The sequence below is a fragment of the Bacillus sp. FSL K6-2944 genome (genome assembly GCF_038005385.1).
Classification (GTDB): Bacteria; Bacillota; Bacilli; order Bacillales; family Bacillaceae_G; genus Bacillus_A; species Bacillus_A cereus.
Map to the genome: position 1 here is coordinate 2823268 of NZ_JBBOTE010000001.1, position 57671 is coordinate 2880938.

Consider the following 57671-nt stretch of genomic DNA (forward strand, 5'->3'; position numbering starts at 1 on the left):
TTTGAAATTCTTCGATATGTAAAGTATTATATTTTTTCGCTGCAAGCGCCAAGCCAAATGCAGCTACAATTCCAATTGCAGGCGCTCCGCGTACTTCTAACATTATGATACTTTTCCAAACCTCTTCAATAGTCGTTAATGTTTTGTATTCTGTGCTATGTGGCAATTTCGTTTGATTTAATACCGCAATTGCATCCCCTTTCCAACTTACAGATCTCGGAACAGTAACGATTGTACTCATGCTTTTACACCCCTTGAAACTGTCTGTTGAAATAATGTTCGAAACAGTTGAATATCAGCACTTTTAGATTCATATTTTATTAGTTCTTTTCCTAAGGATAGCGCTTGTTTCTTAGCTTGAATTCTTGTTTCTTTATTTTCTATTTCATCTAAATCTGCTACATGAGCTAAACCAATTGTTCTACGAATTAGTTCACATCCGGCAAATCCAACAGCATCAGTAAAGATATTTTGCAAAATAATTGGTAACCATTGTTTTTCTTTCGTATATGCTTCTACACCTTCTCCAATCCATAACTTTGTAAAAGTCTCTACAAAATAACTCCACGTCTTTTCTATATGGAAAAATAGTACACTTCTCTTTTCTTCTTCTCTAGATAACGCATTTAATAATAGATTTGCAATAAATTGACCTATGTCAAACCCAAATGGGCCATATGTCGCAAATTCTGGATCAATCACTTTCGTTTCAGAAGGTGACGAAAAAATACTACCAGTATGTAAATCACCATGAATAAGAGTTTCTTTTCTTGTTAAGAACTTATATTTATATTGTGCTACTTTTAGTTTTAAAGTTTTATCACTCCAAAGTTCATCAACCACGAGCTGTAAATCTGGCTCATAATCATTTGTATCATAATGCCCAAACGGATCTGTAAACACTAAATCCTCTGTAATTTTACATAGGTCCGGATTTACAAAGGTACCTTCTAGTATCCTCTTCTCTTCTGACTGTAAACCAAAATCTGAAGTGTAAAATAAAACATGTGCTAGAAAACGACCAATATGCTGGGATAAAAGCGGATATTCTTCTCCGTCTATTAATCCTTTTCTTGTAATTGTTAGTCTTGATAAGTCTTCTATTACCGTTATCGCTAACTCTTCGTCATGACTGTACACTACTGGAACATAATCCGGTACATACTGCGCAAAAATTTGTAATGCCTTGCTTTCAATCGTTGCTCTTTTTATAGACAATGGCCAGCTTTCACCAACTACTTTCGCATAAGGCAGTGCTTGTTTTATTATAATGGATTTCTCTCCATCATCTAATTTGAACACATAATTTAAGTTTCCATCTCCAATTTCATGACAAATGACATTTGCCTTCTCTTCAAAATAGCCATGATCTTTCGCATATTGTACAGTTGTTATTTCTGTTAATGAATAATATCCCATCTTCTTCTCCCCCTTTTTAAATTCAGAGGTTTTTCTAACATAGAAAAACCTCTTTCCACTAAGAAAGAGGTTTGAAGTTTATCTTCTCCCCTCTTATCTGCCAGAAAGTTTTACTTTCTGCTGGAATTAGCACCGTGCCTTTTGGCGTAATAAACGCCCCATTTCACAATGGTATTACGGTCGGTTGCTGGGCTTCATCGGGCCAAATCCCTCCACCTGCTCTTGATAAGAGTTGTATAATTTTTTGAATTTTTAACTTTATGTTGAAGACTATACCAAGAATAAAAATCACTTGTCAACATTTTATTTGTATAATTCTGGACGGCGATCCGCAAAAACTGGAATTCCTTTACGTACTTCTTTAATTTTCTCGAATTCAAGCTCTCCAAATAAAATTGATTCCTCTTCATTCGCCTCTACTACAACTTATTGTGATAGGTAAGGATTTGATGTTATCTCCACCTTTTCCCCCACATCACACCGTACGTGATGGTTTCCCATCATACGGCGTTCCATCGTTTCCAACTGACACTATAAGTTGTTTTATATTGCAATCGGTTCATTTTCAGACTTAGTACGAAGTTCATTTAATTTGCTTAGTGATTTCTCATTAAGATTAAGCGAGCGAAGTATGCCTTTGATTTTCTCTATGTCGGTCATGTGAATCAACCTATGGACGAATGAGTCGACAATGACTAAATTGCTGTAAGCATCAGTCCCTCCTTTGTTAAGAGGAACTATATGATGACAATGTACTCTGTCGATTCCAATGATATTCCCAATCACATAACATTTTCCATATTGAGCGACATATTTAGATATCCTATTGTCGTTATATTCGATGCTCCTATTTTTAGAAAAGGTAGCCATAACTTGTTTAAGAACGTCCCGAGGTATGGCTTTGAGATTTTCATGGATTTTATTTCTTCCCTCAACTGTGTAATTACAAATGTTCTGAGAAAAATTCCATGGGTTTTTATGATGCATACCAGTAATAGGTAGTAGCGGTGTGTTACAAACCGAATATATTTTGGTATTAGGCAGAATGCCTTTGGCTCGCTTCTGAAACTTCTTAGGAGTTTCACTGAAACAAATTTTCTTACTGTTTTCCCTAAGCCTGTTTTTAATGGATTTGAGAAGAGTGTAGCTAACCTCTGTCAAATCAATATAGATTTTAGTCGCATATTTGTAATAATTCTGTATTCCAATAAGGGTAGTGTTATATCTTATAACTGCTTCAGCCGTTGGATTTTCCTGTATCCCTTTAATCTTGTCTTTTAGAATTTGTTTAGTCTTTTGTATAGCTTTGTCTGTCATACTCGTTTTAGCTACATATCCATGTCTGGATTTTCCTTGTTGAACTAATTTGACCTTAAATCCTAAGAAGATAGATGAATTCTTTTTGAGATTTACAACTTTAGATTTGTCTTTATTGATATCTAGTCCAAGTCGCTTCTTCAGAAAATCCACGGTAGCATAGTAAAATTTCTTGGCATCTGTATATGTTTTACACATTATTTTGAAATCATCTGCGTAACGAACGATATGTCCACCTTTAAGATTTCGATTCTTACGTGCCCATACAAGCCAACCAGGTGACAGTTTTGCATGTTTAGGTGTGAAATTCTCCCATTGATTGCAAACCCACCAGTCAAGTTCATTAAGTACTATGTTAGAGAGTAAGGGCGAGATAATCCCACCTTGCGGTGTGCCCTTAGTAGGAACTCCTTCTCCATGAATTTCAGATTTGAGAATTTTAGAAATTACACTCAGAAGTGATTTATCTCTAACTCCCAATGTCCACATCTGTTTTAAAAGTTTACCGTGATTGACATTGTCAAAGAATCCTTTGATATCAATATCCACACAGTAATGGTTGCGATACATATTCATAAGGCTAACCATACGACTTAAAGCATGATGTGTGCTTCTATTTGGTCTGAAACCATAGCTATGGTTATAGAACTTCGCTTCACATATGGGTTCAAGAACTTGTAATATGGATTGTTGGACTAACCTATCCCAGATAGTTGGAATCCCTAAGGGACGCGTTTTATCACTTCCCTCTTTGGGAATATATACCCTTCTGACTGCATCTGGTTTATATCGCTTCAATCTACATCTGATTTCTTTAATAATCTGTAAATCATTAAAATGCCAGATGTCTCTAATAGTTAACCCATCGACACCAGCAGTTTTACTACCTTTATTGGTTTTAATGTTTCTGTATGCTAGTCTAATATTTTCTTCTGAACCAATAATGTCCATTAACTTATAGAAATTGTTACCATTGAGACTGCTTGAATATAATTCGTCATACTTAGATTGCATGTCATAATACTCGTTATGTCTCAGCTTCGGTTTCTTCAACATGGGCTGTAGCCTCCTTTTCAAGAGGGAACTACATCTCTTAGTCTTACCCGAATCCATGTTCACCGTTAAGTAACTGTTCAGTCTTCAATCGACTAGTGGCTATCCCTCCACGTTCATTAGACGTTTCACTGGTACTGCGCCACCACTTTCACTACCATAAATCTAGGTTATATATCGAACTAATATCATTCTTATTTTCCCTAGAAACGCTTCACTGGAAGCAAGCCCTCTGCGTTGGTAGCTTACCACGTTCCATCACTCTTATCTGTACATATACACTTTTAGGTTTCTCCTATAAGCCTGTTATCTTGATATTGCCTGTAACAATATATGGACGTTCATAAAGGAGACTTTTACTAATCCACAATAACGACACTAATTGTGCCAGCATACCTTTCGATATGCTTCCGTTATAGACCCGTACCATCGGAGATTCGTCTGCACATTCAAAGTTCGAATTGCATTATTGTGCATTCTAACCATAAGTGTTTTGTAGACTCCCGGCCTATAGGCTACACCATCCACCTCTGGACAGCTTTCGTATCTGTTTGATTTACGGTAGCTCTCAGCCGACTTCTTCGAGCTTCACACAATAAAATTCTTGCTAACTTTATTGCATGTCGAAGGTTTAGAGGAAGCTCTTCAAGGCGTTACCCTATCATTTAACTTCTCAGAATGACAGTTCACTGTTGAACTGTTTGTTCGACAGTGCCTAAGCTTTTCACTTAGGAACGTGTCGCACCACCCCAAGGATCCACAATTAAAGAATGACCTGCAAACACATTATTCGGATCCTTCCCTGCTCTATTACACGCAACAACATAACACTGATTTTCAACTGCTCTTGCTTGCAATAGCAAACGCCAATGTGCTAAACGAACTAATGGCCATTCAGCTACAACAAATAATACTTTTGCCCCTTTAGCAGTATGAACACGCATCCACTCTGGAAAACGAATATCATAACAAATTGTTCCAGCGCATTCAACATCATCTAGCTTAAATTCGCCCGTACCATTACCAGCTATTAAATATTTATGTTCATCCATAAGCTGAAATAAATGTACTTTACTATATTCGTTGACTAACTGTCCTTCATTATTTACAACATACATCGTATTTGTAACGCCTTGCTCTGTTTGCTTTGCTATGGACCCACCAACAATATGTACATCATATCGCTTCGCCCATTCTATTAACTTTTCTTTCGTTTCCACTCCATCCCTATCTGCAATTTCAGAAAGTCTCGTTAAATCATATCCTGTTGTCCATAGTTCTGGTAAGACGATAACATCTGGCCTTTCCTTCATAGCTTCACTTATTTTATTTTTAGCATTCTCAATATTTTTTTCTACATCTCCAAAAACAATATCCATTTGAATACATGCGACTTTCATTTTTTCAGCCCCATTCTTATTTTTCTCTTTACAAAATACTGGAAAGATTATATCATTTGTCACTAGAATTGTAACAACTTTCAAAAGAGGTGGAAAGTATGAAATTATTTCAACCTTCTGAGATAGTAACATCATTCAACACAATTTTTCGCTTCACTTGTTGCAAAAGTTAACAAAGTCGTTGCAGCTGGTCACGATGTTATTAATCTAGGTCAAGGTAATCCAGATCAACCAACACCGCAGCATATCGTAAAAGCTTTACAAGATGCTGCCGAAAAGACCATTCATCATAAATATCCGCCATTTCGCGGACATGAAAGCTTAAAGGAAGCCGTGGCTACATTCTATAAACGTGAATATGGCGTCGAATTAAACCCAAAAACTGAAGTTGCTATTTTGTTTGGTGGGAAGGCTGGACTAGTAGAATTACCGATTTGTTTTACAAATCCTGGTGATACGATTCTCGTTCCGGATCCAGGTTATCCAGATTATTTATCCGGGGTTGCTTTAGCAAAAGCACACTTTGAAAGAATGCCACTTATTGCAGAAAATAACTTTTTACCAGATTATACGAACATTGATGACTCTATTGCAGAGCGTGCAAAATTAATGTTTTTAAACTATCCAAATAATCCTACCGGTGCTACTGCATCAAAAGATTTTTTTGATGAAACCATTCACTTTGCTAATAAACATAATATATTAGTTGTTCACGATTTTGCTTATGGCGCTATCGGATTTGATGGTCAAAAACCTGTTAGTTTCTTGCAAGCAGATGGTGCGAAAGATATAGGAATTGAAATTTACACATTATCAAAAACTTTCAATATGGCTGGCTGGCGCATCGCTTTTGCTGTAGGGAATGAAAGTGTGATTGAAACAATTAACCTATTACAAGATCATATGTATGTTAGTATATTCGGTGCAGTTCAAGATGCTGCTCGAGAAGCGCTATTAAGTTCACAGTCTTGTGTAATAGACCTTGTAAATAGTTACGAATCTCGAAGAAACGCTCTTATTTCAGCCTGTCACTCAATTGGTTGGAATGTAGACATTCCAACAGGATCATTCTTTGCATGGCTTCCCGTTCCAAAAGGATATACCTCTGAGCAATTTTCTAATATTTTACTAGAAAAAGCACATGTCGCAGTTGCTCCTGGTGTTGGATTTGGTGAGCATGGCGAAGGGTATGTCCGTGTTGGTCTCTTACATACAGAAGATAGATTACGAGAAGCCATTAATCGAATTGATAAATTAAATTTTTTCAAAAAGTAATTGACAACACGAAAAATATCTGACAAAATTCAGTTATCTTAAAAATTTAAACATTTCTAAATACTTCTTATCAAGAGCAGGTGGAGGGACGAGCCCGACGAAACCCGGCAACCGATCTACAATTGTAGACACGGTGCTAATTCTCGCAGCATTATGCTGACAGATAAGGAGCTGGTTGTAAAAAAACCTCTCCTTAGCTGAGAGGTTTTTTTATTTAACTAGGAGGTTATAACAATGAGCGGAATAATAGCGACGTATTTGATCCATGACGGTTCACATAACTTAGAAAAAAAAGCTGAGCAAATTGCACTTGGTTTAACAATTGGCTCTTGGACTCATTTGCCACACTTATTACAAGAACAATTAAAACAGCATAAAGGCAATGTCATTCATGTTGAGGAATTAGCTGAACATGAACATACCAATTCGTATTTACGTAAAAAAGTAAAACGCGGAATTATTAAAATCGAATATCCGTTATTAAACTTCAGTCCAGATTTACCAGCAATTTTAACGACTACATTTGGAAAGCTATCCCTTGATGGCGAAGTAAAATTAATTGACTTAACTTTTTCAGACGAGTTAAAAAAACATTTTCCTGGTCCAAAATTCGGGATAGATGGTATTCGAAACCTTTTACAAGTGCATGATCGTCCCCTTTTAATGAGTATTTTTAAAGGAATGATTGGACGAAATATTGGGTATTTAAAAACGCAATTACGCGATCAAGCAATTGGTGGTGTAGATATAGTAAAAGATGATGAAATATTATTTGAAAATGCATTAACACCACTTACGAAACGCATTGTATCTGGAAAAGAAGTTTTACAATCCGTATATGAAACATACGGACATAAAACGTTATATGCCGTAAATTTAACAGGACGAACTTTTGATTTAAAAGAAAATGCTAAACGTGCAGTGCAAGCTGGAGCTGATATTCTATTATTTAACGTATTTGCTTACGGACTAGATGTACTACAATCACTTGCAGAAGATGATGAAATCCCAGTTCCTATTATGGCACATCCTGCTGTAAGTGGTGCTTATTCAGCATCCAAGTTATATGGAGTTTCATCTCCATTATTACTTGGAAAGCTACTACGTTATGCTGGGGCTGACTTTTCATTATTCCCATCTCCATACGGAAGTGTTGCGCTAGAAAAAGAGGAGGCTCTTGCTATCTCAAAATATTTAACTGAAGACGATGCATCTTTCAAGAAGAGCTTTTCTGTTCCGTCTGCTGGTATTCATCCTGGTTTCGTTCCCTTTATTGTACGAGATTTCGGTAAAGATGTTGTTATTAATGCTGGCGGCGGGATACACGGACATCCAAATGGAGCGCAAGGCGGCGGTAAAGCTTTCCGTACTGCAATTGATGCTACTTTGCAAAATAAACCACTCCATGAAGTAGACGACATAAATTTGCATAGTGCACTACAAATATGGGGAAATCCCTCTTATGAGGTGAAATTATGAGTATTCAAGTATTTTGTGATTTCGATGGCACGATTACAAATAATGATAACATTATGTCCATTATGGAAAAATTCGCACCACCAGAAGCCGAAGAAGTAAAGAATAAAATTTTATCACAAGAACTATCCATTCAAGAAGGTGTTTCTCAATTATTTCAATTAATACCTACTAATCTGCACGATGATATTATTCAATTTTTAATAGAAACTGCTGAAATCCGTAGTGGTTTTCATGAGTTTATACAATTCGTAAAGGAAAATAACATTTCTTTTTACGTGATATCAGGTGGAATGGATTTCTTCGTCTATCCACTCTTACAAGGAATCATTCCAAAAGAGCAAATTTATTGTAATGAAACAGACTTTTCAGCAGAGTTTATTACAGTTAAATGGCCTCATTCTTGTGATGATCATTGTCAAAATCATTGCGGATTATGTAAATCATCATTAATCCGTAAATTAAGTGATACAGATGACTTTCATATTGTAATTGGAGATTCTATTACTGATTTACAAGCCGCGAAACAAGCTGATAAAGTATTCGCTCGCGATTTTCTTATTACAAAGTGTGAAGAAAATCATATTGCTTATACACCGTTTGAAACATTTCAAGATGTGCAAGCTGAATTAAAACTTTTGTTGGAGGTGAAGGCATGAAACAACTTTTTCGTCAATGGTATGACTTAAGCGAGATAAAAAAAGAGTTAACAACACGAAATTGGTTCCCAGCAACAAGTGGTAATATTTCTATAAAGGTTAGTCATGAACCACTTACTTTTCTTATTACGGCAAGCGGTAAAGATAAAACAAAAACCACTCCAGATGATTTTCTATTAGTAGATCATGTAGGAGTTCCCGTTTTAGAGACTGAATTACGCCCTTCAGCAGAAACAATATTGCATACACACATTTATAACAATACGAATGCCGGTTGCGTACTTCATGTTCATACAACCGATAATAATGTCATCACAAATTTATATAGTGATGCAGTCACCCTTCAAAATCAAGAAATTATTAAAGCTCTCGATATTTGGGAAGAAGGTGCAACCATTCACATTCCTATTATCGAAAACCATGCCCATATCCCAACACTTGGAGAAAACTTCCGAAAGCATATACAAGGAGATTCGGGTGCAGTATTAATCCGTAACCACGGTATTACCGTATGGGGCCGAGATAGCTTTGATGCAAAGAAGAGATTAGAAGCTTATGAGTTTTTATTCCAATTTCATATAAAACTATTATCAATTCAAGGAGGCGTTTCTAATGGCGCAAATTCGTATTCATGAAGTAAATACTCGTATTGAAAATGAAGTGGAAGTATCTAAATTTCTACAAGAGGAAGGCGTTTTATATGAGAAATGGAATATTTCTAAACTTCCTACTCATTTAAATGAAAATTATTCGTTAACAGATGAAAACAAAGCTGAAATATTAGCTATTTTTTCAAAAGAAATCGCTGATGTTTCAGCACGTCGAGGTTATAAAGCACATGATGTAATCTCACTTTCAAGTAGCACACCTAACCTTGACGAATTATTAATTAATTTCCAAAAGGAACACCATCATACAGATGACGAAGTTCGCTTTATCGTCAGTGGTCACGGCATTTTCGCTATTGAAGGTAAAGATGGGAAATTCTTTGATGTTGAACTTGAGCCAGGCGATTTAATATCTGTTCCTGAAAATGCAAGACATTATTTTACCTTGCAAGATGATCGCCAAGTTGTAGCTATTCGTATTTTTGTGACAACTGAAGGCTGGGTTCCAATCTATTAAGGTAGTTAGTTGAATAAAAGGACTTGGACCCCCTTTTCCAAACTTTTATTCACTCTACATATATACATCCTCCTATGGAACAGACTTATTTCATTTTGAAATAAGTCTGATTTTTTATTTACTTGAAAGTACCATTTCATCACAAATTTACACCTTAATTTTTCAAGTGCATTTTTCGAACATTTTTTGAACATTTATTGAATTTTTTCTGAAAATTCTGTTTTATATGTGATATACTACAATTAACTTAGAAGGAAAATAATATCGCAAACAGAGGGGGATAATCATGAGCTTACTTATCGCACTTATACTTGGAGTTACATGTGGAGCATTTCCTGTTATTTTAGGAGCTATTATGGAAGAGTTAGAAATTGGTGTTTTAGGATTTGTCGCATCTTGTGTAAGCGCTTTATTATTTGGTTTATTCGGCGCTATTCCTGTTTCAATTCTGTGTGCTTTTTATATAATACGCCATGCTCGTACAAAACAATTTGGTCCTAATCACATCGCACAAATTATCCCGTTCCCGGTTGAACGATGCCGACGCGCTTCTAACTTATAATTATAAAAATTAAAGATGACTAAATAAATAAAAGTCCTCAAATGAGGACTTTTATTTATTTTCTTCTAGAAATTGAAACAATTCTTGTAGATGTAGGGCATCTTCACCATAGCTAACAGATACATGAAATATACCATCAATCTCAGCTTGCATATAAAGATCCACTCCATCACGATCATATTTCAATGCCAAATAAAACTCCATTTCTTCTAACATCTTTTTTGAGGTTCGAATTACATAATGTCCCTTCTCATCTCTTCCATATTCAAATTCTGGTTCAAAATCATATTTTTGTTTAAAAGCTTCTTTTTGTCTTTCATTAATTTGCATACAAGTAGCTCGCTGTACAGTATCAATCATCTCATCAAACTTTTGAAGGTCCACCTCGTTTACCCCCTTATATATTTTTTATATAGTACTTGTGTTCCACTATTTTCTTCGCCATCCTTAATTAACTCTTCATACAATTCTTTCGCCAAACTTAAGCCTGGGACTGGTAATTGTAATTTTTCTGCTTCCTCTAAAGCAATTTTCATATCTTTCATAAAATGCTTTACATAAAATCCTGGCTCAAAGTCTCCTTTTAACATTCGAGGAGCTAAATTACTTAATGACCAGCTACCTGCTGCCCCTGTTGAAATACTCTCTAACACTTTATCTGGATTCAGTCCAGCCTTCTTCGCGTAAGCAACAGCCTCACATACTCCAATCATATTGGAAGCAATCGCAATTTGATTGCACATTTTTGTATGTTGTCCACTCCCAGCTGGTCCTTGTAATTGAATGTTTGTTCCTAACTTTTCAAGTAAAGGTAAGCATCTATCATATATTTCTTTCTCCCCACCTACCATAATTGCGAGTTTTGCTTCTTTTGCGCCAACATCTCCTCCTGAGACAGGTGCATCTAACGTATATATATTTTTTCTTTTTGCAACTTCATTAATCCGTTTTGCTAAAGTAGGTGTAGATGTCGTAAAGTCAATTGCTATCGTACCTTCTTTTGCATGTTCTATAATTCCTTCTATACCAAAATACACTTCTTCTACATCATGTGGATATCCAACCATTGTCATTACAATATCAACTTGCTTCACTAACTCTTTTGGCGTATTACACCAATTTGCACCATCTTGCACTAAAGAATCTGTTTTTGCTTTCGTTCTATTATATACATATACTTTATGACCATCTTGCATTAAGTGATAAACCATACTTTTTCCCATTACGCCAATACCAATGAAACCTATTGATAAAGTTTTATGTTCCATTTTCTCATCCCCTTTGTTCTAATAAATCATTTACCATCTTTCGGAACTCTTTATTAAAGTCATCATCCATACTATTTTTCACATTTGAAAATAAAATAACAAAAGTTCCTTTTTCTTTATTAAAATTATTGAAAGTGTTCCAACCAGATAATACACCATGATTATGAAAATAATCTGGATATATATAAAAACTAAATGCATATTTCCGTTCTGCTGAAGGTGAAAACATTGCTTGTATACTTTGTTCAGAAAGAAGTTTTCCATTTATAATTGCTTCGTCTAATTTCTTCATATCTCCAACTGTCGTATACATCTCACCACAACCATATAGCCAATCCATGCCTAACTTCTGCGCTGGTACAAGCTCTTGATCTTTTTTCACATAACCCTTTGTAAAATTTTTATCTCCAGGTACCATATTTCCCATACCGGATTCATGCATATCTGCTTTTACAAATATGTTTTCTTTTATGTAATCTCCTAAAGGTTTTTTCGATATACGTTCTATTATATAAGCAAGCACCATATAATTATAATCTGTATATCTCCAACCTGTTCCTGCAGGAAATTCTAAATTTTGACGTCCAATCCAATTAATTAATTGTAAGCGGGAAGCCGCATTAATATTGCCTTTTGCGTGTTCAGGTAAACCAGAGGTATGCGTTAATAAATGATATAGCGTAATATTTTTATTCTCCGGAAATGAAGGAATATATTTATTTACATTATCTTGAATATTCAATTTCCCTTGTTCTTGCAGCTGTAAAATAGATGTGGCAACGACTGTTTTCGTAATAGAACCGATACGATATTTTGTTTGAGGCGTATTTTCTATTTTATTTTGAACATCAGCATACCCATATCCTTTATTCAATATAACATGCTCTTTATCTGTTACCAAAACTGTTCCATTGAATTGCTTTCCGACTAAATATTGATCTAATTTTTGAGATATGCTAGCATAATCAATTTGTTGCTCTTCTTTTTCTTCTATATTCCCTTGTACTTCCGATTCAATAGTAGGATTCACTTTAGTTGTTAATACAGTGTTTTCCTTTATATTGGGGCTAACAAGAAAATAGTATACTCCGCCGCCAACTATAGCAGACAGTGAAGCCACCACCATTACTTTTTTTATCATATTGATCCTCCATAATTCCTTCGCTAAAAATTGTCCCCCTATTCTATTATCAAACAATAAAAAAAAATCGCAACAATTTGTTGCGAAAAATCACATTTTTTCTTTTCTATACACACATACTTGATTCTTTCCATTTTTTTTCGCTTCATATAATGCAATATCCGCTCGTTGCATTAATTCTTCTCTTGTAGTTCCTTGTTCATATAACGCAACTCCAAAGCTAGCTGTTAACTTCGAAATTCCAGTGAATTGCTTTGTTTCAATGAAGAATCGTAATGATTCCGCAACTTGAAATGCTTCCTTTTCTACTGTATTTGTCACTAATATAATGAATTCTTCCCCTCCCCATCTTGCAAATACATGTTGCTGCTCCACTTTAGATTTCATAAGCTCTGCAAGTTGTATTAATGCCAAATCGCCAAAATCATGACCATATGTGTCATTAACTGTTTTAAAATTATCTATATCAAATAAAATAATTGCTATTTTCTCATCATTACGTATTACCTTTTCCCATTCTACCTCTAGTATTTGTTGAAACTTTAAACGATTATAAATCTCTGTCAATGAATCTATCATAGCAAGTCTTTCTTGTTCTTGATAGATTTCATCTAATTCTGTAATTTCCGTGCACTTTACAATAAATCTTGATAAATCTTCTGGCAATGGTGTCGCACGTAATAGAAAAGTAGATACTGCCCCTTCATAATTTGACATCTTAATTCTTCTACCGCTTGATAAAGTATCGTCTAGCCATGTTATATCATGCGTCGTCGAGTAGTATCCATTTTCTCTAATAAAATGTTCAGCAAATACTAAATGTTGCTCGCGATAGGCAAACAAATTTTCATATCCGAAAAACGTTAAAAAATTTGTATTACAATCAACAATTTCATCATCTTCTACTATAAATAATAAATCATTTTGAAAATCAAACATCGTTTGAAGCAGTTCCTGTTGTAAACTAACTTGCCTTACTAAAGAAAGTTGATACAAACTCTTATTCACTTCTTCTAACACTGCTTGCGGAGTTACAGGGGCCATTACAATATTACGTATTCCTAATGCAAGTACATCTGTAAATTCCTTTGTTATTTGTTGATCCCAAATGACAATGAATGTACTTTGCGAGGTATACATATTCTTTATATATTTTATTTGAGAATAATCTGTTACATACATAATTATAATGTGCGGTTTCGTTCTTTGAAATAATAGTTCGCCCTCTTCAAAACTATTTGCTATAAACATACATTTTGGATGGATATTTTCTATCGTTTGTTGATGTTTACATCCATTTTCTATATAAAGGACATTTAACTGCAGATCTTGTAACACATTTTGGAAAACCGTATTCTCTAATAAAAAATGTAGTATGTTCATCACTAGTCTTCACTCACTTCATATATCTTGTTCTACTGAATTCCTCACAAACATTTCTAAAAGACTGTTCTCCAATAAACTTTAATTTGTGAGAAATACATATTAACAAGCTAATTGAGAATGTTATCTTCCCTTTTCACTCTATAAATTCCTTTTTTAGTGTATGATTATAGGAATTATATCGTTTGTATGAATGCCCTAGCTTATTTCTTAAAACTTGACAATTAAAATAAAGATATTATATTCTTAAATTCGACAACTTACAAAATGTAAGTAATATACATTGCGTTTTCCCGATAATTTTATATACAATTTGGAGGATATATTATGACAAACGACAACTTTTTTAACGTTCTATATGAACGCACATCTACACGTGCATTCAACCCAAATAAAGAAATCTCATCTACAGAATTACATGAGATTTTAAAAGCAGCAGCACAAGCACCTTCCGCTTGGAACTTACAACACTGGAAATTCCTTGTTTTTCAAGGTAAAGATGTACAAAAACGATTACACCCAATAGCTTATAACCAACAACAAATTCTTGATGCTTCTGCAGTAGTCGCTATTTTAGGTGATTTAGAAGCTTATAAAAATGTTGAGCCAGTATATGGTCCAATTGTAGAACAAGGATTTATGAAAGAAGAAGCAAAAGAACGCTTAGCTAAAAATATTGAATCTGCATATGCTCGTGAACAATTCCCAAGAGATGCTGCCTTTTCAAATGCATCTTTAGCAGCAATGCAACTTATGCTTGCAGCTAAAGCAACTGGTTGGGATACTTGTGCTATTGGTGGCTTCAATCCACAAGCACTGACAGACGAATTTAACGTTTCATCTCGTTACGTTCCTATTATGCTTATTACAATTGGTGAATCAACTTTAAAAGGCCACCCTGCACCTCGCATGAGCGTAGAGCAAGTAAGCGAGTGGGCAAAATAATAAAAAAACGAAGGCAACTACATTGCCTTCGTTTTTTTATTCCCTGTCATAATTTTGTAATATTACTACAAATCATTCGACATTTATACTTATGGAAAAGTATATTCTATTCCCTTCTCATAAATAAACGTGACGTTTCGTGTCGAATTTTGTTAAGGCGTTGAAATATACCCGTGTATTTTTGTTACAATTGTGATACAATGATAACAAATAGATAACAAGAGAGGGATTTTCATTGAGTTCATACGGAAGCTTTATCGCACTTTTATGTTACATAGTAACTGTACTGCTTCTATATTTTATTGGCGATGCCGCAAACATCTCCATTTTACAATTTCCAAAAGAAGAAGCATTCCAATTAGAATCAGAAAAACATACTGCACGATCCATTGTACCACTACTCCTAGCTCTTCCTGTATATATCATCGTTTTATATAAAAGTAAAAAAGTGTAAAGGCTACCCATTTCATTTATTTCGGTGGTTTTTACATTTTTTTGTTATATTCCACCTATTTTAAACATCATTCCATACTAAACACCCAGCTAGTCATTTAAAATGAGAAAATCCCCTAGAAAAAATTCCACTCTCTGTCCAGTCACTAACTACCGAACTTACATAGATTATAAGTGTGAAGGGGGTGATGAGGATTATGTTTGGATCATTTGGATGCTGTGATAACTTTAGAGAATGTCATCATCATGAAAGAGAGCGCGACCATCGCGAGAAAGAGAGAGAGAGAGAGGTTAGACCACAACAACCAGCTGTATGTAACGTACTTGCTAGCATTTCAGTTGGAACAGAACTTTCTCTTTTAAGCATTAGAGGTAATGGTACTTTCAACAATGTAATTTTTGAAGGTTTCGCTAACGGTGTTGCTCTTTTCTCTGCTTTAGCTCGTAATGACAAAGACAACAAAGATAACAATAAAGACGATAAGAACAATCAAAATCGAAATACTTTTACTGGTATTTTACGTGTATGCCCAACTGATATCGTTGCAATCGCTATCTAATTCTGTCTCTTATCCTCGATAGTAAGCAAATAAGATTTACTTTTCTCATAGAAAAAACCTGAGACCGATTTCAAATCGACTCAGGTTTTTTTATTAATTATATGCTTTTAACTAGTTCAACAACTTCTTCAGCAGTTGACATCATTAATGCTTTTTCTGCTAATGTTTCCATTTCTGCTTTTGACAACTTGCTTAGCTGTGTTCTTGCAGGAAGAATAGATGTTGCACTCATACTGAACTCATCTAAACCTAATCCTAATAATAATGGGATAGCAAGTGAATCGCCCGCCATCTCACCACACATACCAGCCCATTTGCCTTCTTTATGAGCAGCATCGATAACCATTTTTACAAGACGTAAAATAGATGGGTTATATGGTTGGTATAAGTATGATACTTGTTCGTTCATACGGTCTGCAGCCATTGTGTATTGGATTAAATCATTTGTTCCGATAGAGAAGAAGTCAACTTCTTTCGCGAATTGATCTGCTAATACTGCTGAAGCTGGGATTTCAACCATCATACCAACTTCAATAGAATCAGAAACAGTTGTACCCGCTTCTACAAGTTTCGCTTTCTCTTCTAATAAAATCGCTTTCGCTTGACGGAACTCATCAAGAGTTGCAATCATTGGGAACATAATTTTTAAGTTACCGTATACGCTAGCACGAAGTAATGCACGAAGTTGTGTACGGAACACATCTTGCTCATCAAGACATAAGCGAATTGCACGGTATCCTAAGAATGGGTTCATTTCTTTTGGTAAATGTAAGTATGGAAGCTCTTTATCTCCACCGATGTCAAGTGTACGAACAACGACTGGTTGACCTTCTTTTACACCTTCAAGAACTGCTTTATACGCTTCGAACTGCTCTTCTTCTGTTGGAAGATTGTCACGGCCCATGTATAAGAATTCTGTACGGTATAAGCCAACGCCTTCTCCGCCATTATCGATAATACCTTGTACATCATTTGGTGTTCCGATATTTGCAACAAGCTCAACGTGATGTCCGTCACTTGTTACAGTAGCTTGGTCTTTTAATTTAGCCCATTCAGCTTTTTGCTCTTCAAATTTCGCTTTCTTTTCTTCAAACGAACGAAGAGTTTCTTCTGATGGGTTTACAATTACTTCTCCATCTAAACCGTCAATGATAACGATATCGCCATTTTGGATTTTCTCCATAACAACTTTTGTACCAACAACAGCTGGAATTTCCATAGAACGAGCCATAATTGCTGAGTGAGATGTACGTCCACCGATATCAGTAGTGAAACCTTTTGCATACTTACGGTTTAACTGAGCTGTATCAGATGGTGTTAAATCTTCAGCAATGATGATTACCTCTTCAGAAATTGTACCAGGATTTGAGAAGTTAATTCCTAGTAAATGTGCAAGAACGCGTTTTGTTACGTCACGAATGTCCGCAGCACGTTCTTTCATATATTCGTTATCCATGTTTTCAAACATAGAAATAAACATTGATGCAACTTCATCCATTGCAAATTCAGCATTTACTTTTTCGCTATTTACTTTATCTTTTACTGGGTTTACTAGTTCTGGATCATTTAACACTAATAAATGTGCTTCAAAGATTGCAGCTTTGTCAGCACCTAGCTCAGCAAATGCGTGGTCCTTAATAGCTTCTAATTCAGTTTTTGCTTTCTCAAGCGCAGCGTCTAAGCGTGCAATTTCTGCAGCTTCGTTTGTAATTGATTTCTTTTCGATGTTAAATTCAGGATTTTCAAGTCTGAAAGCCTTTGCAATAGCAATCCCACTTGATGCAGCGATCCCTTGAATGTTAAGAGTCATTATTCTCCTAATCCTTCGTTTTTCATAGTTTCTTCGATAGCTGCTAGTGCTTGAGCTGCATCATCACCATTTGCAGTGATTTTAATTTCTGCGTTTTGTTGAATGCCTAAAGACATAACGCCCATGATTGATTTTAAGTTAACGTTCTTTCCGTTATACTCTAAGTTAATATCAGAACCGAATTTGCTTGCAGTGTTTACAAGTAGAGTTGCTGGACGAGCATGAATTCCTGAGTCGCTAGTTACTTTAAAGATTTTTTCCATGATAATTTATCTCCTTTAAATTACAGTATTTTTTAGTTGTATAGACGTGAGTACTACATCATCTATTGTATATAATAGGCGATGTTCGGTCAACCACATCGCCTATTATAATTATAAACATTTTGCGTCAAATTCCTACTGAATGTCAATAATAGCGGTTTCGCCCTTCTTAACATTTCCATCTTTTTTCAATTCGACTTGTTGCCCTTGTTGTAAGTTTGTAAAGACAATTGGTGTAATGATAGATGGTGCATTTTCTTTTACAAATGCAAGATCTACTTTTAATAATGGTTGGCCTTGTTTCACCTTGTCGCCTTGTGCTACAAGCGCTTCAAAACCTTCACCATTTAATTTTACAGTATCAATACCGAAGTGAATTAAAATTTCTTTTCCGCCTTCAGATTGAATACCAATCGCATGTTTTGTAGGGAATACATTGACAATCTCACCGTTCACTGGAGAAACTACTGTTCCTTCAGTTGGCTCAATTGCAAATCCGTCTCCCATCATTTTTCCTGAGAATACTTGGTCAGGTACTTCTGTAATTGGTAAGATTTTTCCTTCGATTGGTGATACAATTGTTTCATTTTCATCAACTTTTTGAGGAGTTTCTTCCACTTTTACAGGTTCTTCTTTTTCAACATGAGGTGTACGACCTGACATAATATCATGAATTTGTGATTTTAATGTGTCAGATTTCGGTCCGAAAATAGCTTGAATGTTATTTCCAACTTCAAGTACACCAGCTGCTCCAAGTTCTTTTAAGCGGTCTTTGTTTACATTCTTTTGTTCGTTAACTTGAACACGTAAACGAGTAATACAAGCATCTAAAGAAGCAATGTTTTCTTTACCACCAAGTGCTACTAATACTTCACGAGGGAGTTCGCCTGCTTCTGCTTTTCCTGCGCCCTCATTTGCATTTGCCACTTCACGACCAGGTGTTTTTAGATTCCATTTACGAATTGCAAAGCGGAATCCGAAGTAGTAAATAACTGCTAGTACAAGACCAACAATAATTACCCACCACCATGCTGTACGGCCTGGTAGTACACCGAATAATAGGAAGTCAATTAAACCACCAGAGAATGTCATACCAATTTTAACACCTAAAATTTGCATTGTCATAAATGATAGACCAGCAAATACAGCGTGAATTCCGAATAATACTGGTGCTACGAATAAGAATGAAAATTCAAGTGGCTCTGTAATACCTGTTAAGAAAGATGTTAATGCTGCAGAACCTAAAATACCTGCTGCTAATTTTTTATTTTCTGGACGTGCTTCATGGTACATTGCTAAAGCTGCTGCTGGAAGACCGAACATCATGAACGGATACTTACCAGTTGTAAATGTACCTGCTGTTAATTCTACACCGTCTTTTAACTGTGCCATAAAGATTTTTTGGTCACCACGGATTAATTCGCCAGCTGCATTTGTATACTGACCGAATTCGAACCAGAACGGTGAATAGAAAATGTGATGTAATCCAAATGGAATTAATGAACGTTCAATTAAACCGAATATAAATGCTGCAATTGTTCTATTTGCATCAATCATTTGATGTGAGAACGTGTTTAAGCCACCTTGAATGTATGGCCAAACGAAGCACATGATAATACCTACTATTAAAGAGAATGTTGCAGTTGCAATCGGTACGAAACGCTTACCTGCAAAGAAACCTAAGTATGATGGTAATTCAATATTGAAGTATTTATTATAGCAATATGCCGCTACTATACCGACGATAATACCACCAAATACCCCTGTTTGTAGCGTTGGAATACCTAATACGTTTGCATACGCTGGATCTGCAAATCCAATTTTTACTGGGTCTGCTCCAGAACTTGTTACTTTCACTAGCTTATCTACTTCTAAGAACACACTCATCGTTTTGTTCATAATTAAGTAGCCGACGAATGCTGCTAAACCAGCTACTCCGTCTCCACCAGCTAAACCAATTGCTACCCCAACTGCGAATAATAATGCAAGGTTAGCGAAAATAATATCACCAGATTGTTCCATAATTTTTGCAACCATTACGAACCAATCTGCTTTTAAAGCAGGAATAACATTTGTTAACTGTGGATTTTGAAATGCATTACCAAATCCAAGTAAAATACCTGCCGCCGGTAAAATCGCTACTGGAAGCATTAACGCTTTTCCGACTTTTTGAAGAACACCAAAGATCTTCTTAAACATGGAAACCCTTCCTCTCTTATCTATATTGATACCTTCCGACAAACGCCAAAAAGACATGAGGAAAAAAAGATAGAACGATAGCTATACAAAGGGTAGTATATCCCTTTCTCTAGCTTACATTCCTTACTTTTCTCCACTCATGCCTGATCGAATCAGTAACACGTGTCAAAAATAGGTTTACGTATAAGTTCACTATAATTAAGGCAAACGTTTTCGTTACTCACCTTAATGTGTTTGTCGAAATTTGTATAACTTTGCAATAGTTATTATACATAACTATTGTAAGCGATTCAATCATTTTTTTTAACGTTTTCATTTTAGACAAAAATATATGGCTTTTTACACATGCTCTGCCTTTACTAAGCGTTGCAAGTGCATCGTTAAATAAATACTTTCAGCTTCATATACAGGTAGTTGCAACTCTTTTTGCATGACCTTAACTAGCTTCCAAGCCAAGTTATAGCAAGCTGGATACTCCGCCTTTAATAAATCAGCAAAACTTTGCGATTCCTCTACTTTTTCTCCTTTTTTCACCCTCTCAATAGCATATTGAAGATGACGAATAAGACGTAAATAATGAATGCTCTCTTGATCTAATGTAATTTGTAAGTTTGTCTCAATTAAAGATACAAGTTGTGCAATGAGACGGGAGTTTTGATTAACTGAAGATAAATCAGAATTTGTAAGCGAACTGTAAATGTGAAGTGCAATAAAACCAATTTCTCCTTCTGGCAATGTAATTTGCAAACGAGAATTTAAAAGTTCTACAACACCTTCCGCAATTTCATATTCCTTTGGATAGAGCATTTTTGTTTCAACTAAAAAAGGGTTATCAATTGTAAGTCCTTGTTTTAACCTTTTAATCGCAAATGAAATATGATCTGTTAACGCAATATGAATATGTTCATTTAGTGGCGATTTCGCTTTCCCTTGAATGTACAGCATAATATCGTTCATCAATTCAATTAATTTTTCACTAATATGCGGCACTAATAATTTGTATTGTTCACGATCCCGTTCATTTTTTAAGACAAACATCTTTTCGATTTGTTCTTGCTCCAATACATCTTTCGCTTTTTTCCCAAATCCAATTCCTTTACCAATCACTACTACTTCCTCGTGTTCCGGATGGCTAGCAATGATGACATTATTATTTAAAACTTTTTTAATTTCTAGATAATTACTCATATAACACCACCCTCGTACTTAAATAGCCTACTTTTATGTTACAGAATATTCTTCTTTGTCGTCAATGTAAAACATCTGCCATTTAATAAAAATTCATTTTTTAGACATGTTTATATATGATGCGTATAATGTAAGAGCAACTGTACATAGAAAGGAGATAACAGCATGATTAAAATGTTTGTAAGTGATATCGATGGTACAATGATGCAACACGGAGGTCTTATTGACGAACAAGATGTTGCGGCACTGCGCAGCCTTGCCGAGCAAAATGTTATTCTTTGCTTCGCTTCCGGAAGACTTGATAATGAAATTGCAGACTTAATGAAAGCTGTAAATACAAATTTTCATCGCATTAGTGTAAATGGTGTTTTTGTATATACACATGAAAATAAACAACTATTATCTGCAACTTTTGATTCCAGCATACTTCCCGATTTGTTAGCTATGACGAATGAAGATCCTTATTTCCGTTATGTAAGTGATGAGCATAATTATTACATTGAAGAGAAAACACCTTTCATTCAAGAACTTGAACAACAAGTAACTATGACTTCTGTTGAAGAACCAAACTTACTACAGAAGATTGATGATACAATTTTCCCAAATAAAATTTCTGTCGGTGGAACAAAGGAGAGCTTACAACTCCTTCAGAAAAAAATTGATGAAAAATTCCACGGGAAAGTTAGTACTTTCATCTCAGCAGAACAATGTTTAGATGTAATGCCACCGAATGTTAGTAAAGGCTCTGCCATTTCTGTTTTATTAAATGAGTTTCAAATAAAACCTGAGGAAATTGCTTGTATAGGGGATTCTTATAATGACATTCCTATGTTTTCTTTAACTCCTCACAGTTTTGCTATGTCGCAAGCAGATGATGCAGTAAAAAAACACGCTCACTATGTAGTAAATCACGTCAAAGATGCTGTTAACCACGTAATTGCTCATAATAAAAATACGACTCATTCCTTATAAGGATGAGTCGTATTTTTATTTCTTTACATGTTAATCATTTTCAATTCCACTGTACTTCACAAACTGAAATATACTATTTGTTACGTGCGATATTCGTAATAAATTTATAACGATCTCCACGATAAATACATTTCACGTACTCTAGCGGTATCTCACCTTCTGAATATGACCATTGACGCATTACAAGTACAGGCGCCTTTTTAGGAATATGCAGATGTTCAGCTTCATTTTCCGTCGCAACGGAAGCTTCAATTGACTGAGTAGCGCTAACAAGTTTAAAGCCCAGTTTTTTCTCTAAATGTTCATATAAAGATTGTTGCAATATCTCTTCGTTAATATCTTTTACAAGAGCTGGCGACAAATATGTCGTCTCAAAAGCAATCGGTTCATCATCAGCTAAGCGAATACGCCTCACTTCATAAACCGATTCCCCCTCCTGTATTCTCAACCGGTCTGCTATTTTAGCAGTAGCTGGAACTAGGCGGAAACTAAGTAATTGACTACTTGGGTTCATCCCACGAGAAATCATGTCTTCTGTGAATCCCGTCATTCCTTGCAATTTTTGTTCCACTTTCGGAAGTTGGACAAATGTTCCAATTCCACGCTTCCGATATAAATAGCCTTGTTCCACTAAATTATTAATCGCCTGTCTGATTGTCATTCGACTCACTTCGAACTTATCACAAAGTTCATTCTCAGATGGGATTTTATCTCCCGGCTTCCATTCGCCGTCCTCAATTAGCTGTTTCACCCACTCTTGAATCTGATAATAGATCGGAAATGGTGAATACTTGTCGATGTTCATCAGCAATCGCCTCACTGCATAAAGATAGAGCTTCTTGATCAGCGATTACGGTTACATTCGGATGACGTTGTAAAACTGTAGCCGGACACTCTTCACTATATTCACCTTGCAATAATTCTTTAACAGCTTCTGCCTTTTTAGAACCCATAGCAACAAGTAGAACTTGTTTCGCTTTCATAATGCTTCCAATTCCCATTGTAATCGCATGAGTTGGCACATCTTCTTCTTTTTCGAAGAATCGAAGGTTTGCTTGGCGTGTAGATTCTGTTAATTCAACAATGTTTGTTGGAGAATTAAACGGTGTTCCTGGCTCATTAAATCCGATGTGACCGTTTTCACCGATTCCAAGAATCTGTAGGTCAACTGGGTTAGCAGCTAGAATGCTCTCGTAACGTTTGCACTCTTCCTCTAAATCACTTGCCATCCCGTTTGGTACATAAGTTTGTTTAAATGGAAGATGATCAAACAACTGTTCTTGCATGAAATAGTGATAGCTGTTTTTATCTTCATGTGGTAAATTTACGTACTCATCTAAGTTTACAGTGGTTACACGGCTTGTATCAAGTTTATTTTTTCGCATTTCTGCATAAATACCTAATGGAGAGCTTCCTGTAGCCATTCCTAATGTTGGATTTTCTTTTGTTTTTACAACTTCTTCAATTAATTTATAACCTGCTTCTGCTAATTCTTCTGGAGTTTTTACAACAAGAATATTCATTTAATTACTTCCCTTCCTTCATATGAATTCCTAAACGAACCGTATCATATACATGTAAATCTTCATTCATCACAACAAAGTCTGCATCTTTTCCTACCGCTAATGCACCTTTATTATTTAATCCAAACTCTTCTGCTTGGTTAACTGATGTCATAAGTACTGCATCTTCGATTGAACAACCTGTAAATTCAATTACATTTCGGAAAGCTTGATCCATTTTTAGAATACTACCAGCTAACGTTCCATCTTCTAATCGAGCACTACCATCTTTTACATGTACTGGCTGTCCGCCAAGCTCATATAATCCATCTTCAAGACCTTTTGCACGCATTGCGTCAGTAATAACACTTACTTTTTTCGGTCCTTTTAACTTATATGCTAATTTCACCATATCAGGGTGAATATGAATACCATCTGTAATTACTTCAACCATTACATCTGGATTTAATAACACATGACCCACAACTCCTGGTTCACGGTGATGTAATCCACGCATTTGATTGTATAAATGTGTCGCATGTGTAATCTTTCTATTTTTTAGTTGCGCATCAATTGCATCTGTATGCCCCATTGTGCCAACTACACCAGTTTCAGCAAGATATTGTTCAAACTCTAATGCTCCCTCTTCTTCTGGTGCATATGTTACTAATTTAATTAAGTTCCCACTTGCTTCTTGCCATTGTTTAAATTGCTCAATATTTGCAGGAACGATATGTTCAAGTGGCTGTGCACCTGCACGTTTCTTTGAAACATAAGGTCCTTCTAAATGAATATATTCGAAATGCGCTCCTTTTTCTTTTGCTTCTTTCGCAGCAGTTAACGCTGCTTCAATTGCCTCTGGAGCTTGTGTCATTGTTGTTGGGAAGTAAGTTGTAACCCCTTCTTTTAACATTTCTTTACCTAGAGTTACTAACCCATCGCTATTTGCATCCATCGCATCAATATCGTATCCACCATGAATATGAACATCGATCATACCTGGAATTATAATCTTCCCTGTAGCATCAAAAACAGTTTCATTTTCTTGTGGTACATATTGAGCCATCAAACCAATTTCTTTAATGGTTTCTGCGTAACGAATAAATCCGTTTTCCACTATTTCTTGACCTGTGTAAATTTTGGCATTGATGACAATTTGCGTTTTCATTTTCATCGATCCTTTCCCATGAATTACCTACTTGTTATTATTACCTTATTCGCCTAGTTCCATCTTAATATACGCACGAGTAGTTGTCTATACATTCTAATGAAATTTCCTTTTTATTCAACAGAAAAGGAAATTTCTTACGTCTCTTATAATTATAATATATATTATTCATTTTTCCAAAAAGGGACAGTATCGCCCCCTAATATAGAAATCACTTCAACAATGGCATTAATCCGCTAGATTCTAACATAATATGTTCACCATCTGTTTCCATTTCTACTGTACGTTTATTCGTTCTATATACCATTATACCGTGCCTTTTTAAGCGTTTCACTACACTTTGGTGAGGATGTCCATACGGATTATTACTCCCGTACGATAGAATAGCAAACTGCGGTTCCACTTTTTTTATAAACGTTTCACTTGTTGAAGTATATGAGCCATGATGCCCCACTTTTAACACATCTGCATGGACATCAAATTGTTTTAATATTTCATGTTCTGTCCGTACATCCGCGTCACCCATTAATAAAAAATCCGCTTTTCCATATCGCACCTTTAAAACAATTGAGGATTCATTATTTTCATCTTTTGATTTCCCGTTGTTTAATACTTGTATAGAAACATGTGGATCCAGCGGTATATATTGTCCTTCCTTTACTGAAACGAAAGGTATCCCTCTTTTTTTTATATTATTCCGATACGTATGATAAGTAAGAGAACTATATGTTTTTCCGCTATCTAATATAAGCGATACCGGCATTTGCTCTACAATTGGAATTAACCCCCCTATATGATCCATATCGGGATGCGTACTGACAATTACATCTAAATGATTAATCCCTTTCTCAATTAATTTCTGAATAATAACCTCTCCTGCTTCATAAGGTCCTCCATCAATTAACATTGTTTGTCCATTTGGCATTATAATAAGTGTTGCGTCACCTTGCCCCACTTTTAAAAAGCTCACTTTCATTTTACTAAGATGTTGCCGATGCATATGTAAAGGAGACGTAGTATGAATGGACATCATATACCTTTTAGCTGATGCGCTATTTAAAGAAAAACATAATAAAACAGAAACTAATAATAAAATAATCCGCATACCTCTCATAACTCGTCTCCTTTTTTCATTTAGTATGGCACTGTAAATAATTGATATACAAAAAAAGCTTAGCAAAATGCTAAGCTTTTATTTCGATATCTCTTGTAAGGAACCGAAGAATAAATCTGCTTCATTCATTTGTTCATTCTCTTCAGAAAGCGGTGGTAAATCATCTAATGTTTTCAATCCAAATGTGTCTAAAAATTCTTTTGTTGTTCCGTATAAAATAGGACGCCCTGGTCCTTCTGCTCTTCCCATTTCTTTTATAAGTAAATGTGAAACCAACGTTTGTAACGCCTTATCAGTTTTAACTCCTCTAATCTCTTCCATTTCAGTCCTTGTGATTGGTTGGCGATATGCAACAATCGCTAACGTTTCGAGGGCAGCTTGTGAGAGTGAAGCAGCTGTTGGTGTATCTATTAATTTTTGATAATATGAAGCATGTTCTTTCTTTGTAGCAAAACGATATACTTTTGCATACTGTACAATTTGTAAACCACGGTTTGCACCTTCACATTCTTGTTGCATTTCTTCTAAAATATTAATTGCTTCATTCATTTCAATTTCAAGAACTTTCGCTATTTGTTCTGGATAAATCCCTTCATCACCAGAAACAAATAAAAGGCCTTCAATAATTGACTTTTGTTCTTTCCTATCCATTTCACGAGCTCCTTCCTTCTATTTTCTCATAAAAATACACATCAAAAAACCGAATCACAATTAATGCGTTCGGTTCAATATTTTTTCTCTTGTTCCAAACGATACATTAAAACATAGCATGAGATAAAATGTTGCTATCCCATTTTCACATACTTGCTCTATGCAGATTTATTAGAGCTTGATACGAAAATTTCATCAAAATTATGTTCTTGCTCAATTATGATTTGTTGGTTTTTCATAAGTTCCAGAACTGCTAAAAATGTTACAACCATTATTTCACGTTCATCATCAACAAACAAATCATAAAAACTTTGGCGACCACCCTTTATTTTTAACTGTTTTAAAATATCAGTCATTCGCTGTTCAATTGGTATTTCTTGACGAGTAATACGTGTTGTTACAGGTTTTTTTGCCTTTTTACGGCGCATTAATTTTTGAAATGCTGCTAGCATATCATATAACGTAACATCAAGAGGTAAGCTTGTCTCCTCTTCTTGTTGCAACGATGTAAAGTCAATTGGTGGACGTGTATATAGCTGTGCTCTTTCTTGTTCTCTTTCTTTTAACTCAGTAGCAACTTGCTTATATTTCTTATATTCAATTAACCTCTCCATCAATTCTTGACGAGGATCATCTATAAAATCATCACCGTTATCAAGTACATCTTCTTCATGTTTCGGCAACAACATCTTACTTTTAATTTGTAATAACGTTGCAGCCATTACTAAATACTCACTTGCAACATCTAATTGAAGTTCTTTCATCGTATGCACATAAGATAAATATTGCTCTGTAATATCTGCTACAGGAATATTATATATATCAATTTCATAACGATGTATTAAATGTAACAATAGATCTAACGGCCCTTCAAAAGCCTCTACTTTAAAATTATATTGCACAAAGCATCCCACCACATTTTTTCTATAACAACATAAGTATAGAGCATACTCATGTTCTATCCAACCTTTTTAAGAAATTTAATTAAAAATAGACCGATGCCTATGTCATCATGCCCACCACTTCATATGATAACAGTGTAGTAAGAACAATGTAGGAGGTCAAAAAACTATGGGTCACGTTGATTGTGGTTTTAGCGGTGGGTTCGCATTACTTGTTGTACTGTTTATTTTACTAATTATTGTAGGAGCAGCTTGCTTCTGCTAATATGAACAATAACGGCTAGGAGGAAACCTCCTAGCCGTTATTGTTCATATTTCTATGATACACTTATATGTATAACCGTTAGATAGGAGCGAGAAAACATGTATCCTACCGAATACATACAATTTTTAATTCATTTCCATGGAGATTATGACTATTTTGAATGCCACGAAATACTAGAAGAGTATTGGAAGACAAAACCAAGAGGTAATCGTGATCATTACTTAGTTGGTCTCATTCAAATTGCAGTTTCTTTATACCACCAAAGACGTGCTAATTGGAATGGTTCTACAAAAATGATGAAAAGCGCAATTACAATTTTAGAAAAAAGCGGTGTGCCTTTACAACGTTTAGGAATTAATCAAGTACAACTTCTTTCCTTGCTCAATGAAAGATTGCAATCTATCCATAAAAAAGAACGTTTTGTACCTTTATTTTTACCCTTATCAGATTCATCGTTAGAGAAGCAGTGCATAGAGTTATGTCAAAAACAAAACCTCTCTTGGAAAGACTTGAATGCTATCCCAGGTGAATATATTATAAACAAGCACACTTTGCGTGATCGCACAGAGGTCATTACTGAACGAAACGAACAATTACAAAAAAGAAAGCAGAGATAATAAACTACTTATCTCTGCTTTCACGAATGTATATTTTGTTCTAGCCCTTTACATTTTTCGCAAAAACTTGCTGTTTGCTCATTTCCGCAAATTGTAAACTCAAGAAATTTACTCTTTAACTCTTGAACCATCTTCGTCCCAATCCCCACATGACGGTGAGACGGGTTCACACTCAAATGCTGAATTTCTAATACTTGATTCTCTTTTTTTACAATCCCCATTATTCCAACAAAATCTTCATTTTCTTTCCACAAATACAATTGCCAATCATCTTTTGCTTCATATTCTTTCATTGTCAATTGTAATGTTTTCACATCTTTTTCAGTTGGCATAAACGAAAGAAGCCCCATTGCAATTTTTTCATAACTTTTTTTAAAACGAATTAACATAACCCTTATCCCTTCTTACAAAAGTTACAAACTAGTAATCCCCTCAATCACTCTTTTCATATCACATTCATTTTACAATATTTTCAACAGAGTGAGAAGAGTCTAAAACAACTTGATAATCATACAAAGCGAAAAGAAGAAAGTCAAATCTATGTTTCAGCACTATTCCTTTAATAAATAGAGTTAAAAAAAGAAAATTTTATATGGAATGGAAAGAAACATATCATTCAACAGCACTTCATTTATAGTTACTCTAAAGCAGCACAATTCTAGCAAAATTAATATAACAAAAAATATTTATTGAAACATATAATGTAATGTATTCTATGTAATTGGTTAAAGGTTTGTTCTCACAAACAATATATTTTAGCAACAATACTACTTGTATGATGAGCTGTAGAAGTAGTACTCAATCTCATTAAAAATAAAAAAGAGAGCAAAAGCTCTCTTTTTCCTTACCTTATTCTTCCCAAACTTTAACTTCTTTCATTACATCGCCTTGACGCATTTTTAATACTGTTTCAATACCGCTTGTTGCTTTACCGAATACAGTATGAACACCATCTAAATGCGGCTGTGGCTCATGAACGATAAAGAATTGGCTACCGCCTGTGTTACGGCCAGCGTGAGCCATAGAAAGTGATCCTACAAGGTGTCTATGAGGGTTTCCATCAGTTTCACATGGAATAGAGTAACCTGGGCCACCTGCACCTGTACCTGTTGGGTCTCCACCTTGGCTTACGAAGCCAGGAATAACACGGTGGAATGTAACACCGTCATAAAATCCTTGCTCTGCTAATTTTTTAAAGTTTTCTACTGTTTTCGGTGCTTCTTCTGGGAAAAATTCCAAGTCGATTTTTTCACCGTTTTCCATTAATATGTATCCTAAAGTTTTCATACGTATATGTCTCCTTTCAACTATCTCAGCACTATATTACCACATTCATGACTAGAAACAAAAAGAATCCGACAATCTAGATACTTCTTTTTTGAAATGTGGAAAAAGCTAGGTGACAAATAAGAAATATATACTATAATAACTTTGTTGCCCGAAAATTTTAGAAAGAGAAAGGGAGCGATTTTTCGTGAAAACGAAATTACTAGCTCTGCTATTAGCTGTAACGGTATTTATGATGCCAACAGCTTCGTTTGCAGACATCATCGAGGGAGAATCAATTGTTACATTAGGAGAGAACTTATCTGAACAACAAAAACAAGATCTGTTAAAAGAAATGAAAGCACCGAAAGATGCTACAATTATTACTGTATCTAATGCGGAAGAACATAAATTTCTAGAAGGCATTGTTCCAAAAGCACAAATTGGTACGAGAGCAATTTCTTCTTCTATGATTACATACACAAAACCAGGATCTGGTCTTATTGTACGATCAAAGAACATTAACTGGGTAACAGATGCAATGTACACTAACGCTTTGATTACAGCAGGTGTAAAAGATGCAGAAATTCAAATTACTGCACCTTTTAAAGTTTCAGGAACTGCAGCTTTAACTGGATTAATGAAAGCATACGAAACTGCGTCCAATAAACAAATTCCTGAAGAAGTTAAAAAAGTAGCGAATGAAGAAATGGTACAAACAGCCCAGCTTGGTGATAAAATTGGTGAAGAAAAAGCAGTTCAACTTGTTGCAAAAATTAAAGAAGAAATTGCAAAAGAACAGCCAAAAACAACAGAAGATTTACGTTCATTAATTAAAAAAATTGCTGATCAACTCGGCATTACATTGACAGATGAACAGTTAGATAACTTAGTATCGTTATTTGATAAAATGAAAAATCTTAATATCGATTGGAATCAAGTTGGTAGTCAATTAAACAAAGCAAAAGAACACGTTTCTGCCTTCTTAGGTTCTGAAGAAGGACAAAGTTTTCTAGATAAAGTGAAAGATTTCTTCTCAAGTATCATTGATTTTGTTAAATCTTTATTCAAGTAAAAAAGAAGCCCGCCAGTGACGGGCTTCTTTTTTATACAAGTAATGGTAATTTCATAACAGCCTCTTCAACCGAACGCACTATATGATTTGCTTTCTCCTTTACATATGGATGGGCATGATGAAGAGTAAATGAATGCGGGGTTACTTCAAACATAGAAATATCATTGAAAGAATCTCCAATACAAGCAACTTCATTTGCTTCAATTTGCAAATGGTCCATTAGTCGCTTTAGAGCACTCCCCTTACTCACGCCTCTTGGCATAATATCAACATAGCGTTTACCTGATATAAAAACTTCCGCTTCGCCTTGAAACGTATCTCGTAGCTCTTGATCTAACGTCACAATTTTCTCTTCTTCTCCAAAAACAAACAATTTTGCAGGGTGTACAGTCTTACCAAACTCTTCTTCTAACGCTTCAATTTCAGCGATATGCACGCCCATATACGCTTCAAAATTATGGTGATGTTCATTCTTCCTTTTTGTATATCGCTGCTCATTTGCACAAACAATATCCGCTAGTCCTTTTTTATGTATATATCGATATATTTCCTGGGCAACCACATTTTCAAAACTCGATTCATGAAATAAATTTCCATCCGGAAGCAACATTGTCGCTCCATTTAAGCCAGTTGTATAATATGGGAATGAAAACCTTTTTACAACTTCATCAATTCTGTGTGTAAAGCGGCCAGAGGCAAAACAAATATTTGTCCCTTTCTCAGCTAACCAACACAGCGCACGTTCATCTTCTTTTTGCATATGATTCACATCGTAAACGAGCGTGTCATCTAAATCACTTACAAATAATTTAATCATGTCCTCTTCCCCTTCCATACACAATATCTACTCTAAGTGTACACAAAAAATGTTTGATTTTTGTTAAAAAATAATAAATTTTTGCTAAAAAAAATAAACGGGTGTATAATCCCGTTTATTTTTGTCTTTTTACATTTTGAGGTCTTACAATACTTGGTCGTACTTTTAAACTAGACATCGTTGGACGGAGTAAAATTTTTGTTAATGCGCCCCAATCAAATGGTAAAAACGGCCATAAATAAGGTGTTTGTAAACTTTTTATAGACGTTAAAAATAAAATTAATATCGTCATACCAATTACAAATCCCATCTCATGGAAGAGACCTGTTAAAATAATAACAAACAATTTCCCAACCTTATTCCCTAATCCTAATTCATAACTCGGTGTTGCATATGCACCAATCATCGAAACTGCTACATACAAAATTACTTCTGGCACAAACAAACCTACATCAATTGCAATTTGACCAATTAATATAGCTGAAATCAACCCTGCTGCAGACGATAACGGCGTTGGAGTATGAATGGCTGCCATCCTTAAAAACTCAAGTCCGACCTCTGCCATTAACACCTGTAATAAAATTGGTAAATGCGTCATCTTAGTCGGTCCAATAAAAGCAAGATTTGCTGGCAAAAGAGTTGGATCAAATACAAACACTAACCAAAATGGTAATAAAAATAACGAGAATATAACACCTAAAAAGCGCACCCAGCGTAAAAATGTACCGACAGCTGGATTTTGTCTAAACTCTTCCGCGTGCTGTAAATGATGAAAATATGTTGTCGGTGTAATCATAGCACTTGGCGATGTGTCAACAAGTACTAACACATGTCCTTCTAGTAGATGATTTGCTGCTACATCTGGCCTTTCTGTATATCGAATAAGTGGAAATGGGTTATAGCTTTGCTTTACAACAAATTCTTCTACTGTTTTATCCGCCATCGTAATTCCATCTACATCGATGTTATTTAATTCTTGTTTTATAATCTTTACTAAATCTGGATTTGCAACATCTTGAACGTATGTAATGCAAATATCCGTTTGTGATCTATCTCCTACTCGAACCATTTCATTTCGAAGACGTGGATCTCGAATTCTTCTACGGATTAATGCTGTATTTACAACGATATTTTCAACAAATCCATCCCTTGCACCGCGTACTACCTTTTCAGTATCTGGTTCTGTCGGCGTTCGCCCTGGATAACTACGAACATCGATTGCAAACGCTTCCGTTTCACCTTCCACAAATATCACGATGAGTCCTGATAATACTTGGAGCATTACCTCATCCATCGTTTTCACTTTACTTACTTGTTGATGGATTAAGCGATTCTCTAAAAGCTTCACTGTATCTTCTTCTACATCCCTTATCTCATTTGTATCCACCGCTTCTTCTAAAATAGGGATAATATAATTTGTATCACAAAGTCCGTTTACAAATAACACACCAATTTCTTTATTCAAAATTTGAAATTTACGAATGCCAACATCGTATGTAACGCCTAGCCCAACTGTCTGCTTTAAATAATTTTCATTGTCACTTATGAAAGTTGATATAGGGATATCCACTTTTTTAGGCTTCGTCATAAAAACCACTCCTTTCCAAAATTAATTGAATTGCTTTCTTCGTAATAGGTGATCCCCTCTCCCATTCATCATTTCCACACATCTTACCAATGTCACCGACTCCAACGATGACAGGAACATTCAAGTCATCTAAACAATAAATTGTATCTCCGCTAATTCTGCCAATTTCGCCATCTGGAAGTCCAAATTTATCAACACCGTATTCGGTTAAATTCCCATTCCGATCTACACTTACATCTACACGTGCCCATTCCCAATGATGCGTATTAGACGCTACCGCTAAAATACCGAGCACATCAATTTGTTTATGGGTAGCCACATATTTTAAAGCCTTTTCACCAGATCCTTCTCCAATAAATCCACTGTCATCAAACATGACAAATACAGGGTCATATGGCGTTTGCATAATAAGCTCAACAACTTTTTTCCCTGTCAATTTGGTTGGATTACTTTGTGATGCTGAAATACACCTTCCCCCAAATTCCTTCGTTAAAAGCTCAATTGTCCGCTTTGCATATTCATCTCCATCTGTGACCAAAACAACCCTTCGTCTCATTTGATTTATCCTTTCGGTTTACATATAAGTGCTATAAAAAACGAAAACAATATCGCTGCGGAAATGCCCGCAGACGTTAAACTAAACATGCCAATACCAATTCCTAAATATCCATGTTTTTCTGCTGCATGCATTGCTCCGTGCAATAGTGAATGTCCAAAACTTGTAATAGGGACTGTTGCTCCAGCACCTGCAAACTTTATTAGTTTATCGTACAATCCAAATCCATCTAAAATTGCTCCGATGACTACAAAAGTTGCCATTAAATGAGCTGGTGTTAACTTTACGAAATCTAACAATAGTTGCCCAATTAAACAAATAACTCCACCTACAAGAAATGCATATATAAAATCCACAATTCACTCTCCTTTAACTCTCTCAAATACGACACCATGTGCAATTGTTGGAATCGTTTCCTTCTGTTGCATCATCATCGGGCTTAATAATGCACCAGTCGCAACGACAAAAATTCGTTGTAAATTCCCTTTTTGCATCTCGTGTAATAAATGACCATATGTGACAACTGCTGAACAAGCGCAACCACTACCACCTGCAAACACTTCTTCTTGACTTGATTCATAAATCATCAATCCACAATCATTGTATATATGCCCAAGATCATAACCTTCCTCAAGTAAAAGTTGTTTCGCAATCGGCGTCCCAACAGCTGATAAATCACCCGTAACAATCAAATCATAATCATCGGCACTTCTTCTTAAATCTTCAAAATGTTGTTGAATTGTATGAGCTGCTGCTGGAGCCATCGCTGCCCCCATATCCAAAGGATTTGTAATTCCTAAATCTTGCACTTTTCCAATTGTAGCCGACGTAATTTTAATTGTACTTTTTTCATTGCTAATTAATATAGATCCTGCACCAGTCACAGTTGAATTTGCTGTCCCTGGCTTTTGTCCACCGTACTCTGTTGGATAGCGAAATTGTCTTTCAGCCGTTGCATTATGACTACTTACTGTAGCTAAGACACGATTTGCAAATCCACCGTCTATAAAAGCTGAGCCAACTGCTAAAGTCTCCATAGACGTCGCACAAGCGCTAAACATTCCTAAAAAAGGAATGCCCCACTTACGCGCAACATAATTTGCTGTCACTGTTTGATTTAATAAATCTCCCGCTAAAAAGAAATCAATTTGCGATGTTTTTATATTCCCTTTTTGCACTGCTTGTTGAATTGAGTCTGACATTAATCTTCGTTCGGCAAGCTCCCAATTTTCTTCTCCACAATGCAAGTCACCATATGAAATATCAAATTTTTTCCCAAGAGGGCCCTCAGCTTCTTTCGGACCGACAGCAGTACCCGTTGCATTCACATATATATCATTTTGAAATACCCACGTTTGTTTTCCGGTCAACCTCATACTAGCCCTCCTTTAAGACATAAAAATTTTAAAGGTATACCTTATTAACCCAATGATATATGCACCAACAACCCCAAATACAATCACACTTCCTGCCAGTTTAAACATATTTGTAGCAATCCCTAGAACAACCCCTTCGCTCTTATGTTCTAAGGCAGCGCTCGCCATAGAATTTGCAAATCCTGTTACCGGTACCGCTGATCCTGCTCCAGCAAATTGACCGATTTTATCATATACACCACACCCTGTTAAAATCGCGGATAATAAAACAAGGGTTGCAACAGTTGGGTTTCCTGCCTCTTGTTCACTGAAGTGAAAATAATGTATATAAAATTTCATCAATACTTCTCCAACTGTGCAAATGAGTCCACCTACAAGAAATGCTTTGAGACAATTTAGTAAATAGTTTGGCTTTGGATGATACTCCTTCACTTTATTTATGTAATCATCCTTCAATTTCTGACTTGTCATTTATATACTGCCTCCTACTTTACGAAATAAATCCAGTGAAACAACGATCCTATTACTTTTCCAAGTACAAGAGCAACGAGTAAAACAATAATCTTCCCCTCTACCCCTACTCGTTTCGCTAAAATAGGCAGAACATTTAACACCTCTGTTAATGCCGCAGCAAGCATTCCGATGAATGTGCCACAAAATATCCCTAATATAACGAGCCAATACTGCGACGTTTGAAATGTAATGTTTTTCAAACTGCACCAAGCCCCTGTTAAAGTACCTGCAATGACTGCCCACTCAAAATATTGAATATGCTTTCCACTTCTCGTTAATTGGGCTAAACGGGGGATTATACCAAGTACAGCTAAAAATGCGACATATCCGCTACCTACCGCAATCCCTCCAGCTAAACCAATTAAAATAACAAATCCAGACTCAATCATCGGCAAGTTGTTTCATATTATCCTTGTTTTCATTAACGATTACATACTGATCAAGTGACTGTTGGTATTGAAACATCTCAACTTCTAACGGACTCGGCTCTTCATTAATTCGCTTTTGAAATACATGATTAAAAAATAAAACCATCCCTAAGCCAAGACCTAAAGAATAAGGGATTTGAAATAAAAGTGGTTGCGCATTAAATTCTCCAGTAATCATGTAATATAACCGTTGATGTACTTGTTGCATACTTACATCTTCATGGAAATAAATGATCGCAAGGGCCGCTCCAATGAACAGTAACAGCCATACAAGCCCGAAAAAAATTGGGTGTGTCTTCTTTTTTTCGTATATAATTTCAACAAGAGTTTGTCCAGAACCGAGTAAATTAATTTGTACATGAGATGCTTTCTGTTGAATAATCTCAATTACTTTCATAACATCAATTACAACATGCGTCTTATCATGCGCTGTTATTTTGTAAACTATCTCATTTTGTAACAACTCAACTACGGAAGAATCTCCGGCAAGTTGAGCAACATCGCCCAGCTTTACTTCATAAGTAGGAGAAACTTTTAAACGATTGCGCATTTTAATATAAATCGTTTGTTCCAACTTTCATTCACCCCTTCACTCTTCCTCGTAGTTGTAGTATGGTTATTGAATTTTTTTCTAATACAATTTTTTCATAAAAAAACATCTGCACCATTTCGGTACAGATGTTTTTTACTTATGCCTTTTTCTTAAATAAGTTTACAATACTTAATGCAAGCCCTCCCCAAATGACTACTATTCCAATAACCATCATCATAATCGCTGATCCACTCATTATGAAACACCTCGATCTTTCCATTCTTTTTCAAGCTTGGCAGAATCCGAATGAATTTGTGCATCCCATTTTTTCAGGCCAATGATTATTGCAACTATGAGGAATGCTGCTGCTATCGACCAACCATACGTTACAACAAACTCAGTCGGATAATCTCCGTAGTTCTTTTTAATATTTTGGATTGTACCATCAATTAGCATATACCCTAACATAAGCGGAGTAATAACGAGTAAACTCACTCTCCAAAACGTTCCTAATTTAATATCAGATACAAAGTTTGCATGATTTTGATAAACTGGTAAACGGCGTAAAATGAGCCCTATCGTAACTACTTCCGCAAGTGCAATTGTAATTAATCCGAAATTATTAGCGAAATAGTCGACAACATCTAAAAACATAAGTCCACCACGTGTTGCAAAAACAAGAGAAACTAACACGAGAAGGGTTCCCATAATTCCAATAGTTTTTTCCCGACTTAAACTGAATTTTTCAGATACAGCGGCAAAGCATACTTCCGCGAGTGAAATAAGTGATGTAATTCCAGCAACCGTTAACGATAAGAAAAATAAAACACCAAACAACGGTGACATCGGCAATTCATTAATAATTTGGGGAAATACTACGAACGCAAGCCCAACGCCAGCACTTGCTACTTTATCAACCGGTACTCCCATATTATTTGCCATAAATCCAAGAGCTGCAAAGACCCCAATACCTGCTAATAATTCAAATCCTGAGTTTGCAAATCCAGTAATAAAGGCATTATTTGTTGTATCCGAGTTTTTCGGTAAATAACTAGAATACGTAATCATAATTCCAAATGCTAAAGATAAACTAAAGAATATTTGACCGTAAGCAGCAAGCCATACTTTCCCATCAAAAATACGACTCCAATCTGGTTTAAAGAATGCATCTAGTCCTTGCATAGCACCTTCCATCGTCACTGCACGAACAACGATAATAAGGAACATAACAACTAATAAAGGAATAAATATACGGTTAACAACTTCGATTCCTTTTTTAACTCCTTTAAATGCAACGCCAAGCACAATAATCCAAACGAGAGCTAACGGAATTAATACTTCTGGTACAAGTCCTCCAAATTGTCCTGGCTTATCTGCAACATGTAAGTACTCTTTAAATAAAAATGATTGCGTGTCTTTTCCCCATGCTCCAGTAATTGCAAAGTATGTATACGATATAGACCAAGCAATAATCACTGCATAATATGTTGAAACAATAAATGTTACGCACATTTGCCACCATCCAATAAATTCTGCACGCGGGCTAATACGGAAAAATGTAAGTGGTGCTGAGCCACGATGACGATGACCAAGGGCAAACTCAAACGCTAACAATGAAATACCAGTCGTTAATAATGCAAATAAATACGGTAAAAAGAACGCTCCTCCTCCATTTTCATACGCTGTATAAGGAAAACGCCATATGTTTCCTAATCCAACGGCAGATCCGACCGCTGCGAAAATAAATCCAGCTCTCGTTCCCCATTGTTGCCTCGTTTCCATGTTTCCTTCCCCCTTTATGACAAGTTCATACTTGGATTATATTTTAAATTGACTAAATTATCAATAAATTCTGTTAATTTTTGTGAAAATTAACATCTCTCTCCTATTAACGGCATAAAAAAATCGAATAGACAATTATTCGTCTATTCGATCTTTCATCTGTTTTAATATTTTCTTTTCAAGTCTTGAAACTTGTACTTGCGAAATGCCTATGCGCTCGGCTACTTCTGACTGTGTTTGATCTTTATAGTAACGCAAGTATACAATTAAGCGCTCTCGTTCATCTAGTTCTCTAATCGCTTCTTTTAAAGCAATTTTATCGAACCATTTCGTTTCAGATTGATCTGCAATTTGATCTAAAATAGTGATTGGATCTCCATCGTTTTCATATACAGTTTCATGTATAGATGAAGGGGCCCGGCTCGCTTCTTGTGCTAGAACAACTTCCTCTGGCGTTAGTTCTAGTGCCTCTGCCACTTCATTAATCGTTGGAGCCCTTCCGAATTCTTTCGAAAGCTCATCTCTCATCTTTCTAATTTTGTTTCCTGTTTCTTTTAAAGACCTACTAACTTTCACTGATCCATCATCGCGTAAGAAACGTTGTATTTCACCAATAATCATTGGAACTGCATATGTTGAAAATTTCACGTCGAAAGATAAATCAAATTTATCTACCGATTTCAAGAGCCCAATACATCCAATTTGAAATAGGTCGTCTGGTTCGTATCCTCGATTAAGAAACCGCTGTACAACCGACCAAACGAGGCGCATATTACTTTGAACGATTGTATCTCTCGCTTGTTGATCTCCATCTTGACTTTTTTGAATTAACGCTTTTAGCTCGTGGTCCTTTAACTGAGGTTTCTTCTTCTCATTTTTGACCTCTATGTCCATAGGCTATTCTCCTTAATTGCATAGAGCGTTACTATTTGATAAGTATTTTGTCAAATGGATTGTTGTCCCGAAAGATTCGTTTGAAATAACTTCTACTTCATCCATAAAATTTTCCATGATAGTAAATCCCATTCCGGAACGCTCTAATTCAGGTTTAGTTGTAAAAAGGGGTTGTCTCGCTTCATCTAAGTTAAAGATTCCAATCCCTTCATCTCGAATCGTGAGTTTCACCATTGCTTCTTCCAAAATTACAGAAATATAAACAATACCTTCTGCATTTCCTTCGTATCCATGAATAATTGCATTTGTAACCGCTTCTGACACAACTGTTTTAATCTCCGTTAATTCTTCCATCGTTGGATCTAGTTGTGCAATGAAAGCCGCCACTGTAACGCGAGCGAATGATTCATTTTGACTTAATGCTGAAAATTGAAGGTTCATTTCATTTCTCATCTATGCCACCCCCAACGTCGCGAGCGCGTGCGCTTCACTTTCTTCTAAGCGAACGATTTTGAATAAGCCCGACATTTCAAATAAACGCTTAACAGGCGGTGAAATTGCACAAACAACCATTTCTCCACCTAATCCCTTTACGTGTTTATATCGGCCTAATATAACACCTAGACCAGAACTATCCATAAACGATAAGTTCTCTAGGCTCAAAACAATATGATGAACACCATGTGTCTCAATCATATCTGTTACTTTCGTTCGCAACTCTTCAGCCGTATGATGATCTAATTCACCCTCTAGTCTCACACATAGGACGTCACGTTTTACTTCTAATTGCATGGAAAGACTCACACGATTTCCTCCTTATGCTCAAACTTTACTTATTCACATACATAAAGATTTTCGTGATACAAAATAAGAATCCTTCCTGCTGACAAAAGAAGAACTATTTCGTCATAAAGTGAAACCTTTCAGCATTATTCACTTACATACGAATAGAAAAGCGGCAAAATATTTGCCGCTATTTTGATGTTGAAAACATCCCAAAACTTCTTTTAAATAACTCCCACCAGCTCGCTGCAGCGACATCTTCTTTTGCTACAATTGTTTGTTTTAATAAAACATCTTTATCTTTTTTAATAACAAGTGTACCAAGCGCGTCACCTTTTTTAATCGGTGCTTTTACTTTCTTTTCAGCAATTACTTCTTGTTTTACCTTGTCCATATTCTCGCCCTTCTTCATAAGAAGAGAAACATTATCTGATGCAACTAAATCTACTTTTTCTTTTTTCCCTTTTCCTACTTGAACTGTCTTAATTTTTTCGCCGCGCGTATACAATTTCTTTGTCATATATTGTCCAAATGCATAGTCAAGAAGCTTTGTCACTTGGTTGTTCCGTTCTTTTGATGTTGGTGCTCCCATGACAACTGAAATGACACGCATACCATTTTTTTCAGCCGATGCTGTTAAACAATATTTCGCTTCTGTCGTAAAACCTGTTTTTACTCCATCTACGCCAGGATAAAAACGTACTAGTTTATTCGTATTAACGAGCCAAAACTTTTTATCCGTATCTTCACGTAAATAATCTTCGTACTTACCTGTGTATTTACGAATAAGTGGATACTTCATCAATTCTCTCGCCATTATAGCCATATCATTTGCTGTCGAATAATGGTCTTTGGCCGGAAGACCTGTTGGGTTTTGAAAATGTGTATTTTTCAGCCCTAAATCTTTCGCCTTTTTGTTCATCATATTTACAAATCCTTCTTCTGAACCTGCGATGTGCTCGGCTACTGCAACAGATGCGTCATTTCCAGATGCAATTGCAATACCCTTTAACATCTCATTTACAGTCATCTCTTCCCCAGGTTCTAAAAAGATTTGCGATCCACCCATTGAAGCTGCATGTTCACTCGCTCTAACTTTATCGGTCAGTTTTAGTTTTCCTTTTTCAACTTGTTCCATAATTAAAAGCATTGTCATAATCTTTGTCATACTAGCAGGTGGTAATTTTTCATTTGGGTTTTTATCAAATAAAACTTTACCTGTATCTTGCTCAATTACGATTGCTGACGACGCTTGTTCCGCTAACTTCGGCGTTGTTTCTTCTGTTTTCTCCTGCTTCGTTTTTTCAGATTGCGCAAAACTCACTGAAGTTCCAGAAAGCAATAACATGAAACAAACAAGTATTCCAAAAACTCGCTTCATGACTAACCCTCCATTCTATATCAGACCTATTTTTTCCAATTCTCCTTTTTTTAATACCAATTTTTTCTATTATTTTCAGTTGACAAATACATTCGTCCCCTATATTGTATTAAGTGTATTACACATAGTAGTACACTTAATACATATGAGGAAGGAGACATTGCTCTTGCATATTCAACTTGACCCAAGAAGCAACACTCCGATATGGGAACAAATTGTTCAAAATATAAAAGAACTCGTATTGAAAAGCATGTTGGCTCCAAGTGATAAACTTCCTTCTGTACGCGAACTCGCTTCTTTACTCGTTATAAATCCAAATACAGTGAGTAAAGCGTATCAAGAGTTAGAGCGACAAGGAATTATTGAAACGTTACGAGGAAAAGGAACATTTGTATCCCAATCGATTACCCCAACATTAGACGAAAGGAAAATCGCTATGGTTGAAAAGCAATTTCATCAATTACTATTAGAAGCCTCTTATCTTGGTATTACGAAAGATAAAATTCATGATTGGATAGATTCATACTATAAAGAGATTGGAGGGAATACGGATGTTGAAAGTGACAAGCTTGAAGAAAACAATTGATAATCAAACAATTTTAGACGATGTTTCTTTCACATTACAAAAAGGTAGTATCGTCGGATTACTTGGAAGAAATGGTGCGGGGAAAACAACTTTATTACGAACGATAGTCGGCATTTTAGACCCAGATGAGGGAACTGTTACATATGAGGATATCGACATTCATAAGAATCCTGAAACGAAACAAAAAATCGTATATGTCCCGGATTCTACTAACATACTGAACGGTTATACAGTAAAAGAAATAGTGAAGTTTTATAAAGCAGTTTATACCGCATTTGATGAACCATATTTCTACGAACTACTAGAACGTTTCAACTTACCAAACAAACGAATTCGTAGTTATTCAAAAGGAATGAAGGCACTGCTTGCTATCATTTTAGCTGTTGCTGCACAGGCAGAATATATTATTTTAGATGAACCAACAAACGGACTTGATCCTATCGTTAAAAGACAGATTTTACAGTTTCTCGTTGGAGAAGTTGCAGCAAAAGAAATTACCATTTTCATCTCTACCCATCATTTAGATGAAGTGGAACAAATTGCAGATACAATCATTATGTTAAAAGGACATACTGTAGCATCTATTACGTCACTAGACGATGCAAAATCACAATTTGCAAAAATACAAGTAGCTTACGAGCGTTCATTACCTCAAAAACTAGAAAACTTAAGCAATATTAAAATATTAAATCAAACAGGAAAAGTATATACAATCTTAATTGAAGGAAATGTGGCTACAACACTCGAGAAGTTTTATAAAGAACAACCACTGCTCATTGAAGAATTAACAATGTCACTTGAAGATGTCTTCGTTACGACACTGGAGGAGGATGGGTATGTTTCATAAGGCGTTGTGGATGCGGAATTGGAAGCGTGGGAAATATGCTGCGTTACTTTTTCTCTTCAGTTCACTTTATTTTTTATCTTTCGAATACTATCAAGCAGCAGAAACTCAACAGTCTCTCTTTCTCCATCCAGAAAAAATAGGTGAAGAAAAGTTCTACTATTATTATTCTTTTTATTCTTCTAATAGCTTTTGGTTAAGTATTATTACAATTATCCTATCCTGTATATTAATTGGATGGGAGCGAAGTAATCAAAATGGAGATTCACTTATGACATTTCCATTTAAAAGACGTGATATGTTCTTATCGAAGTGGGTTTTCGGTGGATTTTTCATTGTACTATCATTTCTAATCAATTGGGGTCTTATGTATTTTATTTATAAATCTACGATTCACTTTGAATATCAATCTTTCGAACCGTTTCATCGATATTTCTTGTATGCAATTTTCACATATATCGCTATCTATACTGTCTCTTTATGTATAGGTACATTTACTGGCAGTATTATTTCACAAAGCATCTTCAGCATTACTTTTTGCATAATGGGAATGGGAATCTTTTCACTCTTACTCCTTTTCTTTACAGCTCATGCTGAGGCAATACAGGGGAATAAAAGTTATACGAATTTCGAAAACATTTATAAATTCAATAAAAAGACCAACATTTCAAGCGCTATATTAGACTTTTCAATTAGTTATAATTACCACCCTACTGTCCAATCAGATGAAGATCATGGAAAAGTAATACAAAGGGGACCCACTTTTCATAGTTACTACTCTGCAAAAGTAATACTTGTTCCTATCTTCTATACTATTTCCAGCTTACTAATTGGTATGTTTCTTTATGCACGATCACCTAATGAACATAATAAGAAAATTTTCCTTTTCCCAAAATACAACTCACTCTGGATGTGGGGTACTACCTTTTATTTTGCATTAATAGGTGGGCAAATGTTAAAACGTTTTGATTTATTATTTAGTTACTATGTTGGGTTCTTTTTATTTGGAATCGTCACTTATTTTATATTATCACGTCTTACAAACTATAAAGTTTTTTAAAGGAGAGATCCTATGTTTCAAAAAGCATTATGGGTGCATACCTACAAACAAAGTAAATATATTATTTGGCTATTTTGGTTAGTAAGTTTTTATGTACTATCATATAAATACTATTTAGCAGCTGCCGAGCAATTAAAATATTTTCATGAACATAATGAATGGAAATATATATACCGATATAATTATCAACTTTCACTTCCCGATGCTATTATGGTTCAAGGAGGACTCCTTATTATATTAGCCTGCATTCTTATTGGATGGGAACGTCAAAATCAATCAAGTGACATTTTATGGTCTATGCCATTTAAACGAACACATCTCTTCATAACGAAATGGCTTTTTGGTGTGTGTAATATTGTAGCTATCGTTATACTAAATTGGGGACTTTTTGCTATTATGAAAAAGACAACCTTTCATAATAAGTATCAAATATTTTCACCATTTCATACTTACTTCTTGTACATGGTTATCATCTTAATTGCTATCTATACACTTGCATTATGCATAGGAACAATTGCTGGTAATATAATTTCACAAGGATTCTTCAGTGTTGCTATACTTGGATTCCCTTTTATTTTGCCGACTCTAATTGCCGGAGCTATTTCTATTCATACGGTTGGACTTACTTCCAATCATACCGTCTATACGGAGGAAAATGTAGATCGTTACGGTTCAGGAATAGAAAAAATGAGTATTTTAGCGCCAGTTCGCGGATTCAATATTAATTTTAATTACGATCCTCAACGTGCTTATACTGATCAACAAGGCGTACGTCATGATGAACCTAATTTTACATATATTCCTTCAGCAACAAAACTTACCGGTCCAATCGCAAATATGCTTATTCTATTCCCTTTAGGAATGTACTTATATACAAGATCACCTAATGAACAAAACGGAAACTTTCTATTATATCCGAAGCTTAAAACACTATGTATGATATGTTGTGTAATCTTTATTGGAATGTTTGGAGGAATGGCAGCGGGCGGAAGTCGTTCTATCTTAAATTATTATATTGGTTTTATAGGGACCAGTACGATAGTCTACCTACTATTATCTCGCTTATTAAAATTTAAATTTTCTTGGCGTGTGAAATAACCTCCTCTTTAAGAGGAGGTTATTTTAAATTCTCTCTCCTATCCCCATACACCATCTCTTCTTTCATTCCAAATCCATCACCATTTTGCACAATTTGCTCTGTCGGGGCAACTACACTTTCGGCAATTTTCCATTCCCCACGCTCTTTTACGAATACTTGTAGAAAATAGTTCATGCCATCTAATTGATATGCATTTTCTTTTTTCACATTATAGTGAATCGCAATGTAGTACACTTGAATGTTTTCTTTCCCTATTTTTGAGACGTATTGCGATAGTCTCGGTATATAAAGTGCTGCTTTCTGAAAAGATAGTTGCTTCGCTTTAACAAGCGATGAACTTGTTACATTACGTAATGTGTCCCGATTACGAATATTATCGCTATGGTGGAATAATACTGCGTTTTGCATAGAACGAACCCATAATTTCGAATATAAGACTGTATTATCATTTTCAATGTACTTCACTTCTTTTCGCACTACTTGGATAGGCGTATCTGCGTACGTGAATGTTTGAAAACAGAAAAAACCACCAAATAAAATGGTAAGTGCAGCAATATATTTCATAATCTTTCCTCCGATCTTTTAATTAAAGTATCGGAGTTTCAAAATATTTTTATTCAAAAGAAAAAGGATAGGAATGCTTTCGCTTCCTATCCTCATTTATTATAATACGCGGCCAAATAGTTCTAAGACCATTTCTATTTCTTGGTCGCTCCAACCTTTAAATCTCTCTTTATAATATTCTTTACGCACAGCTTCAAGTTTTTCAGTTACTTCTCTTCCGTGCTCTGTAATTTCTAAGTACACGATTCGACGATCTGAATTAGAACGTTTTCTTTCTACTAATCCTTTTCGTACGAGACGATCTGTAACAGCTGTAATATGACTGGAGGTTACGTTTACTTCACTCGCAATTTGCGAAGCCATCTGTGGACTGTTTAAAAATAACGCACGTAATACAGAAAATTCATTATATGGCATATGTTCTGCAAAACGTGTATTAATATCATTTTGTAATAAACGTATCATTTTTCGAAATGATGCAGATAAATCTAAAATCAGCGTTTCTCTTTTTTCGTTCAATAGCCTCGTCCCTTTTTTATCATATTTACACATATTATAATCTATAAATACCTATGTTGTATATGCTTTCTTTCCTCAACATTCTCATTTATGTAACTTTTTTCATATAAATTTCTTTTTTGTTCACACATATACATATAAAAAGGATGGTGATGGAAAATGCAGGGTGGAATGAATCCTTATTTACACAACGTACGCACTGCTAATACTGGTAAAGAAGCTACTATTACTGTACAAGGAGAAGGTGTTGTAAAAGCAAAACCGAATGTTGTTATATTAACACTCGGCATTCGAACAGATGATAAAAATGTAAAACAGGCTCAAGAAGAAAATGCAGTGCAATCCAAACAATTGCTGGATGCACTTAAACAGCTTGGTATTGCCGATAAAGATATAGAGACGATTTCTTATACAATTACTCCTCAATACGAATATGTAAATGATAAAGCATTGCTGCAAGGATACCGCGTGGAGCATTTGTATGAAATTACCGTTTTAAATGTACAAAAAGCTGGGGAAGTATATGATATAGCCGTTTCAAATGGTGCAAATGTAGCAAAAGGTTTACGTTTCCGAGTATCTCATCCAAATAAATATTATGAGCAAGCTCTCATTCAAGCTCTGCACCAAGCAGTAGAAAAAGCTCGTGCTATTGCGAGTACATATAATTTAAATATTAATCCTGTTCCCCTCTCATTCGTTGAAGAATCTGCCCAATTACCAAGGGAGGTTACGTCTTATGCTACTTTACATGCGCAAGCAGCTCCACCCATTCAATCGGGAGAGTTAGAAATTATTTCAACAATACGGGCAATTTTTACGTATTTATAAATAATTTCATTTATAAGTAAACGTTATCATTTTCCTTGTTGTAAAAACATGATGTTCTGATATAATAAAGGACGGTGAGCTCTTACGAAAGAGATATCACGGGTGGGAGAGGGATATGAAAAAGAAGGTTTAACATGAAAGGAATACTTGAAAGAACATTTAAATTAGGTTTACACGAAACATCACCAAAACAAGAAGTTTTAGCTGGAGTTACGTCATTTTTCACGATCGTATATATTATGATTGTAAATGCATCAATTTTATCCGATGCTGGCATTCCTCTTGAAGCTGGAATTTTAGCAACTGTTTTCAGTTCATTTGTCGGATGTCTACTCATGGCATTTTGGGCAAATGCACCTGCTATTCTTGTCCCTGGTATGGGTGTAAATGCATTCTTCACGTACACAGCTGTGCATACGCTTGGACTAACTTGGCAAGAAGCATTGGCTGCTGTCTTTATCTCTGGTATTATTTTTGCAATTGCCGCTTTTACACCAATCGCTCGCGTGCTATCAGTATCAATTCCAAAGTCATTAAAGGAAGCAATTACTGTCGGCATCGGATTATTTTTAGCGTTTATCGGATTGCAAAAAGGTGGCTTAGTCGTTTCGAACCCAAATACTGCTGTTGCAATGGGTAAATTAAGTAACCCTGTCGTTCTTGCGACCGTGCTTACTCTTATCGTTGCACTTGTACTATTTATTCGTAACGTACGTGGAAACTTTTTATGGACGATTGCAATAGGAACTGGTATTGCATGGCTATTTGGCCTTGTTGATACAAGTCAAATCGGAAATAGTTCATTCTCATTCGCTAATTACGGCGATGTGTTTGGAGCTATGTCATTTGGCAAACTTTCTTCCTTACCGTTTTGGATTGCAACATTCTCCTTAAGCATGGTGCTTATTTTTGAGAACATGGGACTTCTGCACGGTTTATTAGAAGATGACCGTAAATTCCCACGTGCTTACCAAGCCAATGCAATTTCAGCAATGACATGTGGTCTATTTGGCACAAGCCCTACCGTATCAACAGTAGAGAGTGCCGCAGGTATTACTGCAGGCGGAAAGACAGGTCTGACGTCTATCGTTACGGGGTTGTTATTCTTTGCATCATTGTTTGCACTTCCGTTTGTCAAACTAATTCCTGATAGTGCCATTGCACCAATCTTAATTATTATTGGCGGCCTGATGATTACAAGCATTCAGCAAATTCCTCTGAACGATTTTTCAGAAGGATTTCCAGCGTTCTTAATTATCGTCATGATCCCGCTCACATATAGTATCGCTGATGGCATTGCGTTCGGATTTATTGCTTACCCTATCTTAAAAGTTGCTCTTGGAAAGCGTAAAGAAGTCGCACCATCTATGTATATCATTACATGCTTATTCTTAGCTATGTTTGTATTACATGCTATTGGTTGAAAAAAAACACCGAGGAAATCCTCGGTGTTTTTTTACTTAAACCATCCTTTTTTATAAAACCAGGCCATCATTCCGCCGCCAATTAATGCCATTAGAAGAAGACAAATAAAATAACTATATTGTCCACCAAGCTCTGGCATATGCGTAAAGTTCATTCCATATACTCCCGCAATAAATGTTAATGGCATGAAAATAGTCGAGAATACAGTTAATGTTTTCATAATGTTATTCATATGATGTGAGTTTAATGAAAAATAACTATCCCGAATATCCGCCGTTAACTCTCGACTTGCCTCAATCATTTCCGTAAGTTTAAGTAAATGATCATGTATATCTTTAAAATAAATCTCATGATCACTTATACCGTAAAAACGAGTGGAATTCAAAATACGATACAATAAATCACGCATTGGAATAATTGTACGTCTTAACTTAGATAAATCTGCCCTAATATCAAATACTTCTTCTAGTACGGCTCCTGCTGTCTCACCTGTTAAATTATCATCAATCGCATTTAAATGATCTTCAATGTAATATACAGGTGCGAAATAATCATCTACAATTTGATCAGTGATCGTATGTGCTACATGTAAAGGTCCTTTCTTAATCCGCCTCTTCTCACCAAGTGTTTTCCACACTCTTTCAATTGCATTATTATGAGAAAAATGGAAAGAAACAATATAGCGATCACTAACAAACAAATCAATTTCATGTGGTTCTAGCCCATCTTCTCCAAACGCGTGAAGAACTAAAAAGTTATATCCATCATAAAAATCAACTTTTGGCCTCTGTACGTATTCTAGACAGTCTTCAATTGCAAGGGGATGGAACTTAAAATGGTCTTGCAGAATATATGTATACTCTTCTTTCGTTGGCTTATATAAATCTAGCCAATACCATACAATATGGTCTTTCTTTGTTTCTTCTAGAGAAACATCATATAATACTTCATCTGTTTTTGTTACTGCACAAATTCTAATCATAATTTCACCCATTATTATTATAAACAAAAAATAGTAAAAAAAGCCAAGGAGAAATCTCCTCAGCTTTTTTTATTACTTCGTTACGATACCGTGTACTAAAGTTGGTGCATCTACGTGTTCTTTAGAGATCTTCATGTTCTCATAAATTTTCGCTTTTACATCTTCAACATTTTCGCGGTTTGCGTAAATTGTAACGAGAGATTCACCTTGCTTCACGCTATCGCCTACTTTTTTGCGCAGCATTAGACCAACTGCTAAATCAATTTCAGACTCTTTCGTTGCACGTCCTGCTCCTAAAAGCATTGCTGCTGTTCCGATTTCGTCTGCAACGATTTCTGATACATATCCGTCTTCTTTCGCTTCCACTTCAATTTTAAATTGTGCTTGTGGCAATTTAGAAGGGTCATCAACAACAGATGCGTCACCGCCTTGCGCTGATAAGAACGTTTTAAATGATTCTAGCGCTTTTCCGTTGTTCATTACTTCAATTAGCTTTTCACGTGCATCTTCTAAAGATGAAGCTTGTCCAGCAAGGTACACCATTTGACTTCCAAGTGTTAAACATAGCTCTTCTAAATCTTTCGGCCCTTTACCTTGTAATGTATCAATTGCTTCTTGAACTTCTAATGCGTTACCGATAGCTTCACCGAGTGGTTGACTCATATCAGAAATAACTGCCATCGTATTACGACCAACGTTATTACCGATACGTACCATTGCTTCTGCTAAACGTTTTGCATCTTCATCCGTTTTCATAAATGCACCTGCTCCAGTTTTTACATCAAGAACAATTGCATCTGCACCAGCAGCAATTTTTTTACTCATAATCGAACTTGCAATAAGCGGAATTGAGTTTACTGTTGCTGTTACATCACGAAGTGCATATAGCTTTTTATCAGCAGGTGTTAAGTTACCACTTTGGCCGATAACAGCGATTTTGTTTTCATTTACAAGACGCATGAATTCATCGTTTTCAATTTCCACATGGAATCCTGGAACTGCTTCTAATTTATCAATTGTACCACCAGTATGTCCTAAACCGCGTCCAGACATTTTCGCTACTGGTACATCTAAAGCAGCTACTAATGGACCTAATACAAGTGTCGTTGTATCACCAACACCACCTGTTGAATGCTTATCTACTTTTACACCTTCAATAGCCGATAAGTCGATTGTATCACCGCTATTTACCATTGCCATCGTTAAATCAGCACGCTCTTGATCGTTCATATCTTGGAAGAAAATTGCCATTGCAAGTGAACTTACTTGATAATCAGGAATATCACCATTCGTATATCCTTCAACAATAAAGTTAATTTCTTCTGTCGTTAATGCATGTCCGTCACGTTTTTTTGCAATTAGGTCCACCATTCTCATTGTGAAGTCACCCCTTCATTTGTTTTACGATTGCTTTTACTAATGCTAAGAAGTTAGCTTTAACACGTTCTGTCGTTTCAATTACTTCATCATGGTGAAGTGGTTGATCTAAAATACCAGCTGCCATATTTGAAATACAAGAAATACCTAATACTTTCATACCAGCGTGACGCGCTACAATTACTTCAGGTACTGTTGACATACCAACTGCATCTCCGCCAAGTGTACGAAGCATACGAATTTCAGCAGGTGTTTCATATACAGGACCTGTCATTCCTACGTATACACCTTCTTGTACTTTAATATTTAAGTCTGCTGCAACTTGTTTCGCCATTTCGCGAAGTTCTACTGTATATGATGTAGACATATCAGGGAAACGTACGCCCATTTCAGAATCATTCGGTCCGATTAATGGATTCGTACCCATGAAGTTAATGTGGTCTGAAATTAACATAAGATCGCCTGGCTCAAATGATGTATTTACACCACCAGCTGCGTTTGTTACAACTACTGTTTCTACACCTAGTTCTTTCATAACACGAACTGGGAATGTTACTTTTTGCATGTCGTATCCTTCATAGAAGTGGAAACGTCCTTGCATTGCTACTACTGTTACACCTTGAAGTGTACCAAATACTAGTTGACCTGCATGGCCTTCTACAGTTGATACTGGGAATTCAGGGATTTCACTGTAAGGTACTGTTACTGCATTCTCAATTTCGTCTGCTAATACACCTAGTCCTGATCCAAGGATTAGTCCTACTTGTGGTGTCTCTTGAAATTTCTCTTTTAAGTATGAAGCTGATTTTGTAATAAGTTCACGATTCATTTGTTTATCCCCCTATTTCTTTAGCTCGTTTAAGAAGCTTGTTCCGTATTCTGGCATTTTCACACCGAAGTTTTCTGCTACTGTTGCACCAATATCAGCAAATGTTTGACGAAGTGGTAACTCTTGTCCGCCTTCTTTCATGCTTGGGCTATATGCTAATAATGGTACATATTCACGTGTATGGTCAGTACCAGGGTGAATTGGATCATTACCGTGGTCTGCTGTAATTAATAATAGATCATCTTCTTTTAGTTTTGCGAATACTTCTGGAAGACGTGCATCATATTCTTGCAGAGCTTCTCCGTATCCTTGTGGATCACGGCGGTGGCCGAATAATGCATCAAAGTCAACTAAGTTTAAGAAGCTAAGACCTGTAAAGTCCATATTTAATGTATCTACAAGCTTATCCATTCCATCCATGTTAGACTTCGTACGAAGTGATTCAGTTACCCCTTCACCATCATAAATATCAGAGATTTTACCAATAGCAATTACATCGTAGTCACTATCTTTTAATTCGTTCATTACTGTACGGCCGAATGGTTTTAATGCATAGTCATGACGATTTGGTGTACGTGTAAAGTTTCCAGGTTCACCAACGAATGGACGAGCAATAACACGACCTACCATGTATTTCTCATCTAATGTTAATTCACGTGCAATTTTACAGATTTTATATAACTCATCAAGTGGCACTACTTCTTCGTGTGCTGCAATTTGCAATACGCTATCAGCAGAAGTATAAACGATTAAAGAGCCTGTTTCCATTTGCTCTTGACCAAGTTCATCAAGAATCTCAGTTCCAGAAGCTGGCTTATTACCGATAATTTTACGGCCTGTTTTTTCTTCTAATTCATCAAGTAATTCTTTCGGAAATCCTTCTGGGAACACTTGGAATGGTGTATCAATGTAAAGGCCCATGATTTCCCAGTGACCTGTCATTGTATCTTTACCAGTAGATTTCTCTTGCATTTTTGTGTAATATCCAAGTGGTTTCTCTACTTTAGAGATACCTTTCATTTCTCGAATGTTACCAAGACCTAATTTCACCATGTTAGGCATTTGTAACCCATTCATATGTTCAGCAATGTGACCAATTGTGTCAGATCCTAGATCACCAAATTGCTCAGCATCTGGTGCTTCACCGATTCCCACAGAGTCCATTACGACTAGGAATATACGTTTATATTTATTCATAACTGCGACCTCCTATAAGTTCAGTTCTACTTCTTGTAGTATGTTCAAAACGCTATAAAGTGAAACTGTTATCCAAAAGAATTCTCATTGTCAAACAGTACTTCTTTAAATCATTTTCTAACCTATTTCGTTTACTTGAAACGATTCAAAAACATTTCTAGTTTTTTCTAAGTCAGATGTCAGACATCTGATACTGATATCATAACATGTTTACGCTTTCTTTTTAATACATTTTCGTAGAATTTCTCATTTTCTTCACACTTCTATTGTAATCCATTCTGCAACGAAGTGCTAATTTTTTTATGATTTATTTCTTCATATTAAAAATAAAAAGTAGCTCTAAAGAGCTACTTTTTATTTTACTTCTATTGTTTCTTCTTTATGTTCATGCAATTCGCCTTTTCTTACATGTACTTTCACTTTGTAAGCACCGTTCTCTTTGAAAGTATGTTTCGTTTCATACTCTCCTTTATTCCCTTCTTTCGCTGGAATAAATTCGTGTTTTTCAACACCATCTTTCCAAATCTCTAGTTGTACTTCAGCACCAGTTAATGCTTCTTCTCTTTGCTTTAAATGAACTTTCATTGTAGATTCAGCATTTGCCTTTATGTCTCCAGCCATAAGATGGATCATTGTGTCACTTTTATGATCTCCATGTCCTGCACTGTGATCACTATTTTCTTTTTTCGCATCTTCTACTTTCGCATTTCCTACAGCAACTTTCACTTCTGGCATAACGTGCATTTCACGTGCATTTGTGTGAGCAATAATATGGTATACTCCATCCGTTTCGAATGTTTTCTCTACTGCATAAACACCTTTTCCTTTATGCTTACCATCTAACATCTCGTGCTTTTCGTCGCCATCTTTCCAAATTTCAAACTTTACATCATCGGCATCCGTTACTTTTTCTTTCCCTTGTGTAACAAGTGCTTGTACTTCTGTTTTTTCACCTGGTTTAATTTCTTTCGGATTTGTTTGGACTGCTACTTTTACAGCTTCAAGTTTCTGTTCTTTTTTCGGTTCTTCTTTGTTTGTATTACAGCCAGCCAACGCTAGCATCGCGATAAATAAAGTTATAATCAGTTTTTTCATCATCATTTCCTCCTCGTATATTAATATTTAAGCCCTATTACAGGCTTAGATTTTCTTCTTAATAAGAGCCCTATAAATAAAAATACTTGGACGTCTCAAGATATTTCTAGATAATGATTGTAGGATCATTTGGGACAATTCTTTCACCTCCTGTGGATTTACCACATTTGAAGAGTGTTTCTCAGTGAACGTGCGGGACTCCCTACTCGCAGGCTGAGCAGCCTGCCCCTCGAACCTAGATGATAGTAGCTCTAGGGCGGCTTTCGATTCAGGACTAGCTCTCATACACGAGGTTGTTGGTCGGCGTACACACTAGAGATATCTCGAGACGTCCAAGAAATGATTCTAATATAGAAGGGAGGTCTCTTACATGAGATTATTTGTTGGTTTAGATGTAAGTTCGTTTGATATGAAAGTTTGCTTTTTAAATGGTGATGGAGAAAAACTGGATTCTTTTTCGGTCAGTAATGACCTACCAGGAGCTACTACACTCAAAGAAAAATTATTACAGTGTGTTGCAGGGAAAGAGGTCGACATCCTTAAGATTGGCCTAGAATCCACCTCTGTTTACAGCTTTCATCCTTCTATGTTTCTTCACCATGATATAGATTTACAGCGTTTTGGAGCAAAAGTATTTCTCCTAAACCCAAAGCAAGTCGCAAATTTTAAGAAAAGCTATTCTGACATGAATAAAACCGATGAGATTGATGCCTATGTCATTGCTGATTACTTACGATTTGGCCGCAATCAAATGTCTATCGTAAAAGAAAGCCAGTACGTGGCACTGCAGCAATTAACTCGATCACGATACCAACTTGTCAAAATGTTAACGAAAGAAAAACAACACTTTCTTCAACACCTAAGTTTTAAATGTAATACATTTTCACAAGAGGTGGATACTTCCGTATTTGGTAGCGCCATGACAGAACTATTTCTTGAAAAATTCAGCTTAGAGGAACTAGCTAATATGCCTTTAGAAGAACTCGCTGAGTTCCTACAGGAAAAAAGTCGAAACCGTTTTGGTGATCCAAAATGCGTAGCAGCATCCATTCAAAAAGCTGTGAAAGCTTCTTATCGCTTGGATAAGGTTGTAGAAGATTCAATAGATGTCATCTTAGGTACATCCATCGCAGTCATTCGTACGTTTCAACAGCAAATCAAGGAATTAGAAAAGTCTATTAAAAAAATCATGGCTGGTTTGACCCAAACACTTGAATCTATTCCTGGAGTAGGTCCTGTTTTCGCTGCCGGTATCATTGCTGAAATTGGCCAAATCGAAAGATTTGACGATGAAACAAAAATAGCCAAATACGCTGGATTATACTGGCGAAAGCACCAATCTGGTCGTTTTACAGCTGAAGATACTTCATTATCCCGTACAGGTAATCATTACTTGCGTTATTACTTAGTTGAAGCCGCCAATTCAGTAAGAAAGCATGTATCAGATTATCAAGAGTATTACGTGAAAAAATATAATGAAGTACCAAAACATCAACACAAACGTGCACTCGTTCTAACCGCAAGAAAATTTGTGCGATTGGTGGATGCGCTACTACGTAGCCACCAACTTTTTACGCCTGGAAGGTGTGTGAAAGAATGACATAAATTTTTGTCATCGCTACCTTTCATTATTTTCCAGTAAATTACATTCGTTACTGGTTTAGTTTCGTGATGCCTTTTTTAAACAAATTGACCTTTGGCAACTTTAAACTTTGTTATTTCTCAGTTGACATACTACCGCAGGTCTTTATACTTTATTTAGTATAGAGGAAATACATTGTAATATTCCAGTCTTCTGCTGAAAACAATATACGAAATGTTTGTGAAGTTTCTGTGAAACTGTCTTTCCCTCTTAATCTATGAAAAAAAGAGCATAGTAACTATGCTCTCGGATGAAACTGTTTATATACATCTTTTAATCTAGTTTTTGAAACGTGCGTATAGATTTGCGTCGTTGAAATATCTGCATGTCCAAGCATTTCTTGTACAGCACGTAAATCTGCTCCATTTTCTAATAAGTGCGTAGCAAACGAATGACGCAACGTATGAGGTGTAAGCTCTTTTTCAATGTTTGCTTCTTTCGCTAATCGTTTTAATATTTTCCAAAATCCTTGTCTTGATAATCGATTACCATGATGGTTTAAAAAGAGTGCATCTACTACTTTTTTCCCCATTAATTCTCTTCTTCCTTTTTCAATATACTTTTGAATCGCTTCCGTTGCTAAACTTCCTAGTGGAATAATTCTTTCTTTATTCCCTTTCCCTATGCAACGAACAAATCCCATCGTTAAATGTACATCTTCCAAATTGAGTGCAATCAATTCTGAAACACGAAGTCCTGTCGCATACAGTAACTCTAGCATCGCCTTATCACGAATACCAAAAGCACTTGTCATTTTTGGTGTTTGAAGTAACGCCTCTACTTCATCAACTGATAATACTTTTGGTAATTTCCGTTCCCCTTGTGGCGTTTCAATATGTACGGATGGGTCGTGTTCTACCGCTCGTTCACGAAGTAAAAATTGGTGGAACGAACGAATTGATGCGATATGACGCGCCAATGTTTTCGAAGATTTTCCGTTCTCTTTTAAATACTGCAAAAAGTTAACAATGTGTAAACGGGTCACTTCATGAAAAGTTTTCGTCTGTTCCACATTTTGCAAATACTTTACGTAGCTTTTTAAATCCCGTTCATACGATACTACTGTATTCTTTGCTAATCCTTTTTCGACAACCATATAATGAATAAAATCTTTTAATTGATCTTCCACTCTACACTACTCCCCATTTTCATAGAAAAACATCATTCTATTTACGAAAGCATCCTTTGCCGGTTCTTCATTCCCTGATACTTTTTCTACAGTCTCTTCTTTAGGTTTTTCATAACGATGATAGCTTTCATATTCTTCATTTATCCATAGTATAGCGAAATAAAACAAAATCGTACAACTTGTAAATAATAAAAATACTTTTATTCCATCAAAAGTTAATTTTAAAGCTCGGCGCATTGTAAATTCCTCCAAAATATAAGTTATTACAACATATGCCAAGCTTTCACCAATTTATACCTTATTCAAATAAAAAACCTCTTCCTAGATAAATAGGAAAAGGTTATTTTTCATCCGTTTCATTTTCTTGACAATTTTTACAAATCCCATGGAATGTTAAACGATGATCTTTCACCTTAAAGCTCCAGTCTCGTTCTACTTTCCTTTCCACTTCACCAAGTAAATCTTCTTGTATTTCTTGTACAGCACCACATTGTGTACAAATCAAATGATGGTGGAAACGCTGCGCACCTTCTTGGCGTAAGTCATAGCGTGAAACACCGTCTCCGAAGTTAATCTTATCGACAACTTTTAACTCAGATAATAGTTCTAAAGTTCGATAGACGGTTGCTAATCCGATCTCTGGCGACTTTTCTTTTACAAGGAGGTAAACATCTTCTGCGCTTAAATGATCTTCTTCATTTTCTAGCAGCACACGAACTGTTGCTTCACGTTGCGGTGTTAATTTGTAGCTCGCTGCATGTAATTGCTTCTTAATTCGTTCAATTCTTTCTTCCATTCGGTACTACTCCCTCCT

General features: G+C 35.7%; 63 protein-coding genes, 2 pseudogenes and 2 riboswitches (1 of these 67 running past the window's edge). Of the genes and pseudogenes, 20 read left to right on the plus strand and 45 right to left on the minus strand.

Features of this window, described 5'->3' with window-relative positions:
- The 5 genes and pseudogenes from mtnA to MHH55_RS14220 all read right to left on the minus strand — a co-directional run.
- On the minus strand, nt 1-241 hold the 5' end (the start) of the coding sequence (mtnA, locus tag MHH55_RS14200; protein ID WP_000104604.1) for an S-methyl-5-thioribose-1-phosphate isomerase. It extends 821 nt beyond the left edge of the window; only the first 241 of its 1062 coding nucleotides appear in the window; its start codon is at nt 239-241; its stop codon lies beyond the left edge, outside the window.
- Entirely contained in the window at nt 238-1419 is a 1182-nt protein-coding gene (gene mtnK / locus MHH55_RS14205) for an S-methyl-5-thioribose kinase (protein WP_071741176.1), read from the minus strand. Before mtnK ends, mtnA begins: the two co-directional genes overlap by 4 nt.
- A gap of 90 nt (nt 1420-1509) precedes the next feature.
- A riboswitch (SAM riboswitch) is annotated at nt 1510-1651 on the minus strand.
- A 71-nt stretch (nt 1652-1722) separates the two neighbouring features.
- Nucleotides 1723-1845 (minus strand): annotated as a pseudogene (locus MHH55_RS14210) (carbon-nitrogen family hydrolase); the annotation flags it as partial.
- Between the two features lie 117 nt (nt 1846-1962).
- Nucleotides 1963-3792 carry a group II intron reverse transcriptase/maturase gene (gene ltrA, locus MHH55_RS14215; RefSeq protein WP_078186418.1) on the minus strand — a complete coding sequence of 610 codons (1830 nt, stop codon included), beginning with the start codon at nt 3790-3792 and terminating at the stop codon, nt 1963-1965.
- Nucleotides 3793-4517: 725 nt separating this feature from the next.
- Nucleotides 4518-5273, minus strand: coding sequence for a carbon-nitrogen family hydrolase (locus tag MHH55_RS14220; protein ID WP_229178011.1), 756 nt, complete (start codon nt 5271-5273; stop codon nt 4518-4520).
- A 14-nt stretch (nt 5274-5287) separates the two neighbouring features.
- Between MHH55_RS14220 and MHH55_RS14225 the strand changes: the two are divergent.
- The 6 genes and pseudogenes from MHH55_RS14225 to MHH55_RS14250 all read left to right on the plus strand — a co-directional run bounded on the left by MHH55_RS14225 (nt 5288) and on the right by MHH55_RS14250 (nt 10286).
- Nucleotides 5288-6464 (plus strand): annotated as a pseudogene (locus MHH55_RS14225) (pyridoxal phosphate-dependent aminotransferase).
- Nucleotides 6465-6528: 64 nt separating this feature from the next.
- Nucleotides 6529-6634, plus strand: a riboswitch (SAM riboswitch).
- A gap of 64 nt (nt 6635-6698) precedes the next feature.
- Nucleotides 6699-7943, plus strand: a complete 1245-nt coding sequence (mtnW, locus tag MHH55_RS14230) for a 2,3-diketo-5-methylthiopentyl-1-phosphate enolase (RefSeq protein ID WP_025687566.1) — start codon at nt 6699-6701, stop codon at nt 7941-7943.
- A complete protein-coding gene (locus MHH55_RS14235; protein WP_000027461.1) occupies nt 7940-8599 on the plus strand; it encodes a 2-hydroxy-3-keto-5-methylthiopentenyl-1-phosphate phosphatase in 660 nt (219 codons plus the stop codon). The genes mtnW and MHH55_RS14235 overlap by 4 nt, the downstream gene beginning before the upstream one ends.
- On the plus strand, nt 8596-9234 hold the full coding sequence (locus MHH55_RS14240; protein ID WP_000811341.1) for a methylthioribulose 1-phosphate dehydratase: 639 nt from the start codon (nt 8596-8598) through the stop codon (nt 9232-9234). Before MHH55_RS14235 ends, MHH55_RS14240 begins: the two co-directional genes overlap by 4 nt.
- Entirely contained in the window at nt 9212-9724 is a 513-nt protein-coding gene (locus MHH55_RS14245) for a 1,2-dihydroxy-3-keto-5-methylthiopentene dioxygenase (protein ID WP_000057314.1), read from the plus strand. Before MHH55_RS14240 ends, MHH55_RS14245 begins: the two co-directional genes overlap by 23 nt.
- 286 nt (nt 9725-10010) lie before the next feature.
- Complete coding sequence (locus tag MHH55_RS14250; RefSeq protein WP_000054659.1) at nt 10011-10286, plus strand: hypothetical protein; 276 nt, start codon at nt 10011-10013, stop codon at nt 10284-10286.
- A 51-nt stretch (nt 10287-10337) separates the two neighbouring features.
- On the opposite strand, the gene MHH55_RS14255 is transcribed toward MHH55_RS14250, so the two are convergent.
- The 4 genes from MHH55_RS14255 to MHH55_RS14270 form a co-directional block, all read right to left on the minus strand.
- Nucleotides 10338-10670 (minus strand): DUF3909 family protein, encoded by a 333-nt coding sequence (locus MHH55_RS14255; protein WP_000365622.1) that lies wholly within the window; start codon nt 10668-10670, stop codon nt 10338-10340.
- 5 nt (nt 10671-10675) lie between these two features.
- Complete coding sequence (locus tag MHH55_RS14260) at nt 10676-11554, minus strand: NAD(P)-dependent oxidoreductase (protein ID WP_071741175.1); 879 nt, start codon at nt 11552-11554, stop codon at nt 10676-10678.
- Nucleotides 11555-11558: 4 nt separating this feature from the next.
- Nucleotides 11559-12695, minus strand: a complete 1137-nt coding sequence (locus MHH55_RS14265; RefSeq protein WP_000592912.1) for a serine hydrolase — start codon at nt 12693-12695, stop codon at nt 11559-11561.
- A gap of 90 nt (nt 12696-12785) precedes the next feature.
- Nucleotides 12786-14078, minus strand: a complete 1293-nt coding sequence (locus MHH55_RS14270; protein WP_139362422.1) for a diguanylate cyclase — start codon at nt 14076-14078, stop codon at nt 12786-12788.
- A gap of 327 nt (nt 14079-14405) precedes the next feature.
- Between MHH55_RS14270 and MHH55_RS14275 the strand changes: the two genes are divergently transcribed.
- The 3 genes from MHH55_RS14275 to MHH55_RS14285 all read left to right on the plus strand — a co-directional run bounded on the left by MHH55_RS14275 (nt 14406) and on the right by MHH55_RS14285 (nt 16036).
- A complete protein-coding gene (locus MHH55_RS14275) occupies nt 14406-15023 on the plus strand; it encodes a nitroreductase family protein (RefSeq protein ID WP_000180391.1) in 618 nt (205 codons plus the stop codon).
- 235 nt (nt 15024-15258) lie between these two features.
- Nucleotides 15259-15477 carry a hypothetical protein gene (locus tag MHH55_RS14280; protein ID WP_000100485.1) on the plus strand — a complete coding sequence of 73 codons (219 nt, stop codon included), beginning with the start codon at nt 15259-15261 and terminating at the stop codon, nt 15475-15477.
- Nucleotides 15478-15673: 196 nt separating this feature from the next.
- On the plus strand, nt 15674-16036 hold the full coding sequence (locus tag MHH55_RS14285; protein ID WP_000468041.1) for a DUF3915 domain-containing protein: 363 nt from the start codon (nt 15674-15676) through the stop codon (nt 16034-16036).
- Between the two features lie 97 nt (nt 16037-16133).
- On the opposite strand, the gene ptsP is transcribed toward MHH55_RS14285, so the two are convergent.
- From ptsP to glcT, 4 genes are all read right to left on the minus strand, one after another.
- Entirely contained in the window at nt 16134-17846 is a 1713-nt protein-coding gene (gene ptsP, locus MHH55_RS14290) for a phosphoenolpyruvate--protein phosphotransferase (protein ID WP_000174207.1), read from the minus strand.
- The gene (ptsH, locus tag MHH55_RS14295; protein ID WP_000411080.1) at nt 17846-18109 is read right to left on the minus strand and encodes a phosphocarrier protein HPr; all 264 of its coding nucleotides are present in this window, start codon (nt 18107-18109) and stop codon (nt 17846-17848) included. The genes ptsP and ptsH overlap by 1 nt, the downstream gene beginning before the upstream one ends.
- Before the next feature lie 135 nt (nt 18110-18244).
- Nucleotides 18245-20308: a PTS glucose transporter subunit IIABC gene (gene ptsG / locus MHH55_RS14300; RefSeq protein WP_000473179.1), complete on the minus strand. Its 2064-nt coding sequence runs from the start codon at nt 20306-20308 to the stop codon at nt 18245-18247.
- Between the two features lie 339 nt (nt 20309-20647).
- Entirely contained in the window at nt 20648-21496 is an 849-nt protein-coding gene (glcT, locus tag MHH55_RS14305) for a glucose PTS transporter transcription antiterminator GlcT (protein ID WP_000073860.1), read from the minus strand.
- 165 nt (nt 21497-21661) lie between these two features.
- On the opposite strand from glcT, the gene MHH55_RS14310 reads away from it, so the two are divergent.
- On the plus strand, nt 21662-22468 hold the full coding sequence (locus tag MHH55_RS14310; RefSeq protein WP_000594243.1) for a Cof-type HAD-IIB family hydrolase: 807 nt from the start codon (nt 21662-21664) through the stop codon (nt 22466-22468).
- A 73-nt stretch (nt 22469-22541) separates the two neighbouring features.
- On the opposite strand, the gene MHH55_RS14315 is transcribed toward MHH55_RS14310, so the two are convergent.
- From MHH55_RS14315 to scpA, 6 genes are all read right to left on the minus strand, one after another.
- A complete protein-coding gene (locus MHH55_RS14315; RefSeq protein ID WP_014894892.1) occupies nt 22542-23273 on the minus strand; it encodes a GntR family transcriptional regulator in 732 nt (243 codons plus the stop codon).
- Complete coding sequence (gene nagB / locus MHH55_RS14320; RefSeq protein WP_001024210.1) at nt 23203-23991, minus strand: glucosamine-6-phosphate deaminase; 789 nt, start codon at nt 23989-23991, stop codon at nt 23203-23205. Before nagB ends, MHH55_RS14315 begins: the two co-directional genes overlap by 71 nt.
- A 4-nt stretch (nt 23992-23995) precedes the next feature.
- Nucleotides 23996-25138, minus strand: coding sequence for an N-acetylglucosamine-6-phosphate deacetylase (gene nagA, locus MHH55_RS14325; protein WP_002179749.1), 1143 nt, complete (start codon nt 25136-25138; stop codon nt 23996-23998).
- 211 nt (nt 25139-25349) lie between these two features.
- The gene (locus MHH55_RS14330; protein WP_001214826.1) at nt 25350-26252 is read right to left on the minus strand and encodes a ComEC/Rec2 family competence protein; all 903 of its coding nucleotides are present in this window, start codon (nt 26250-26252) and stop codon (nt 25350-25352) included.
- A 78-nt stretch (nt 26253-26330) separates the two neighbouring features.
- Nucleotides 26331-26903, minus strand: a complete 573-nt coding sequence (scpB, locus tag MHH55_RS14335) for a segregation/condensation protein ScpB (protein WP_000375168.1) — start codon at nt 26901-26903, stop codon at nt 26331-26333.
- 158 nt (nt 26904-27061) lie between these two features.
- The gene (gene scpA / locus MHH55_RS14340) at nt 27062-27805 is read right to left on the minus strand and encodes a segregation/condensation protein A (RefSeq protein WP_001199753.1); all 744 of its coding nucleotides are present in this window, start codon (nt 27803-27805) and stop codon (nt 27062-27064) included.
- Between the two features lie 169 nt (nt 27806-27974).
- Between scpA and MHH55_RS14345 the strand changes: the two genes are divergently transcribed.
- Together MHH55_RS14345 and MHH55_RS14350 are read left to right on the plus strand one after the other, a co-directional pair.
- Nucleotides 27975-28070, plus strand: a complete 96-nt coding sequence (locus tag MHH55_RS14345) for a YjcZ family sporulation protein (protein ID WP_000510194.1) — start codon at nt 27975-27977, stop codon at nt 28068-28070.
- Nucleotides 28071-28168: 98 nt separating this feature from the next.
- Complete coding sequence (locus MHH55_RS14350; RefSeq protein ID WP_000283597.1) at nt 28169-28687, plus strand: DUF309 domain-containing protein; 519 nt, start codon at nt 28169-28171, stop codon at nt 28685-28687.
- 20 nt (nt 28688-28707) lie between these two features.
- Here MHH55_RS14350 and ribT read toward each other — a convergent pair whose 3' ends face one another.
- Nucleotides 28708-29076, minus strand: a complete 369-nt coding sequence (gene ribT, locus MHH55_RS14355; RefSeq protein ID WP_000908401.1) for a GNAT family N-acetyltransferase RibT — start codon at nt 29074-29076, stop codon at nt 28708-28710.
- Between the two features lie 460 nt (nt 29077-29536).
- Nucleotides 29537-29974, minus strand: a complete 438-nt coding sequence (locus MHH55_RS14360) for a peptidylprolyl isomerase (protein WP_000853782.1) — start codon at nt 29972-29974, stop codon at nt 29537-29539.
- Nucleotides 29975-30161: 187 nt separating this feature from the next.
- Here MHH55_RS14360 and MHH55_RS14365 point away from each other — a divergent pair, with 187 nt between their 5' ends.
- Nucleotides 30162-31028 (plus strand): DUF1002 domain-containing protein, encoded by an 867-nt coding sequence (locus MHH55_RS14365; RefSeq protein WP_000850515.1) that lies wholly within the window; start codon nt 30162-30164, stop codon nt 31026-31028.
- A gap of 31 nt (nt 31029-31059) precedes the next feature.
- Here the strand turns inward: MHH55_RS14365 and MHH55_RS14370 are convergent, their stop codons facing one another.
- The 14 genes from MHH55_RS14370 to dacF all read right to left on the minus strand — a co-directional run bounded on the left by MHH55_RS14370 (nt 31060) and on the right by dacF (nt 41678).
- On the minus strand, nt 31060-31863 hold the full coding sequence (locus MHH55_RS14370) for a Cof-type HAD-IIB family hydrolase (RefSeq protein ID WP_002026273.1): 804 nt from the start codon (nt 31861-31863) through the stop codon (nt 31060-31062).
- 97 nt (nt 31864-31960) lie between these two features.
- Nucleotides 31961-33433, minus strand: coding sequence for a spore germination protein SpoVAF (gene spoVAF, locus MHH55_RS14375; RefSeq protein WP_000165595.1), 1473 nt, complete (start codon nt 33431-33433; stop codon nt 31961-31963).
- Nucleotides 33420-33989 carry a stage V sporulation protein AE gene (locus MHH55_RS14380; RefSeq protein WP_001254415.1) on the minus strand — a complete coding sequence of 190 codons (570 nt, stop codon included), beginning with the start codon at nt 33987-33989 and terminating at the stop codon, nt 33420-33422. The genes spoVAF and MHH55_RS14380 overlap by 14 nt, the downstream gene beginning before the upstream one ends.
- Nucleotides 33990-33994: 5 nt before the next feature.
- On the minus strand, nt 33995-34345 hold the full coding sequence (gene spoVAE, locus MHH55_RS14385) for a stage V sporulation protein AE (RefSeq protein WP_000345916.1): 351 nt from the start codon (nt 34343-34345) through the stop codon (nt 33995-33997).
- A 3-nt stretch (nt 34346-34348) separates the two neighbouring features.
- On the minus strand, nt 34349-35365 hold the full coding sequence (gene spoVAD / locus MHH55_RS14390; protein ID WP_078186416.1) for a stage V sporulation protein AD: 1017 nt from the start codon (nt 35363-35365) through the stop codon (nt 34349-34351).
- A 12-nt stretch (nt 35366-35377) separates the two neighbouring features.
- Entirely contained in the window at nt 35378-35836 is a 459-nt protein-coding gene (spoVAC, locus tag MHH55_RS14395) for a stage V sporulation protein AC (RefSeq protein WP_000203813.1), read from the minus strand.
- Between the two features lie 14 nt (nt 35837-35850).
- Nucleotides 35851-36267, minus strand: a complete 417-nt coding sequence (gene spoVAB / locus MHH55_RS14400; protein WP_000572936.1) for a stage V sporulation protein SpoVAB — start codon at nt 36265-36267, stop codon at nt 35851-35853.
- Nucleotides 36260-36880 (minus strand): stage V sporulation protein AA, encoded by a 621-nt coding sequence (locus MHH55_RS14405; RefSeq protein WP_000438369.1) that lies wholly within the window; start codon nt 36878-36880, stop codon nt 36260-36262. Before MHH55_RS14405 ends, spoVAB begins: the two co-directional genes overlap by 8 nt.
- Nucleotides 36881-36995: 115 nt before the next feature.
- Entirely contained in the window at nt 36996-37094 is a 99-nt protein-coding gene (locus MHH55_RS14410; RefSeq protein WP_000016828.1) for a methionine/alanine import family NSS transporter small subunit, read from the minus strand.
- Nucleotides 37094-38620 carry a sodium-dependent transporter gene (locus tag MHH55_RS14415; protein WP_000450088.1) on the minus strand — a complete coding sequence of 509 codons (1527 nt, stop codon included), beginning with the start codon at nt 38618-38620 and terminating at the stop codon, nt 37094-37096. The genes MHH55_RS14410 and MHH55_RS14415 overlap by 1 nt, the downstream gene beginning before the upstream one ends.
- Before the next feature lie 135 nt (nt 38621-38755).
- Nucleotides 38756-39514, minus strand: a complete 759-nt coding sequence (gene sigF, locus MHH55_RS14420; RefSeq protein WP_000350729.1) for an RNA polymerase sporulation sigma factor SigF — start codon at nt 39512-39514, stop codon at nt 38756-38758.
- Nucleotides 39515-39526: 12 nt separating this feature from the next.
- Nucleotides 39527-39967 (minus strand): anti-sigma F factor, encoded by a 441-nt coding sequence (gene spoIIAB, locus MHH55_RS14425; RefSeq protein WP_001243398.1) that lies wholly within the window; start codon nt 39965-39967, stop codon nt 39527-39529.
- Nucleotides 39968-40318 carry an anti-sigma F factor antagonist gene (gene spoIIAA / locus MHH55_RS14430; RefSeq protein WP_000059135.1) on the minus strand — a complete coding sequence of 117 codons (351 nt, stop codon included), beginning with the start codon at nt 40316-40318 and terminating at the stop codon, nt 39968-39970.
- Nucleotides 40319-40487: 169 nt separating this feature from the next.
- Complete coding sequence (gene dacF / locus MHH55_RS14435) at nt 40488-41678, minus strand: serine-type D-Ala-D-Ala carboxypeptidase DacF (RefSeq protein ID WP_000831998.1); 1191 nt, start codon at nt 41676-41678, stop codon at nt 40488-40490.
- Between the two features lie 166 nt (nt 41679-41844).
- Here dacF and MHH55_RS14440 point away from each other — a divergent pair, with 166 nt between their 5' ends.
- Genes MHH55_RS14440 through MHH55_RS14455 form a run of 4 tightly spaced genes read left to right on the plus strand, consistent with a single transcriptional unit; the run spans nt 41845 to nt 45266 of the window.
- Nucleotides 41845-42264, plus strand: a complete 420-nt coding sequence (locus MHH55_RS14440; protein ID WP_000548044.1) for a GntR family transcriptional regulator — start codon at nt 41845-41847, stop codon at nt 42262-42264.
- Nucleotides 42230-43111: an ABC transporter ATP-binding protein gene (locus tag MHH55_RS14445; RefSeq protein WP_017657068.1), complete on the plus strand. Its 882-nt coding sequence runs from the start codon at nt 42230-42232 to the stop codon at nt 43109-43111. The genes MHH55_RS14440 and MHH55_RS14445 overlap by 35 nt, the downstream gene beginning before the upstream one ends.
- Nucleotides 43101-44168 carry an ABC transporter permease gene (locus MHH55_RS14450; protein ID WP_139362420.1) on the plus strand — a complete coding sequence of 356 codons (1068 nt, stop codon included), beginning with the start codon at nt 43101-43103 and terminating at the stop codon, nt 44166-44168. The genes MHH55_RS14445 and MHH55_RS14450 overlap by 11 nt, the downstream gene beginning before the upstream one ends.
- 12 nt (nt 44169-44180) lie before the next feature.
- Nucleotides 44181-45266: an acetoin ABC transporter permease gene (locus tag MHH55_RS14455; protein WP_078186414.1), complete on the plus strand. Its 1086-nt coding sequence runs from the start codon at nt 44181-44183 to the stop codon at nt 45264-45266.
- 19 nt (nt 45267-45285) lie between these two features.
- Here MHH55_RS14455 and MHH55_RS14460 read toward each other — a convergent pair whose 3' ends face one another.
- Nucleotides 45286-45831, minus strand: coding sequence for a hypothetical protein (locus MHH55_RS14460; protein WP_033696439.1), 546 nt, complete (start codon nt 45829-45831; stop codon nt 45286-45288).
- A 99-nt stretch (nt 45832-45930) separates the two neighbouring features.
- Entirely contained in the window at nt 45931-46350 is a 420-nt protein-coding gene (locus MHH55_RS14465; protein ID WP_001003307.1) for a MarR family winged helix-turn-helix transcriptional regulator, read from the minus strand.
- A gap of 159 nt (nt 46351-46509) precedes the next feature.
- Here MHH55_RS14465 and MHH55_RS14470 point away from each other — a divergent pair, with 159 nt between their 5' ends.
- Together MHH55_RS14470 and MHH55_RS14475 are read left to right on the plus strand one after the other, a co-directional pair.
- On the plus strand, nt 46510-47181 hold the full coding sequence (locus MHH55_RS14470) for an SIMPL domain-containing protein (protein ID WP_001161449.1): 672 nt from the start codon (nt 46510-46512) through the stop codon (nt 47179-47181).
- A gap of 134 nt (nt 47182-47315) precedes the next feature.
- On the plus strand, nt 47316-48605 hold the full coding sequence (locus MHH55_RS14475) for an NCS2 family permease (protein ID WP_000676248.1): 1290 nt from the start codon (nt 47316-47318) through the stop codon (nt 48603-48605).
- Between the two features lie 32 nt (nt 48606-48637).
- On the opposite strand, the gene corA is transcribed toward MHH55_RS14475, so the two are convergent.
- The 5 genes from corA to MHH55_RS14500 all read right to left on the minus strand — a co-directional run bounded on the left by corA (nt 48638) and on the right by MHH55_RS14500 (nt 54086).
- On the minus strand, nt 48638-49600 hold the full coding sequence (gene corA / locus MHH55_RS14480) for a magnesium/cobalt transporter CorA (RefSeq protein WP_002026281.1): 963 nt from the start codon (nt 49598-49600) through the stop codon (nt 48638-48640).
- Nucleotides 49601-49660: 60 nt separating this feature from the next.
- Nucleotides 49661-50965: a pyrimidine-nucleoside phosphorylase gene (locus MHH55_RS14485; protein WP_001243069.1), complete on the minus strand. Its 1305-nt coding sequence runs from the start codon at nt 50963-50965 to the stop codon at nt 49661-49663.
- A 7-nt stretch (nt 50966-50972) separates the two neighbouring features.
- The gene (locus MHH55_RS14490; protein WP_001078446.1) at nt 50973-51794 is read right to left on the minus strand and encodes a purine-nucleoside phosphorylase; all 822 of its coding nucleotides are present in this window, start codon (nt 51792-51794) and stop codon (nt 50973-50975) included.
- Between the two features lie 12 nt (nt 51795-51806).
- On the minus strand, nt 51807-52991 hold the full coding sequence (gene deoB, locus MHH55_RS14495) for a phosphopentomutase (protein ID WP_001046079.1): 1185 nt from the start codon (nt 52989-52991) through the stop codon (nt 51807-51809).
- Between the two features lie 354 nt (nt 52992-53345).
- Nucleotides 53346-54086 (minus strand): FixH family protein, encoded by a 741-nt coding sequence (locus MHH55_RS14500; protein WP_000733457.1) that lies wholly within the window; start codon nt 54084-54086, stop codon nt 53346-53348.
- 370 nt (nt 54087-54456) lie between these two features.
- On the opposite strand from MHH55_RS14500, the gene MHH55_RS14505 reads away from it, so the two are divergent.
- A complete protein-coding gene (locus tag MHH55_RS14505) occupies nt 54457-55686 on the plus strand; it encodes an IS110 family transposase (protein WP_340880302.1) in 1230 nt (409 codons plus the stop codon).
- Nucleotides 55687-55966: 280 nt separating this feature from the next.
- Here MHH55_RS14505 and xerD read toward each other — a convergent pair whose 3' ends face one another.
- The 3 genes from xerD to fur form a co-directional block, all read right to left on the minus strand.
- Nucleotides 55967-56857 (minus strand): site-specific tyrosine recombinase XerD, encoded by an 891-nt coding sequence (gene xerD, locus MHH55_RS14510; protein ID WP_000390088.1) that lies wholly within the window; start codon nt 56855-56857, stop codon nt 55967-55969.
- Nucleotides 56858-56863: 6 nt separating this feature from the next.
- Nucleotides 56864-57094 (minus strand): YqzK family protein, encoded by a 231-nt coding sequence (locus MHH55_RS14515; RefSeq protein ID WP_001250432.1) that lies wholly within the window; start codon nt 57092-57094, stop codon nt 56864-56866.
- Between the two features lie 103 nt (nt 57095-57197).
- Nucleotides 57198-57653: a ferric iron uptake transcriptional regulator gene (gene fur / locus MHH55_RS14520; RefSeq protein ID WP_000392657.1), complete on the minus strand. Its 456-nt coding sequence runs from the start codon at nt 57651-57653 to the stop codon at nt 57198-57200.
- Between the last annotated feature and the right edge of the window lie 18 nt (nt 57654-57671).

What these genes read in the sequence shown, in the direction of transcription:
- mtnK (WP_071741176.1), bottom strand. Translation starts at nt 1,419, where the DNA reads ATGGGATATTATTCATTAACAGAAATAACAACTGTACAATATGCGAAA.
- ltrA (WP_078186418.1), bottom strand. Translation starts at nt 3,792, where the DNA reads ATGTTGAAGAAACCGAAGCTGAGACATAACGAGTATTATGACATGCAA.
- mtnW (WP_025687566.1), top strand. Translation starts at nt 6,699, where the DNA reads ATGAGCGGAATAATAGCGACGTATTTGATCCATGACGGTTCACATAAC.
- MHH55_RS14235 (WP_000027461.1), top strand. Translation starts at nt 7,940, where the DNA reads ATGAGTATTCAAGTATTTTGTGATTTCGATGGCACGATTACAAATAAT.
- MHH55_RS14240 (WP_000811341.1), top strand. Translation starts at nt 8,596, where the DNA reads ATGAAACAACTTTTTCGTCAATGGTATGACTTAAGCGAGATAAAAAAA.
- MHH55_RS14245 (WP_000057314.1), top strand. Translation starts at nt 9,212, where the DNA reads ATGGCGCAAATTCGTATTCATGAAGTAAATACTCGTATTGAAAATGAA.
- MHH55_RS14250 (WP_000054659.1), top strand. Translation starts at nt 10,011, where the DNA reads ATGAGCTTACTTATCGCACTTATACTTGGAGTTACATGTGGAGCATTT.
- MHH55_RS14260 (WP_071741175.1), bottom strand. Translation starts at nt 11,554, where the DNA reads ATGGAACATAAAACTTTATCAATAGGTTTCATTGGTATTGGCGTAATG.
- MHH55_RS14265 (WP_000592912.1), bottom strand. Translation starts at nt 12,695, where the DNA reads ATGATAAAAAAAGTAATGGTGGTGGCTTCACTGTCTGCTATAGTTGGC.
- MHH55_RS14270 (WP_139362422.1), bottom strand. Translation starts at nt 14,078, where the DNA reads ATGAACATACTACATTTTTTATTAGAGAATACGGTTTTCCAAAATGTG.
- MHH55_RS14275 (WP_000180391.1), top strand. Translation starts at nt 14,406, where the DNA reads ATGACAAACGACAACTTTTTTAACGTTCTATATGAACGCACATCTACA.
- MHH55_RS14285 (WP_000468041.1), top strand. Translation starts at nt 15,674, where the DNA reads ATGTTTGGATCATTTGGATGCTGTGATAACTTTAGAGAATGTCATCAT.
- ptsP (WP_000174207.1), bottom strand. Translation starts at nt 17,846, where the DNA reads ATGACTCTTAACATTCAAGGGATCGCTGCATCAAGTGGGATTGCTATT.
- ptsH (WP_000411080.1), bottom strand. Translation starts at nt 18,109, where the DNA reads ATGGAAAAAATCTTTAAAGTAACTAGCGACTCAGGAATTCATGCTCGT.
- ptsG (WP_000473179.1), bottom strand. Translation starts at nt 20,308, where the DNA reads ATGTTTAAGAAGATCTTTGGTGTTCTTCAAAAAGTCGGAAAAGCGTTA.
- glcT (WP_000073860.1), bottom strand. Translation starts at nt 21,496, where the DNA reads ATGAGTAATTATCTAGAAATTAAAAAAGTTTTAAATAATAATGTCATC.
- MHH55_RS14310 (WP_000594243.1), top strand. Translation starts at nt 21,662, where the DNA reads ATGATTAAAATGTTTGTAAGTGATATCGATGGTACAATGATGCAACAC.
- MHH55_RS14315 (WP_014894892.1), bottom strand. Translation starts at nt 23,273, where the DNA reads ATGAACATCGACAAGTATTCACCATTTCCGATCTATTATCAGATTCAA.
- nagB (WP_001024210.1), bottom strand. Translation starts at nt 23,991, where the DNA reads ATGAATATTCTTGTTGTAAAAACTCCAGAAGAATTAGCAGAAGCAGGT.
- nagA (WP_002179749.1), bottom strand. Translation starts at nt 25,138, where the DNA reads ATGAAAACGCAAATTGTCATCAATGCCAAAATTTACACAGGTCAAGAA.
- MHH55_RS14330 (WP_001214826.1), bottom strand. Translation starts at nt 26,252, where the DNA reads ATGAGAGGTATGCGGATTATTTTATTATTAGTTTCTGTTTTATTATGT.
- scpB (WP_000375168.1), bottom strand. Translation starts at nt 26,903, where the DNA reads ATGGATAGGAAAGAACAAAAGTCAATTATTGAAGGCCTTTTATTTGTT.
- MHH55_RS14345 (WP_000510194.1), top strand. Translation starts at nt 27,975, where the DNA reads ATGGGTCACGTTGATTGTGGTTTTAGCGGTGGGTTCGCATTACTTGTT.
- MHH55_RS14350 (WP_000283597.1), top strand. Translation starts at nt 28,169, where the DNA reads ATGTATCCTACCGAATACATACAATTTTTAATTCATTTCCATGGAGAT.
- ribT (WP_000908401.1), bottom strand. Translation starts at nt 29,076, where the DNA reads ATGTTAATTCGTTTTAAAAAAAGTTATGAAAAAATTGCAATGGGGCTT.
- MHH55_RS14360 (WP_000853782.1), bottom strand. Translation starts at nt 29,974, where the DNA reads ATGAAAACTTTAGGATACATATTAATGGAAAACGGTGAAAAAATCGAC.
- MHH55_RS14370 (WP_002026273.1), bottom strand. Translation starts at nt 31,863, where the DNA reads ATGGAAGGGGAAGAGGACATGATTAAATTATTTGTAAGTGATTTAGAT.
- spoVAF (WP_000165595.1), bottom strand. Translation starts at nt 33,433, where the DNA reads ATGACGAAGCCTAAAAAAGTGGATATCCCTATATCAACTTTCATAAGT.
- MHH55_RS14380 (WP_001254415.1), bottom strand. Translation starts at nt 33,989, where the DNA reads ATGAGACGAAGGGTTGTTTTGGTCACAGATGGAGATGAATATGCAAAG.
- spoVAD (WP_078186416.1), bottom strand. Translation starts at nt 35,365, where the DNA reads ATGAGGTTGACCGGAAAACAAACGTGGGTATTTCAAAATGATATATAT.
- spoVAC (WP_000203813.1), bottom strand. Translation starts at nt 35,836, where the DNA reads ATGACAAGTCAGAAATTGAAGGATGATTACATAAATAAAGTGAAGGAG.
- spoVAB (WP_000572936.1), bottom strand. Translation starts at nt 36,267, where the DNA reads ATGATTGAGTCTGGATTTGTTATTTTAATTGGTTTAGCTGGAGGGATT.
- MHH55_RS14410 (WP_000016828.1), bottom strand. Translation starts at nt 37,094, where the DNA reads ATGAGTGGATCAGCGATTATGATGATGGTTATTGGAATAGTAGTCATT.
- MHH55_RS14415 (WP_000450088.1), bottom strand. Translation starts at nt 38,620, where the DNA reads ATGGAAACGAGGCAACAATGGGGAACGAGAGCTGGATTTATTTTCGCA.
- sigF (WP_000350729.1), bottom strand. Translation starts at nt 39,514, where the DNA reads ATGGACATAGAGGTCAAAAATGAGAAGAAGAAACCTCAGTTAAAGGAC.
- spoIIAB (WP_001243398.1), bottom strand. Translation starts at nt 39,967, where the DNA reads ATGAGAAATGAAATGAACCTTCAATTTTCAGCATTAAGTCAAAATGAA.
- dacF (WP_000831998.1), bottom strand. Translation starts at nt 41,678, where the DNA reads ATGAAGCGAGTTTTTGGAATACTTGTTTGTTTCATGTTATTGCTTTCT.
- MHH55_RS14445 (WP_017657068.1), top strand. Translation starts at nt 42,230, where the DNA reads ATGTTGAAAGTGACAAGCTTGAAGAAAACAATTGATAATCAAACAATT.
- MHH55_RS14450 (WP_139362420.1), top strand. Translation starts at nt 43,101, where the DNA reads ATGTTTCATAAGGCGTTGTGGATGCGGAATTGGAAGCGTGGGAAATAT.
- MHH55_RS14455 (WP_078186414.1), top strand. Translation starts at nt 44,181, where the DNA reads ATGTTTCAAAAAGCATTATGGGTGCATACCTACAAACAAAGTAAATAT.
- MHH55_RS14460 (WP_033696439.1), bottom strand. Translation starts at nt 45,831, where the DNA reads ATGAAATATATTGCTGCACTTACCATTTTATTTGGTGGTTTTTTCTGT.
- MHH55_RS14470 (WP_001161449.1), top strand. Translation starts at nt 46,510, where the DNA reads ATGCAGGGTGGAATGAATCCTTATTTACACAACGTACGCACTGCTAAT.
- MHH55_RS14475 (WP_000676248.1), top strand. Translation starts at nt 47,316, where the DNA reads ATGAAAGGAATACTTGAAAGAACATTTAAATTAGGTTTACACGAAACA.
- corA (WP_002026281.1), bottom strand. Translation starts at nt 49,600, where the DNA reads ATGGGTGAAATTATGATTAGAATTTGTGCAGTAACAAAAACAGATGAA.
- MHH55_RS14485 (WP_001243069.1), bottom strand. Translation starts at nt 50,965, where the DNA reads ATGAGAATGGTGGACCTAATTGCAAAAAAACGTGACGGACATGCATTA.
- MHH55_RS14490 (WP_001078446.1), bottom strand. Translation starts at nt 51,794, where the DNA reads ATGAATCGTGAACTTATTACAAAATCAGCTTCATACTTAAAAGAGAAA.
- deoB (WP_001046079.1), bottom strand. Translation starts at nt 52,991, where the DNA reads ATGAATAAATATAAACGTATATTCCTAGTCGTAATGGACTCTGTGGGA.
- MHH55_RS14500 (WP_000733457.1), bottom strand. Translation starts at nt 54,086, where the DNA reads ATGAAAAAACTGATTATAACTTTATTTATCGCGATGCTAGCGTTGGCT.
- MHH55_RS14505 (WP_340880302.1), top strand. Translation starts at nt 54,457, where the DNA reads ATGAGATTATTTGTTGGTTTAGATGTAAGTTCGTTTGATATGAAAGTT.
- MHH55_RS14515 (WP_001250432.1), bottom strand. Translation starts at nt 57,094, where the DNA reads ATGCGCCGAGCTTTAAAATTAACTTTTGATGGAATAAAAGTATTTTTA.
- fur (WP_000392657.1), bottom strand. Translation starts at nt 57,653, where the DNA reads ATGGAAGAAAGAATTGAACGAATTAAGAAGCAATTACATGCAGCGAGC.